The 42689-nt window shown below is 45.9% G+C and carries 41 protein-coding genes, 1 tRNA gene, 1 pseudogene and 1 other annotated feature (1 of these 44 only partly in view); of the genes and pseudogenes, 15 read left to right on the forward strand and 28 right to left on the reverse strand.

The annotated features are described in order from the left end of the window. The 5 genes from BN3349_RS06875 to thrA form a co-directional block, all read right to left on the reverse strand. Window positions 1–342, reverse strand: partial view of an ArsC family reductase gene (locus tag BN3349_RS06875; RefSeq protein WP_040976607.1) — the 5' portion only. The gene continues 12 nt to the left of window position 1, outside the view; the window shows 342 of its 354 coding nt (coding positions 1–342); the start codon lies at window positions 340–342; the stop codon falls past the left edge of the window. Next, complete coding sequence (gene gss, locus BN3349_RS06880) at window positions 343–2253, reverse strand: bifunctional glutathionylspermidine amidase/synthase (RefSeq protein ID WP_040976608.1); 1911 nt, start codon at window positions 2251–2253, stop codon at window positions 343–345. Window positions 2254–2383: 130 nt separating this feature from the next. After that, window positions 2384–3661: a threonine synthase gene (thrC, locus tag BN3349_RS06885; RefSeq protein WP_040976609.1), complete on the reverse strand. Its 1278-nt coding sequence runs from the start codon at window positions 3659–3661 to the stop codon at window positions 2384–2386. A 54-nt stretch (window positions 3662–3715) separates the two neighbouring features. After that, window positions 3716–4660, reverse strand: coding sequence for a homoserine kinase (gene thrB, locus BN3349_RS06890; protein WP_040976610.1), 945 nt, complete (start codon window positions 4658–4660; stop codon window positions 3716–3718). A 13-nt stretch (window positions 4661–4673) separates the two neighbouring features. Then, a complete protein-coding gene (thrA, locus tag BN3349_RS06895) occupies window positions 4674–7121 on the reverse strand; it encodes a bifunctional aspartate kinase/homoserine dehydrogenase I (RefSeq protein ID WP_040976611.1) in 2448 nt (815 codons plus the stop codon). 18 nt (window positions 7122–7139) lie between these two features. Here thrA and BN3349_RS12145 point away from each other — a divergent pair, with 18 nt between their 5' ends. Further along, window positions 7140–7313, forward strand: a complete 174-nt coding sequence (locus tag BN3349_RS12145) for a hypothetical protein (RefSeq protein ID WP_218971809.1) — start codon at window positions 7140–7142, stop codon at window positions 7311–7313. Continuing rightward, window positions 7167–7283, reverse strand: a sequence feature (Thr leader region). It overlaps the preceding gene by 117 nt. A gap of 137 nt (window positions 7314–7450) precedes the next feature. Next, window positions 7451–8143, forward strand: a complete 693-nt coding sequence (locus BN3349_RS06900; protein WP_040976612.1) for a YggS family pyridoxal phosphate-dependent enzyme — start codon at window positions 7451–7453, stop codon at window positions 8141–8143. Between the two features lie 155 nt (window positions 8144–8298). On the opposite strand, the gene BN3349_RS06905 is transcribed toward BN3349_RS06900, so the two are convergent. The 3 genes from BN3349_RS06905 to epmA form a co-directional block, all read right to left on the reverse strand. Beyond that, the gene (locus tag BN3349_RS06905) at window positions 8299–9432 is read right to left on the reverse strand and encodes a porin (RefSeq protein ID WP_040976613.1); all 1134 of its coding nucleotides are present in this window, start codon (window positions 9430–9432) and stop codon (window positions 8299–8301) included. A 319-nt stretch (window positions 9433–9751) separates the two neighbouring features. Then, complete coding sequence (locus BN3349_RS06910) at window positions 9752–10816, reverse strand: porin (protein WP_040976614.1); 1065 nt, start codon at window positions 10814–10816, stop codon at window positions 9752–9754. Window positions 10817–11507: 691 nt separating this feature from the next. After that, window positions 11508–12479: an elongation factor P--(R)-beta-lysine ligase gene (gene epmA, locus BN3349_RS06915; protein WP_040976615.1), complete on the reverse strand. Its 972-nt coding sequence runs from the start codon at window positions 12477–12479 to the stop codon at window positions 11508–11510. 314 nt (window positions 12480–12793) lie between these two features. Between epmA and frdA the strand changes: the two genes are divergently transcribed. Genes frdA through frdD form a run of 4 tightly spaced genes read left to right on the forward strand, consistent with a single transcriptional unit; the run spans window position 12794 to window position 16121 of the window. Continuing rightward, window positions 12794–14593: a fumarate reductase (quinol) flavoprotein subunit gene (frdA, locus tag BN3349_RS06920; protein WP_040976616.1), complete on the forward strand. Its 1800-nt coding sequence runs from the start codon at window positions 12794–12796 to the stop codon at window positions 14591–14593. Beyond that, entirely contained in the window at window positions 14586–15356 is a 771-nt protein-coding gene (locus tag BN3349_RS06925) for a succinate dehydrogenase/fumarate reductase iron-sulfur subunit (protein WP_032092236.1), read from the forward strand. Before frdA ends, BN3349_RS06925 begins: the two co-directional genes overlap by 8 nt. Window positions 15357–15368: 12 nt before the next feature. After that, window positions 15369–15764 carry a fumarate reductase subunit FrdC gene (gene frdC, locus BN3349_RS06930; protein ID WP_040976617.1) on the forward strand — a complete coding sequence of 132 codons (396 nt, stop codon included), beginning with the start codon at window positions 15369–15371 and terminating at the stop codon, window positions 15762–15764. Between the two features lie 12 nt (window positions 15765–15776). Further along, entirely contained in the window at window positions 15777–16121 is a 345-nt protein-coding gene (frdD, locus tag BN3349_RS06935) for a fumarate reductase subunit FrdD (RefSeq protein ID WP_040976618.1), read from the forward strand. Window positions 16122–16222: 101 nt separating this feature from the next. Here frdD and rlmKL read toward each other — a convergent pair whose 3' ends face one another. The 4 genes from rlmKL to mltA form a co-directional block, all read right to left on the reverse strand. After that, the gene (gene rlmKL, locus BN3349_RS06940; RefSeq protein WP_040976619.1) at window positions 16223–18370 is read right to left on the reverse strand and encodes a bifunctional 23S rRNA (guanine(2069)-N(7))-methyltransferase RlmK/23S rRNA (guanine(2445)-N(2))-methyltransferase RlmL; all 2148 of its coding nucleotides are present in this window, start codon (window positions 18368–18370) and stop codon (window positions 16223–16225) included. Window positions 18371–18491: 121 nt separating this feature from the next. Beyond that, window positions 18492–19466, reverse strand: a complete 975-nt coding sequence (gene znuA / locus BN3349_RS06945) for a zinc ABC transporter substrate-binding protein ZnuA (RefSeq protein ID WP_040976620.1) — start codon at window positions 19464–19466, stop codon at window positions 18492–18494. A gap of 94 nt (window positions 19467–19560) precedes the next feature. Beyond that, window positions 19561–20334, reverse strand: coding sequence for a tRNA cyclic N6-threonylcarbamoyladenosine(37) synthase TcdA (gene tcdA / locus BN3349_RS06950; RefSeq protein WP_040976621.1), 774 nt, complete (start codon window positions 20332–20334; stop codon window positions 19561–19563). Continuing rightward, a complete protein-coding gene (gene mltA / locus BN3349_RS06955; protein ID WP_370738138.1) occupies window positions 20334–21422 on the reverse strand; it encodes a murein transglycosylase A in 1089 nt (362 codons plus the stop codon). The genes tcdA and mltA overlap by 1 nt, the downstream gene beginning before the upstream one ends. 219 nt (window positions 21423–21641) lie before the next feature. Here mltA and BN3349_RS06960 point away from each other — a divergent pair. Continuing rightward, window positions 21642–21718, forward strand: a tRNA-Met gene (locus BN3349_RS06960). Between the two features lie 118 nt (window positions 21719–21836). Here BN3349_RS06960 and BN3349_RS06965 read toward each other — a convergent pair. Next, entirely contained in the window at window positions 21837–22046 is a 210-nt protein-coding gene (locus tag BN3349_RS06965) for a cold-shock protein (RefSeq protein WP_032093543.1), read from the reverse strand. Window positions 22047–22191: 145 nt separating this feature from the next. Continuing rightward, window positions 22192–23580 carry a UDP-N-acetylmuramate:L-alanyl-gamma-D-glutamyl-meso-diaminopimelate ligase gene (gene mpl, locus BN3349_RS06970; RefSeq protein WP_040976623.1) on the reverse strand — a complete coding sequence of 463 codons (1389 nt, stop codon included), beginning with the start codon at window positions 23578–23580 and terminating at the stop codon, window positions 22192–22194. A 143-nt stretch (window positions 23581–23723) separates the two neighbouring features. Here mpl and fbp point away from each other — a divergent pair, with 143 nt between their 5' ends. After that, window positions 23724–24725, forward strand: coding sequence for a class 1 fructose-bisphosphatase (gene fbp / locus BN3349_RS06975; protein ID WP_040976624.1), 1002 nt, complete (start codon window positions 23724–23726; stop codon window positions 24723–24725). Between the two features lie 85 nt (window positions 24726–24810). Here fbp and murA read toward each other — a convergent pair whose 3' ends face one another. From murA to mlaF, 7 genes are read right to left on the reverse strand one after another with little or no spacing between them, the layout of a single operon-like run. After that, the gene (gene murA, locus BN3349_RS06980; RefSeq protein ID WP_040976625.1) at window positions 24811–26085 is read right to left on the reverse strand and encodes a UDP-N-acetylglucosamine 1-carboxyvinyltransferase; all 1275 of its coding nucleotides are present in this window, start codon (window positions 26083–26085) and stop codon (window positions 24811–24813) included. Window positions 26086–26101: 16 nt separating this feature from the next. Further along, window positions 26102–26359 (reverse strand): BolA family protein, encoded by a 258-nt coding sequence (locus tag BN3349_RS06985; protein WP_032109663.1) that lies wholly within the window; start codon window positions 26357–26359, stop codon window positions 26102–26104. Beyond that, window positions 26340–26711, reverse strand: a complete 372-nt coding sequence (locus BN3349_RS06990; RefSeq protein ID WP_040976626.1) for an STAS domain-containing protein — start codon at window positions 26709–26711, stop codon at window positions 26340–26342. The genes BN3349_RS06985 and BN3349_RS06990 overlap by 20 nt, the downstream gene beginning before the upstream one ends. Window positions 26712–26715: 4 nt before the next feature. Further along, a complete protein-coding gene (mlaC, locus tag BN3349_RS06995) occupies window positions 26716–27354 on the reverse strand; it encodes a phospholipid-binding protein MlaC (protein ID WP_040976627.1) in 639 nt (212 codons plus the stop codon). 42 nt (window positions 27355–27396) lie between these two features. Further along, window positions 27397–27918 carry an outer membrane lipid asymmetry maintenance protein MlaD gene (gene mlaD, locus BN3349_RS07000; RefSeq protein ID WP_040976628.1) on the reverse strand — a complete coding sequence of 174 codons (522 nt, stop codon included), beginning with the start codon at window positions 27916–27918 and terminating at the stop codon, window positions 27397–27399. A gap of 36 nt (window positions 27919–27954) precedes the next feature. Further along, window positions 27955–28740 carry a lipid asymmetry maintenance ABC transporter permease subunit MlaE gene (gene mlaE / locus BN3349_RS07005; RefSeq protein WP_101430487.1) on the reverse strand — a complete coding sequence of 262 codons (786 nt, stop codon included), beginning with the start codon at window positions 28738–28740 and terminating at the stop codon, window positions 27955–27957. After that, complete coding sequence (mlaF, locus tag BN3349_RS07010; protein ID WP_040976629.1) at window positions 28737–29531, reverse strand: phospholipid ABC transporter ATP-binding protein MlaF; 795 nt, start codon at window positions 29529–29531, stop codon at window positions 28737–28739. The genes mlaE and mlaF overlap by 4 nt, the downstream gene beginning before the upstream one ends. Before the next feature lie 260 nt (window positions 29532–29791). Here mlaF and lptC point away from each other — a divergent pair, with 260 nt between their 5' ends. The 5 genes from lptC to rapZ are packed head-to-tail and all read left to right on the forward strand — an operon-like array spanning window position 29792 to window position 32993. Next, complete coding sequence (gene lptC / locus BN3349_RS07015; RefSeq protein ID WP_040976630.1) at window positions 29792–30367, forward strand: LPS export ABC transporter periplasmic protein LptC; 576 nt, start codon at window positions 29792–29794, stop codon at window positions 30365–30367. Beyond that, window positions 30348–30869 carry a lipopolysaccharide transport periplasmic protein LptA gene (gene lptA, locus BN3349_RS07020; protein ID WP_040976631.1) on the forward strand — a complete coding sequence of 174 codons (522 nt, stop codon included), beginning with the start codon at window positions 30348–30350 and terminating at the stop codon, window positions 30867–30869. The genes lptC and lptA overlap by 20 nt, the downstream gene beginning before the upstream one ends. 12 nt (window positions 30870–30881) lie before the next feature. After that, window positions 30882–31607, forward strand: a complete 726-nt coding sequence (lptB, locus tag BN3349_RS07025) for an LPS export ABC transporter ATP-binding protein (RefSeq protein ID WP_032109655.1) — start codon at window positions 30882–30884, stop codon at window positions 31605–31607. A 15-nt stretch (window positions 31608–31622) separates the two neighbouring features. Next, on the forward strand, window positions 31623–32126 hold the full coding sequence (ptsN, locus tag BN3349_RS07030; protein ID WP_040976632.1) for a PTS IIA-like nitrogen regulatory protein PtsN: 504 nt from the start codon (window positions 31623–31625) through the stop codon (window positions 32124–32126). 12 nt (window positions 32127–32138) lie between these two features. Continuing rightward, a complete protein-coding gene (gene rapZ, locus BN3349_RS07035; RefSeq protein WP_040976633.1) occupies window positions 32139–32993 on the forward strand; it encodes an RNase adapter RapZ in 855 nt (284 codons plus the stop codon). Between the two features lie 49 nt (window positions 32994–33042). Here the strand turns inward: rapZ and cgtA are convergent, their stop codons facing one another. The 5 genes from cgtA to rplU all read right to left on the reverse strand — a co-directional run bounded on the left by cgtA (window position 33043) and on the right by rplU (window position 36835). Continuing rightward, window positions 33043–34221 (reverse strand): Obg family GTPase CgtA, encoded by a 1179-nt coding sequence (gene cgtA / locus BN3349_RS07040; protein ID WP_040976634.1) that lies wholly within the window; start codon window positions 34219–34221, stop codon window positions 33043–33045. A 71-nt stretch (window positions 34222–34292) separates the two neighbouring features. Then, window positions 34293–35237 carry a DMT family transporter gene (locus tag BN3349_RS07045; RefSeq protein ID WP_040976635.1) on the reverse strand — a complete coding sequence of 315 codons (945 nt, stop codon included), beginning with the start codon at window positions 35235–35237 and terminating at the stop codon, window positions 34293–34295. 14 nt (window positions 35238–35251) lie between these two features. Then, entirely contained in the window at window positions 35252–36172 is a 921-nt protein-coding gene (locus BN3349_RS07050) for a DMT family transporter (RefSeq protein ID WP_040976636.1), read from the reverse strand. A 73-nt stretch (window positions 36173–36245) separates the two neighbouring features. Next, window positions 36246–36503, reverse strand: a complete 258-nt coding sequence (rpmA, locus tag BN3349_RS07055) for a 50S ribosomal protein L27 (protein WP_032093525.1) — start codon at window positions 36501–36503, stop codon at window positions 36246–36248. Window positions 36504–36523: 20 nt separating this feature from the next. Beyond that, on the reverse strand, window positions 36524–36835 hold the full coding sequence (gene rplU / locus BN3349_RS07060) for a 50S ribosomal protein L21 (RefSeq protein WP_032093524.1): 312 nt from the start codon (window positions 36833–36835) through the stop codon (window positions 36524–36526). Between the two features lie 235 nt (window positions 36836–37070). Here rplU and ispB point away from each other — a divergent pair, with 235 nt between their 5' ends. Next, window positions 37071–38042, forward strand: coding sequence for an octaprenyl diphosphate synthase (ispB, locus tag BN3349_RS07065; protein ID WP_040976652.1), 972 nt, complete (start codon window positions 37071–37073; stop codon window positions 38040–38042). 86 nt (window positions 38043–38128) lie between these two features. Beyond that, a pseudogene (locus BN3349_RS07070) lies at window positions 38129–38788 on the forward strand (epoxyqueuosine reductase QueH); the annotation flags it as partial. Between the two features lie 80 nt (window positions 38789–38868). On the opposite strand, the gene BN3349_RS07075 reads toward BN3349_RS07070, so the two are convergent. Continuing rightward, complete coding sequence (locus BN3349_RS07075; protein ID WP_040976638.1) at window positions 38869–40332, reverse strand: sucrose-specific PTS transporter subunit IIBC; 1464 nt, start codon at window positions 40330–40332, stop codon at window positions 38869–38871. A gap of 181 nt (window positions 40333–40513) precedes the next feature. Next, window positions 40514–42370: an ATP-binding protein gene (locus tag BN3349_RS07080; RefSeq protein ID WP_040976639.1), complete on the reverse strand. Its 1857-nt coding sequence runs from the start codon at window positions 42368–42370 to the stop codon at window positions 40514–40516. Between the last annotated feature and the right edge of the window lie 319 nt (window positions 42371–42689).

The following is a 42689-nucleotide window of genomic DNA, read 5'->3' on the forward strand; positions in this document are numbered from 1 at the left end:
CGTTAACGCAGCCGCATAGGCTTGTTCGTCAAACCCGATTAGAGCAATATTGCCTTGTAGAATAATCGGGCGTTTTATCAGGGTCGGCTGTGCCAACAGCTGTTCAAGTGCGGTCTGTTTTGACAAAGTTTCTTTCACCTGTTGATCTAAATGGCGCCAAGTAGTGCTGCGTTTGTTGACCAGATTTTGCCAGCCGAAACGGTTTTCTGCCTCCACCAGCCAGGCACGCGTCAACCCGTCGGTACGGTAATCGTGCAGCTGATGTTCAATATGATGTTCTGCCAGCCATTTCAGGGCTTTTTTTACCGTATCGCAATTTTTAATGCCGTAAACCGTAATCATTTAATCTTCCTGTTGTAAAAAATCATTATCCGCCAGTACACGCAGCGGCTGCATATCACTGTTGCCGACAATAACACGACTCGGATCGGAACGCAAACAGCTGCCACCGTAATGCCCGCCGACGGTAAAGGTGCAGAGCTGCACATAGACCTCTTCTACTTTCGGCAAACACCAAAGTTGCTGATAAATATATTCTTGCTGATGAAAACGCCCGTCCGTTTCATCCAGCACGGTTTTAGTGTCGCCGACTAAGGTCACATTATTGCCGCAACGACCAGCAATCGGTTTTTTCGCATAGCCGTTTTTCAGCAGGGCTGGCGTTAATTCAAAGCTGGATTCCAATAAATAGCGATGATTCGGGAACAGCGACCATAGCACTGGCAAAATCGCTTTATTGCTCGGAATCGCAGTCCACAGCGGTTCATAAACCAGCACTTCAGGGCGCAACAAAACATCAATTAAGCGCACGTGATCTTCGGGATAGCCGGTCCGAATCGGCGGTGCCACCGCGCGCCCGCCGGTTTCTTCACGCAACTGCTCCAATACGGTTTCCCACGCCCAAGTTTTCCATACGCTCAGCACCTGATGTTGTTCATCATCCAGCAAACGACCGCGCTGATCCCAATGTAGCCCTTGCGTGCCATGAATAATTTTCGCCTTGTAGCCTGCCTGTGTCAGTGCCGATTGCATAAACAGCGCATGATAATCCTCCTCACTGTCGTTATCCTGCAAAATATGCACCAACGGTGCATGCTCGCGATGCTTCCAGCAATCGGTCAGCGCATCACGCAAATGCGCGCCCGGATCACTGCCTTCATGCAAGCCGCCCTGCTGCGCCCAACGAGCGAGAATCGCGCCGGCTTCCGCGTGGCAGGACGCCGAATCCGCATTATATTCATATACTTTCAGACCGCGTTCGCTCAAACAAAAATCAAGGCGACCGGAAATCGTCTGGTAACGGCGGTTTTGCCAAGACAAACGCAGACGCGGCCACAATAATTGCGGAATATTGAAATAGCGTAATAAATTATCGTTCTGCAACACTTTTTCAGTAGCATGCAGATACATTAAATGTAGTTCATTTGTGGCGCGGATCAGTTCATGCTGCGCACTTTCGGAAATTGTGAAATAACGATATTGATCGGAAAAATTGATGCGATGCCCTTTCATCGCGGCGATATAACGACTTTCCAGCGGATCAGCATCGTTCAGCCATTGTTCGCTGAACTGTCCGTTATCTTCCAGTCTGCACGCATGAATACGCAGGGTTTGCGGCGCCGGTGTCGGGCGTGGCAGGCTATATGTCGTATCCTCAGTCTGAATCATCCAGCCCAGAATTTCCGTATCGGGGAAAGTATCCTGCACATAATAACCGTCATCATTGACTGTCATCGACAACTCACGTGTCCATTGCTGACCGCTTGGCAAGCGATAGTGAATCACATTCTGTTCCGCGATCCGAATACTGTGCGCCAGCACCTCGGTAATAATCGCCACATGACCGGTTTCTTTAAATTCGCCGCCCTCCTGCCAAATCAGCAGTGCGCCCGGTTGCGGCGCTTTCTTGCTGCCGTTGGCAAAAGCCTGTAGCGGCACCAGCGCATCGTTGACCACCTGACGCAGAAAACGCAAGGAAAAAATCTCATAAGCCATGCCCACATCGCTGAACACCATACCGTAATTTAAATATAGATAACGGCGGGCGAACTCCACGCATTGCCATTTATAGCCCATATATTCGCGTCCCAAATAGCTGCGAAATGCCGCATCGTCGGGAAACTCGTTTTTATCGGCGGTGTCATAATCGGAAGAATAAATCGCAATGCCGCCCGGCGCATAACCGAGTAAACTGCCGAAAGGGTCATGGGTAACAATATTGGGTGAAATCTCTGATGCGGATAATTCAGGCATGGCAGGCTCCGAGTAGATTAAAATACGCGCGTAGTATAGATCCAATCGGAAACAAAAACAAAAGTGCGGTGGTTTTTTCCGAGGTTTTTAAAACGCCCGCCAAACCGACCGCACTTTTCCGGCATAAGATTTATTTCTTCAACAAATAAGCGCGCAGTGCCGAAAAATCATTTTCCATTTTATCGGATAATAACGGCAGCCGATTATGCTTATCCAACGCCGCCGGCAAATCCAGCTGAACAGACAAAATCCGCTCCACGCTTTCTTTAAACTTGGCCGGATGCGCCGTGCACAGGAACAACCCGCTTTCGCCCGCTTGCAGATCCTGTTTTAGCGCCCGATAAGCTACTGCTCCGTGCGGTTCGCATAAATAGCCTTTGGCATACATATCGCGCAACGTATCTTCCGTTTCGGCGTCTGTTACTGCGATGGAATGCAGCTCGGATAACGACCAATTATTGCGTTTAAACAATTCTTCCACTCGCGGCCAGTTATTCGGACGGCTGACATCCATGGCATTAGATAAGGTGGCGACCGTGGCATGCGGATCCCAGTGACCGCCCGCCAAATAGCGCGGCACGGTATCATTAGCGTTGGTGGCGGCGATAAAACGTTTAATCGGCAAACCCAAAGTTTTTGCGATTAAACCGGCGGTTAAGTTGCCGAAGTTACCACTCGGCACGCAAACCACCATATTTTCTCGTTCCTGTTTCGGCAATTGCGCCGCCGCTTCAAAATAATAACAAACCTGCGCCAATAAACGGCTGATATTGATTGAGTTAGCCGAATTCAGCCCGATAGCCTGACGCAACGCTTCATCATCAAAAGCCTGTTTAACCAGCGCCTGACAGGCATCGAAATCGGCATTTACCGCAACCGTGCGGATATTGCCGCCCAGCGTACAGAACAATTTTTCCTGTAACGGGCTGATTTTCCCTTGCGGATATAAAATCACTACCTCAATATTTTCCAGCCCATAGAAAGCATGCGCTACCGCCGCGCCAGTATCGCCAGAGGTGGCAGTTAAAATAGTGATTTTGCCGTCACCGCGCACCGCTGCCAGCGCCTGCGCCATAAAACGACCGCCGAAATCCTTAAACGCCAATGTCGGTCCGTGGAACAATTCCAGCGCATAAACGCCCGCTTCCACCTTCGCCACCGGTGCCGGAAAATCAAACGCATTGCGCACCATTTGATTGAGCTGCTCGCGCGGGAGCTCCTCACCGATTAACGTGGCTAAAATTGCCTGACTGCGTTCAACCAGTGGCAACGCCAGTAATTGTTCGATATTGTCCAGTTGCGGGATCTGTGCGGGAAAGAAAAGTCCCTGATCCTTTCCTAAGCCCTGACGTACCGCCTGAGCGAAATTAACCCGTTGCTCCGGGTGTTTGATATTGTATAAGTCCATAATCTGTCCTGCTCGGTTAATCGGTTAAATGTGTAAATCCTGATCCAATTTCAATCAACTTAATTCGCGTGCGCCCTGATTATCCACCTTACAGATATGCACGAAACCCTCGTTATTCTGCAAATAATGGTTTTCCAGATAGGCGGATAAACGCGTGGCGATGGCAAGATCCGGCGCAATGGCGAATATAGTCGGGCCGGAACCGGAAATGCCCGATGCCAGCGCACCCAGATCGCGTACCGTCTGTTTCACTTCGGCAAAGTTCGGCAATAGTGCCTCGCGATACGGTTCGGCAACCACATCCTTCATCATATATGCCGCCAAGGCTTCCTGCTGCGTATGACAAGCATGTACAAAACTGCCAAGATGCCGACCGTGGGTAATCACATCCTGACGGGTATAGCTTTTCGGCAAAATCGCCCGCGCTTCGGAAGTCGGCACTTCAATACCAGGATAAGCCAGCACCCAATACCAATTGTCGAAAAACGGCAGCTGCTGGCAGATATTGCCAAGCGATTGCACCATTAGCTGCACGCCGCCGAGATAGCAAGGCGCAACATTATCGTAATGAATCGAGCCAGAAATGCGTCCTTCCAGTTCACCCATCATTTCCAGCAGCTCCATTTTGGAAAACGGCTCCTGATGAAAACGGTTTAACGCCACCAGTGCGGCGACAATGGAACAAGCGCTGGAACCCAGCCCGGAACCGATAGGCATATTTTTCTCCAACGTCAGACGTAAGGCTTTGACTTTACTGTTGCGCAGTTTCAGGCGTTCGCTGAATAATACATAAGCCTGATAGACAATGTTTTTCTGCGGTTCTTTCGGCAATTTACGCACAAAATAACCCGCACTTTCCAGTTCAAAACCGCTGTCTATGCCCTCAATTTGAACCACATCGCCCAGTAAGGAACCGTCAATCGGAGAAACCGCCGCACCTAGCGTATCAAAGCCCACGCTGATATTCGCACTGGATGCCGGTGCATAAATTCTTAACATTCCCATTCTCCCGTTAGTGATGTAGCGTTCTTAAAATATCGGCGAAAATACCGGCGGCAGTGACCGCATTACCGGCACCGTAGCCGCGTAATAATAGCGGAATCGGCTGATAGTAGCGAGTATAAAATGCCAATGCGTTTTCGCCGTTTTTGACTTTATACAGCGGATCATCACTGTCCACCTCAACAATAGACACTTTGCACTTACCCTGCTCAATCTGCCCGACGTAACGCAACACCTTTTCCTGTGCGCGGGCGTTTTCCACCCTTGTGCGAAATGCCTCATCCAGCTGCGGCAGCTGCGCCATAAATTCTTCCGTTGATTTCCCTGCGGCAAACCCCTTCGGCAGAACGCTTTCTACTTCAATATCCTTTAATTCCAGCGGCAGACCGGTTTCGCGTGCCAGAATCAACAATTTGCGCGCCACATCCTGACCGGACAGATCATCGCGCGGATCCGGCTCGGTAAAGCCTTTTTCACGTGCCAATGCAGTGGCTTCCGACAAGGATAAGCCCTCTTCCAGCTTACCGAAAATAAAGGATAAAGAACCGGATAAAATGCCGTTAAAGCGGATCACTTCATCACCGGCGGCAAGCAAATTCTGTAAATTTTCAATCACCGGCAAACCCGCGCCAACATTGGTATCATACAAGAAATTACGCTGATTTTTACGCGCATTTTCACGCAACAAATTGTAATATTCAATATCGCGGGTATTGGCTTTTTTATTCGGCGTCACCACATGAAAACCCTCGCTTAAGGCGCGTGCATACAAACCGGATACACTTTCCGCCGAGGTGCAGTCCACAAATACCGGATTTACCACATGATGCAATTTGATGAAGGATAATAAAACATCGAAATCCGACGGTTGCGTGGCGTTTTCCAGATCTTCCTGCCAGTTGTCTAAATTCAATCCGTTTTCATTTAATAACATTTTGTTTGAGTTGGCTAAGGCACAAACACGGATTTCAATATCCTTTTTTGCCAAATACTCCTTTTGATTTTTCACCTGCTCAATGAGTTCGCCACCGACACCGCCGACACCGACCAGAAACATATCAACGATTTTTTTATTGTTAAATAACGCCTGATGCGTAGCTTTTACCGCTTCAATAGCTTTATTTTGAGCTACCACAGCGGAAATAGACCGTTCGGAAGAGCCTTGCGCAATTGCTACTATGCTGATATTTGCTTGCGCCAGTGCCGAGAAGAAACGCGCAGCAATGCCTTTTGCCTGACGCATACCATCGCCCACCACCGAAATAATAGATAAATCTTTAATCACTTCAATCGGTTCCAACGCGGCGCTTTTCAGCTCTTGTGCAAATTCATTTTCCAATGCCAGTTTGGCGGTTTCAATAGCTTTCACCGGCACACAAAAACTAATGCTGTATTCCGATGAAGATTGTGTGATTAAAATTACCGATACGCCAGCATTCGACATTGCGGAAAACACCCGTGACGCCATGCCAACCATGCCCTGCATACCGGGTCCGGAAACATTAAACATCGCCAGATTATCCAAATTGGTAATCCCTTTGACATGCAAACCTTCCGCTTTCACTTCGCCATCAATAATGGAACCCGGCGCATCCGGATTGCCAGTATTTTTGATCAAACAAGGAATGTTCGCCTGCACCAACGGTCCGATAGTACGCGGGTGGATTACTTTCGCACCGAAGTAAGACAATTCCATTGCCTCACGATAAGACAGGCTCGGCAGCAGGCGCGCATCCGGCACCAAACGCGGATCACAGGTATAAACCCCGTCTACATCCGTCCAGATCTCGCAGACCTGCGCATTTAAACAGGCAGCCAGACAGGCGGCGGAATAATCGGAACCGTTGCGCCCCAGCAGCACCAGTTCACCTTTATCATTCCCAGCGGTAAAGCCCGCCATTAACACAACATTGTCTTTTGGAATCGCGCCGGCGTTCACTCGTGCAGCAGAAGCTTCAATATCCACGGACGATTCCAAATAACCGCCCTGCGCCAATAATTTTTCCACCGGATTAATTAATGTCACGCTATAACCGCGCGCTTCAAACCAAGCTTTCATCATGGCAATGGATAATTTCTCACCGCGTGAATCAATAGTGGCTTTCACCGCATCTTCAACGCGCCCGTTTTGTCTGATAGTTTCCAGTAATCCCTGAATCTGCGCAAATTCGGCATCAATGAACGCTTTCGTCGCGGCTAAATCAAAATTTGCATTTTCTGCATGCAGTCCATTGATAATATTATAAAAAATTTCGACGGCTTGATTAAAATCGGCTTCGGTAGGTTGGTTTTGCGCGGCTTTTTCGGAAAGGGCAACCAGATAATTGGTGATTTTTGCCGGCGCAGACAGCACCCCCGCCGCCTGATCCTCCAAATGAGCCCGTTCAATCAGCCGGGCGGCCTGTGAAAACCGTTCGGGATTGGCCAAAGACGTGCCGCCGAATTTAAGTACGCGCATAATAATCTCCTAAATGTTGTGTATAAAGTTAATCTGAAAAACGGTTATAAAAAAACCCGCACTTTGTATGCGGGTTTTGTAAATTCTGTTTTTAACGCACTAACCCGCCCCATTAATCATCGTAATGGTCATCATAATAATGGTGGTGGTCATAGCGAAAGTGCGGTTTGTCATCATGTTATTGCATCATAAAAACGAATGCGTTAGAAATACCGAAATTTTCACAACTTGTCAAACGGAAAATGAATAAATAAGATAAATTTCCCCTCTTTGTTATAAATCCTGTAAAATACGGCGTGATTCTATGTTTAACTAATAAAACCCTTATGATGAATATTCAGCAAAATCTTAATCAAATCCGACAGCAAATCGCACAACATTGCCAACAGGCACAACGCAGTACCGAGCAAGTCCGCTTATTGGCGGTAAGTAAAACCAAGCCCGTTGAGGCTATTTTAACCGCCTACCAAGCCGGGCAAACGGCTTTCGGGGAAAACTACGTACAAGAAGGCGTGGAAAAAATTCTGTTTTTTGAACAACAAAACATCGCGCTGGAGTGGCATTTTATCGGTCCGCTGCAATCCAATAAAACCCGTCTGGTCGCCGAACATTTCGATTGGATGCAAACCCTTGATCGGGAAAAAACCGCTGATCGCCTTAACGCCCAACGCCCGCATTTTAAACCGCCATTAAACGTTTTGATTCAAATCAATATCAGCGATGAAAGCAGTAAATCCGGGATTCAACCGACAGAGATGCTGGCGCTGGCAAAACACGTGCAAAATCTACCGCACTTATGTTTACGCGGCTTAATGGCAATTCCAGCACCCACCGACGATCCCGCATGTCAGCAACAGGCGTTCAATGCGATGAAAACGCTATTTCAGCAGTTACAGCACGCATTGCCCGATGCCTGCATCGACACCCTTTCCATGGGCATGAGCGATGATATGTGCACAGCAATACAGTGCGGTTCGACCATGGTGAGAATCGGCACCGCCATTTTTGGTAAACGCAGTTAATACACCATATAAAGTAAAAAATCATATTGAGCACAGATGTTTTTTTGCCGCGCTAAATAAGCAAGCGTCAGCAAAAAACAGCAATATTCAAGTCAAAATGCCAGTCAAAAAGAAAGCCGCTCATTGAGCGGCTTATTATCGGGTTCGGGTTACGATTAGAAGTAAACGCGTAAGCCTACACCGTAGAAGTTTTCGTTGTCTTTAGTTGCATCAGCAACATTAGCTCTTGTTAATTTCACACGGCTATGTGCATATTCAACATAGGTGACCACGTTTTTAGTAAATGCATAATCAGCACCGATTAAATACACATTCTGTACAGCTTTATCACCGTCTTTTAATTTCGCATCTTTAAGTGCTGCTTCAGCTAAGCTGTACTCAGTTTCAAAGTCAGTTGTTGTTCTGCCTTTGAATTCATTACGCTGCCATTGCAGGTAAACTTTGGATTCTGGCAATACTTGATATTGTGCGCCGACTTCTAAGAAACGTGCTTTACCATCAGTAGAGTCGGTATCCACATTATTAACATTTTTAAATGTGGACTGACCATATTCCGCACCTAATGCAGCCGGACCGTAGTGTAATAATGAAGCGACACGCCAGGATTTTTTCTCTTTAGCACCGGCTGTGTTGATAGCATTATCAAATTTATCGAAAGTTGCACCGGCATTTAATTCTAAACTCAGGTCGTCAGTATACTGACCGTTATAGAATAATGCCGCGCCGTAGCCGTGTTTCAGTTCGCCAGCTTTTAAGTCTTTTTTATTAGACTGACCGAACAGGTAATCAAGACCGAAAGTTAAAGTCTGACCCTGTGCAATTTCAAAATCAGCGGAACGGAAAGTAACAACTTTTTTACCGCCGTCAGTTAAGTTATTGTTACCGCCGAACAGATAGGTTGGATCATTCAGCTGAACATCATCACCGCTGGTATTTTGGCGACCGAAAGTTAAACGACCGATATTATCCGCCTGTAAACCTGCCCATAATTTGTTAGTTGTCGGATCGTTAAAGCTATTACTGCTGTCCCAACGGTCACCATTTTCATTAAAACGAATACGTAAATGTGCTAATGCTTTTACGCCGTCTGTGATCTGATGTTCTGCATGGAAATCAATACGAGATTCATTATTACGTAAATCACCACGTTGGTTGTCACCGAATTTACCTAATGCAACATCAACACGACCACCGATATCAAAGGTTGTACCGTCATTACTATAGACTGTTGTTGCGCTTGCTGATACTGCTGCAGCTGCCACTGCTAATGCTACTAATGTCTTTTTCATAATAAATTCCTTTCAGAATTAAGTTGTTATAACAATTAAAGCTGAACTTTTCATTGAATGAAATGTCAAAGCCTACCTCGTTTGAAGCAGCTGTATATTGGCAAAGAAATATACCGGTGTCAATGTAATTCATAAAAAGTTCACTTAATTTAGTGATCAGGATCACAATTCTAAAAGGAACCGAATCGTTTCAGGATAAAAACCAATCAATCACGCCAAACCTTAATAATTATTTATTTTTACCCTCGATTAACAGAAAAAAAGCCCGCAACCAACAACAGTTGCGGGCAGAATCGGACATTGATAGCAAATGCGATAATTAGAACAAGATACGGGTACCTACTGCGATACGTTTTTCTTTTTCAACGGTTACACCGGAATTTTTAGTTTTAAACGAACCGCCTTCCGCATAAACAATCACATGTTTATTGAAGTGGTGATCCGCACCTAAGAACCAACCTCTGAATTTATCGTTCTCGACACCCTGTGTTTTACCGATACCCCACAGATATTCCGCATACACTTTATTTTGCGGCGTTACATGATATTTGAAGCCGACTTCAAACTGATCGACTTTTTCATTTTTCATATCACCGACACGGAATTTATGATCCAAGTGACCTACCGGCGATTTTGCCTGTGACCAGTCAAAGCCTAACGCTGCCGGGCCGTAAGAAAGCTCAACTGCGGCACCAGCCCCTTTCAACTTATAACTATCACTATCTAAACCTGTTCTGGTTTTGCATTCTCTATCAACACATTTGCTCTTAGTCAATTCACTATAACCGCCTTCTACCGCAAAGCCGAATTCACCGACTTTGGTTTTATAGAATGCGCCTAAACCGAAGCCTTGACCGTCATCTGCGAGATGATTGCCGTTATCATCATCTTTCTTAGCATTACCAAAGTAATAATCCGCCCCGAAACGGAAACCATTAAACTCAGCAGACATAAAATGCGCTGCTTTATTGTGGGCATCCACCACTTTAACGATAGAACCCAATTCATAGGTGTAATCGGATAAGCCGATGTGATCCCCAACGGTCAATTGACGACCGAATGTTAATGACCCCACATCCGCGTGAGTTAACCCAGCAAATAAACGTTTGGTATGAATGCCATCACCAATGGTACCATTTTGGGTAAAGCGGATTTCAGCCGCGCCTAATGCGGTGAAACCGTTACCGATTTCTTGGAATGCACGAACCCGAACACGTGAACCTTTATCAAGTAAATCAGTACGTTTACCGGTTTGATTAGCGATTTGTAACGCAACACGACCGTCCAAATCAATTTTAGTACCGTCTTGTGAATAAATAACCGTCGCATTGGCTGCGGTTGAAGCGACGGCTGCGATTGCTAGTGCGATAAGCGTCTTTTTCATAACTTACTTCCTTATTTTCAGAGGAGTTTTTTTATTTTTGATTGAATAATACTAATGTTTTATTCAACCGACTGATAAAACAATTGTCCAGAATGATTTCTGCCTGAAATAATATAAGTAAGTTATTTTCTAATGTCAAAAGGAAATGAACTTTTTGGCATTTTAATAAACATTATTTAAAACAACATGTTATATAAAGTTTTAGTTAAAAAAGACAAATTCCAAAATGTTATCTTGATCACATTTTTTACGATTATTTTTATTAGTACATAGCTAAAAAACAAAATATCTTATTGATATTTAAATAAATATATATTTAACCATTTCATTTAATGAAAAACAATTTCATAACAACTTATTTTTTTAAATATTTAATTCATTTTTGTGAAGCGGATCACATTTTCGCGCATAAGATAACAGGTTGAAAAATAAGCAATATTCTAACGAATTGAAGGCTAAAATTTCATCAGAAATTTATTTTATTGATAAAAAATAAACCGCACTGATATTCCGTGAACGGAGTCACATTTTTACCGCTCATTTGATTGTTTTCTTAAAACGAAAGGTAGTAATGAGAAAAAAACAGAATTCTGTTTAAAAATAAACCGCACTTTTATCACAGCACGCGAGAACCGTTGAGAAACCGTTGAAAAGTGCGGTCGTTTTTTCGTTTAAATCCGGTAATAACGGCTCAGGCATTATCAATACCGAAAGCCAACACCTCGCTGATTTTCTCGGCGCCCAAGGCAAGCATAACCAATCGGTCAACCCCCAACGCCACGCCGGAACAATTCGGTACGCCCGCCTGCAAGGCAGCAAGAAAGCGTTCGTCGGGTTTATGCGGTGCTAAACCTGCCTTTTCTCTTAACCGATTATCCTGTTCAAAACGCCGCTGTTGTTCGCTGGCATCCGTTAATTCATTAAAGCCGTTCGCCAGTTCCAACCCTTTATAATAGAATTCAAAACGTTCCGCCACCCGATGATCTTCCGAGCTGATTTGCGCCAGCGCTGCCTGTGTGGCCGGAAAATGATAAACTGCAACCGGGCGGTTCAGTCCGATTTTCGGTTCCACTACTGTGCTGAACAAAAACTGCAATAACGTATCGCGATCTTCATGTTCCGCGCCGCTCAAATGGTATTCTTTTGCCTTTTCAATCAATTCATGTTGTTCGGCGGACAGCGGATCCAAACCGACATATTCCTGAAAAATAAACTGATAACTGAAATTTTCCGCCGCTTCACAATCTAAAATCTGCTGCAATAAATCATCCACTTCATCAATCAAACGATACATATCAAAATATGGACGATACCATTCCAGCATGGTAAATTCCGGATTATGTTTGCGCCCTGCTTCTTCGTTGCGAAACACTTTGCATAATTGAAAAATTGCACCGCTGCCGGCGGCAAGTAGTCGTTTCATGTGATATTCCGGGCTGGTTGAAAGCCATAGCGTTTTGGATTGCTCATGAAAAGGCGAAATAAATTCCGTACAAAAGGATGCCAGATGCACATCCGTTACGCCAAACTCGCTTAATACCGGCGTTTCCACTTCCAACAATCCACGATCGGTAAAAAACCGACGGATCTCTGCAATGATTTTAGCCCGCGCAAGCAGATTTTTGATCGATGCCGACGGATGCCATTGAGGTTCTAAAAGCATAATTTATGGGTTCCATATCAAAAATAACACCAGTCATTTTACCTTAAATCTCACGGGCTAAAAACCAATGATTTGATATGATGTCCGTATTTTAGGCGTTCAAATGATATCAGTTATCATCTGTCATAAAATTGGCTGTTAACAATTTTCTAACTTTTTGAGTTAGATCACGAAACTGAACTTTTCTTCCGCCATTTTGTAAAAAAACAGTTAGCGCTCGTGCAAAAGCATGGCAGAATATTTTCACCCGTTATTGATTTCGATCCGTTCGAAATCTTTATTTTTTTACTCTCATCATTTATTGGAGGAATATCGTGCAAACTGTTAATGTCGATATTGCAATTGTCGGTGCCGGCGGTGGCGGCTTACGTGCAGCGATTGCCGCGGCACAAGCTAATCCTAATTTAAAAATTGCATTAGTTTCAAAGGTCTATCCTATGCGCAGCCATACCGTAGCGGCGGAAGGCGGCGCGGCAGCGGTCATTAAAGAAGAAGATTCTTACGATAAACATTTTCATGACACCGTTGCCGGCGGCGACTGGCTGTGCGAACAAGATGTGGTTGAATATTTCGTTCAGCACTCTCCGGTTGAAATGACTCAGTTAGAACGTTGGGGTTGTCCTTGGAGCCGTAAAACGGACGGCGATGTCAATGTGCGCCGTTTCGGTGGGATGAAAATCGAACGGACTTGGTTCGCCGCGGATAAAACCGGTTTCCATTTATTACACACGTTATTCCAGACTTCAATCCAATACCCGCAAATTCAACGTTTCGACGAACATTTTGTATTAGATATTCTTGTAGATGACGGTCATGCTCGTGGTATGGTCGCGATGAATATGATGGAAGGCACATTAGTGCAAATTAATGCTAACGCCGTAGTTATCGCCACCGGCGGCGGTTGCCGTGCATTCCGCTTCAACACCAACGGCGGCATCGTCACCGGCGACGGCTTATCAATGGCATATCGCCACGGCGTGCCGCTGCGCGATATGGAATTCGTTCAATATCATCCAACCGGTCTGCCGAATACCGGCATCTTAATGACCGAAGGCTGCCGCGGTGAAGGCGGTATATTGGTTAACAAAGACGGTTATCGCTATTTACAGGATTACGGTCTGGGTCCGGAAACCCCAATCGGCAAACCGGAAAACAAATATATGGAATTAGGTCCACGTGATAAAGTCTCACAGGCATTCTGGCAGGAATGGCGCAAAGGTAACACCTTGAAAACCGCAAAAGGCGTAGATGTGGTACATCTTGACCTGCGCCATTTAGGTGAAAAATACCTGCATGAACGCTTACCGTTTATTTGTGAATTAGCCAGCGCTTATGAAGGCGTCGATCCGGCCAAAGCGCCGATTCCGGTACGCCCGGTGGTGCACTATACCATGGGCGGTATCGAAGTGGATTTCAACAGTGAAACCCGTATTAAAGGCTTATTTGCGGTGGGTGAATGCGCCTCTTCCGGCTTACACGGCGCAAACCGTTTGGGTTCAAACTCACTAGCAGAATTAGTGGTGTTAGGTCGTGTTGCCGGCGAATATGCCGCCCAACGTGCCGCCAAAGCAACACCGGCGAATCAAACAGCGGTTGATGCGCAGGCAAAAGACGTGGTACGCCGGTTGGAAGACTTATACAATCAGGAAGGCAATGAATCTTGGTCGCAAATTCGTGATGAAATGGGCGATTCAATGGAAGAAGGCTGCGGTATTTATCGTACACAGGAAAGTATGCAGAAAACCGTCGATAAAATTGCGGAATTGAAAGAACGTTATAAACACATTCGCATCGCCGACCGCTCAAGCGTATTTAACACCAATGTACTTTATACCGTCGAGTTAGGCTATATTCTGGATGTTGCGCAATCTATCGCCAATTCGGCAATTGAGCGTAAAGAATCCCGCGGCGCGCATCAGCGCTTAGACTATACCGAACGTGACGACGTCAATTACTTAAAACACACGCTGGCGTTTTATAATGAAGGCGGTGCACCGCGTATTGAATACAGCGATGTAAAAATCACCAAATCGCAACCGGCAAAACGTGTTTACGGTGCGGAAGCAGAAGCTCAAGAAGCGGCTGCCAAAGCTAAGGAGCAAGCAAATGGCTAATCAAGCAATTATGAATGTCGAAGTATTGCGTTACAATCCTGAAACGGACAAAGAACCGTACTTAAGAACATATCAAGTCCCTTATGACAGCCAGACCTCTTTATTAGATGCGTTGGGCTATATTAAAGATAAACTGGAGCCGGAATTATCCTATCGCTGGTCCTGCCGTATGGCGATTTGCGGTTCCTGTGGCATGATGGTTAACGATAAACCAAAACTTGCCTGTAAAACGTTTCTGCGTGATTACAGCGGACATATGCGAATTGAGCCGTTAGCGAATTTCCCGATTGAACGCGACTTAGTTGTGGATCTCAGCCACTTTATCGAAAGTCTGGAAAGCATTAAACCTTATATTATCGGTAATCAAGCACCGGAGCTGGACGGCAAACCACATCCGTCCGCTGAACTGGCTAAAAGCCGGACTAAACAAACACCGGCGCAACTGGAAAAATACCGTCAATTCTCAATGTGCATTAATTGCGGTCTATGCTATGCGGCCTGTCCGCAATTCGGTTTAAATCCCGAATTCGTCGGTCCTGCCGCGCTAACCCTTGCGCTGCGCTACAATCTTGATAACCGCGATCACGGTAAAGCGGAACGTATGAAAATCCTTAACGGTAAAAACGGCGTATGGAGCTGTACTTTCGTCGGTTATTGTTCCGAGGTATGCCCGAAACATGTCGGTCCGGCATCTGGGGTTAACCAAGGTAAAATCGAAAGTGCGAAAGACTATGTTTTTGCAATGTTAAAACCGCAAAGCTAAGGAGAAGGTAGCATGACAACAACAGTAGCAAGCAAACGCAAAAAATATGTGCGTGAAGTCAAAGCGACATGGTGGAAGAAATTAGATTTTTACAAATTCTATGTGTTGCGTGAAAGCACCTCCGTGCCGACCGTATGGTTTTGTTTAGAACTCTTCTATGGGTTAATCTGTTTAACCAACGGTACATTTGGTACGACTTTTGTCGCTTTCTTACAAAACCCGGTCGTCGTGATCTTAAATATCATCACCTTGGGTGCGGCGTTACTACACAGTTTCACTTTCTTTAACATGGCGCCTCAAATGATGAATGTTATCGTCAAAAATGAACGCCTTGATGCGAAACTGGTATCCCGTATTTTCTGGGGTGTGACGGCTGTAGTCAGTATCATTGCCTTAATTTTGGTGTAGGGAGAAAACAAAATGGATAAATTAACTCCAAAACGTTCAAATGAACCGGTCGTCTGGTTACTGTTCGGTGCAGGCGGTGCGATCAGCGCAGTATTTTTCCCTGTATTAGTCTTAATTATCGGTTTTCTGCTGCCGTTCGGTTTGGTGACGCCGGATAATATCATTGCCTTCGCCCATACTTGGATTGGCAAACTGGCGATCCTCGCACTATTAATTTTCCCGGCGTGGTGCGGTATTCACCGTATCCATTTGGGTTTACATGATTTTAAAGTGCATGTTCCCGCCGGCGGCGTAATTTTCTACGGGCTGGCAACACTGTATTCGGTATTAACCCTGTTCGCGGTATTTAATATTTAAATAGACATTCCGATATAACCCAAACAAAAACCTTTCGGAAACGAAAGGTTTTTTTATCGAGATAGCTTGCATAAAATACAATAAAACTGCGACATGCTACGCTATTTATGCGTCACTAACCAGCAATTATGGATCTGTTTATTGCGCTCAAAATCCAGCGGTCGGGTTTTAGCTGAAATTTCCACCGCACTTAATCCCAATTCATTGAGACTGGCAAAATCCATTTTAAAACCGCGTTTATTATTGGAAAAAATCAGGGTACCGTGCGGACGCAAAATCCGTTTTAATTCACTCATCAATGTAATATGATCGCGCTGCACATCCCAACTGTCTTCCATCCGTTTGGAATTGGAAAATGTCGGCGGATCAACGAAAATCAGATCAAACTGCCGCTCGCATTTTGCCAACCATTGCAAGCAATCCGCCTGAATCAATGTGTGCTGCTTGCCGTTCAGATCATTTAAGATCAAATTCTGCTCCGCCCAGTTTAAATAGGTATTCGACATATCTACCGTGGTGGTAGAGCGTGCTTGCCCTAGCGCGGCATGCACCGTCGCCGAACCGGTGTACGCAAATAAGTTTAAAAAATCCTTGTCCTGCGCCATTTCCCCAATCATTTTTCGGGTCAGTCGGTGATCTAAAAATAAACCGGTATCCAGATAATCGGTTAAATTGACCCACAATTTAGCGCCATATTCATTCACATAAAAATATTCACCTTTGTTCGCCAACTTTTCATATTGATTCGTGCCCTTTTGCTTTTGGCGTACTTTTAAAATCAATTTGTTGGTTTCCACGCCCGTCACTTTCAAGGTGGCATTTACCGCGTCCAACAAACGCTGACGCGCTTTGTTTTCATCAATATTTTTCGGCGCGGCATATTCCTGCACCACAATATGATCACCGTACCTATCAACCGCAAGATTGTATTCGGGCAGATCCGCATCATACAGCCGATACGCATCCAGCCCTTGCTGCATCGCCCATTTCTCAATTTTTTTGCAATTTTTCTGCAAGCGATTGGCAAAATCCGGCGCAATTTGTGCGCTATCGCTCTTTAATTCTCCGTAATTTTTCACCGCGCTTTCAGTCTGAGCCGCCACCTGCGTTTCGGCAATCCGATAATTTTTCTGCACACATTCCAGCGGACCGTTTTTCGCTTTAAATTGGCGGTGCGAACGTAAACGCAAGCAATCCAGCAACGCCGGCTCAGCACTGAAAACCGACAGATTCCAACCGCCGAACTGCGCTTTTACACGCTGTCCGAATACCGAATACAGCGCGATCAGCGCTGGCGTGGCACCTAAACGTTCGCCATAAGGCGGGTTACAAATCAACGTACCTTTTTCCTGACTCGGATTTTTTAACGCTGCCACATCTCCTTGTTTCCATTGGATCAAATGCGCGACTCCTGCCCTTACCGCATTTTTCTGCGCTTTTTGCAACACCCGATAATCAAGGTCAAAACCATAAAAGTGTGGCTTCGGATTAGTGTTAAATTGCCGCTCGGCTAAAGTAATCGCTTCAGCTTTCACCTTGTCCCACGCTGCTTGATTATGTCCTTTCCAAAAATCAAATCCCCAGTGCAGACGATGCAGCTGCGGTGCAATGCGCGCTTCCATTTGCGCCGCTTCAATCAGCAACGTTCCCGAACCGCACATGGGATCAAGCAGCGGCGTTCCCTGCTGCCAGCCGGAGCGCAACACAATTGCGGCGGCCAGCGTTTCGCGCAGCGGCGCTTTACCCGCCTCCTCACGATACCCGCGCAAGTGCAGCGCTTCGCCGCTTAAATCCAGTGACAAAATGACATCTTCACGGTTCAAATAGACGTGAATGCGAATATCTGGCTGTGTTTTATCGACATTCGGGCGGCGCTTGCCGTGACGTTCAAAATAATCCACAATGCCGTCTTTTACTCGCATCGCACCAAACTGAGTATGACGGATTTCACGGTTCGTGCCGTTAAAGTCAACCAAAAACGTCGTATTGTCATCGAAATACTCCAGCCAGTTTTGTCCGACCACGGTCGAATAAAGATCCAGCTCAGTATAAATTTTACTGCTGACAATCGGCAGCAAAATGCGCGAGCTTAATCTCGACCATAACAAGGTGCGATATAAGGTTTCGTCATCGGCTGAAAAATGCACGCCGCCCTGTACCACCTGACAGTCATTTGCGCCCAGTTCGGTCAGCTCGGTCTTTAATAATTCTTCAAAACCACGGGCGGTGGTCGCAAACAGTTTTTTCATAAATATTCTCATTGGTGATAAAAAATTGCAGAGATTATAGCAGAGAGGAAAAGTGCGGTCGATTTTAATTGAGAATTGGAAAAGGCGCAGACTTGCCCGACTGCGCCCTGTTGGAGACGGGTTATTTCAAACAATCGAAATAACTGTCGGCAGTATATTGCAGGAAGTTGGCATACGAATTTTTGCCCAGTTTCACCGCATCGCCCATCGGATCCAGACGGCCGACTTTCACTCCGGTACCTTTGTGCAGGGTGTCGATCACTTTCGGGGTAAATTGCGGTTCAGCAAACAAGCAACTGACTTTATGTTCTTCAATTTCATGCTTAATTGCCGCAATGGTTTTCGCGCCCGGCGCAACCAGCGGATTAATGGTAAATGCACCGATCTGTTTCAGATCATAGGCGGCATTGAAATAGGTGTAGGCATCGTGGAACACATAAAAGCCTTTATCATGCACCGGCGCCAGCTGCTGTTTAATTTTTTCACTTTGCGCCGTTAAAGTGCGGTCGAATTCCGCTAAGTTTTGTTCAATCACGCTGCGTTTTTCCGGATATCGTTCGCTCAAGCGCTGAGCAATTTTCTTGGCGACGATTGCGCTGATTTCCGGCGAATACCAAACGTGCCAGTTGGTGCTTAAGTTATCATGCTGATGCGCATGTCCCGCCGTATGCGAATCTGTTTTATGTTCATGCTCATGACCATTAGCGTGGTCGTGGTCGTGACCATGATGGTGATGTTCGCCTTTATGCAACATATCATCACTGATTTCCGAAATTTCGGTAATGGTCAGTACGTTTTTCCGATCAATATCACGCAGTACTGAAGTATCAAGGAACAGATCCACATCTTCACCCACCCAAACAATCAGTTCGGCAGATTTGATTTTTTGCAGATCGGAGGGTTTTAAACTGTAATCATGCGGTGAGGCGCCCATCGGTACCAGCACCTCGGTATCGGTTACGCCGTCGGCAATGGATGAGGCAATAAAGCCCAGTGGTTTGATTGAAGTCAACACCGTTGCACTCGCAACGGCGGAAAAAGACATAATTGCCGCAGCGACAGCGGCTTTTTTAAACGTATTATGTAAAGCGTTCATAGGCTATCCTCTAGTTAAGAATAATTATCAGAAACCGCACTAGCTTATACGCTTTTTACCGGAATTACTATCTTTTTTTTTCTAAAAAAATAAGTCATTGCTGCGCCAGCAATAATTTATCAATCACCTGAGCGACGGCAAAAAAGCCGAATGTGGCGGTAATCATGGTTGCCGCGCCAAATCCGTTGGCACAATTCATGCTTGCCGAAGTCTCACAACTGCCATCTGTTTGCGGAAAAATTAACGGTTGAGTAGAAAACACGCAGCTGACACCGAATTTTCGCTTCGGATTTTGACTGAAACCGTATTCCTTGCGTAAAATCGACCGCACTTTTGCCGCCAGCGGATCCTGTATGGTTTTGCTTAAATCGGCAATCTGAATCTGACTCGGATCGGTCTGACCGCCAGCACCGCCAACGGTAATGATCTTAATTTTATGCCGTTTGCAATAGGCAATCAGCGCCGCTTTGGTTTTCACACTGTCAATGGCGTCAATCACATAATCATAGCCCCGATTCAGATAATCAGCCAGATTCTCCACGCTAATAAAATCATCAATAATATTAACCTGACATTCTGGATTGATCAGACGAACACGTTCCGCCATGGCTTCGGTTTTCAGCAGTCCGATATGACCACTCAGTGCGTGGATCTGGCGGTTAATATTTGTCACGCAAATATCATCCATATCGATCATGGTAATGTGCCCGACCCCCGAACGCGCCAACGCTTCCACCGCCCAAGACCCCACGCCGCCGATACCGATAACGCAAATATGCGCTTGTTGCAGACGCGCAAGCGCAGCAGCGCCGTATAAGCGCCCGATGCCACCGAAACGGCGTTCATAATTGTCCATACGCTGCTGCATTATTGTAATAACCACACCCGTCCGTAATGTTTTGATAAGCCGGCAATATGCCCCGCCTGATCGCCGACGCCGCGATACAAGTCGAAATGATGACCTTTCACTGCACCGCCCACATCAAGCGCTACCATTAAATGCAGTTTATGTTCACCAGTCCAGTTGCCGTTATTATCAATTTGCGGCACTTCCACCAACACCACCGAACCAGACGGAATCAGGTTGCGGTCGGAAGCAATTGATGCCATCGGCACTAAAGGTACGCCGGCGGAGCCTTTTACCTGCCCGGTCGGATCGTTTTTAAAGAACACATAAGACGGATTACGTTCCAGTAATTCCTGCAAACGGGAAGGATTTGCCTGCGCCCAGTCTTTAATTGCCTGAATGGACATTTTTTCTTTCGGAATTTCACCGTCTTCCACCAACAAACGCCCAACCGCCACATAATCAAAACCGTTTTGTCCGGCATAAGCAAAATAGTTCAGATCGCCGTTACCGAAGTCCACATAGCCGCTGCCCTGCACACCCAACAGGAAGTTGTCAATCATAGAATCGCTGTATGCCAGTTCCAGCCCTTGTCCCTGCAATGCGCCAGCATAAATCTGTGCGCGACTGAAACGTTTTTGTATCGGTAAGGCGTAAATCGGCTGGTTATATTTGCCCTGCTGAGTCCGGCGGGCATGGATAACCGGGGAATAATAGCCGGTCATCAGCACATTCTGATAACCGTCTTGCCCTTTCATCACCATCGGCTGAATGCCGAAAGTGGCTAATTCATCAACATTCGCGCCGGCTAATACCCAGTTTGTCACTTTGCCGTAAGTTGGTGCAAAGCGATTGGTTAAACGGCTCGAATAGCTACGGACATTGGAGAGTTGGGTTAAAAAATCGCCTTGATTAATAACCGCACTTTTGTTTTCTACCGATAATACCGGCATCAAAACAGCCTGCTGATAAGTGCGTCCGGCATATTTCGCGCCGAATAATTCCGGATTGGCTAAACTGTTATCGGTACTGCCTTTGCCGGGCTGAGGTTTGGAAGAACAGGCCGCTAATACGGCGATGCCGAACAAGGCGGCGAATTTGATTGTCATTCTTGGTTGAATACGCATTGTAATACCTAAAAGACCGAGTAAATGGAAACGCCATAAGGTAACAAAAAATGCACTGAATATATAGTGCTTTTTAATAAATTTTCCTTGCTTGGTTGCGGGAAAATGCGTCGGATCGTTTATTTTTATAACAACCGTTCAACATTCGTCTTATTTTCGCTTGCATTAAAAATTTAATCGCGTATAGTACGCCCTCACAGACGCGGGGTGGAGCAGCTTGGTAGCTCGTCGGGCTCATAACCCGAAGGCCGTCGGTTCAAATCCGGCCCCCGCAACCAGATTGTTAAAGCCGTGAATAAATTTATTTACGGCTTTTATTTTTATCTCTGATCGGCAATCAAAGGCACAAAAAAACCGCTACACTTGCGAGTAACGGTTTGTGAAAAGGTTGTTTGATTACGCCAGAATCGTTACATTCTCGGCTTTTTTTCCGCGTTTATCATCAACAATATCAAAAGCTACCGCTTGACCTTCTTTCAGGGTACGAAATCCGTTTGACTGGATTGCTGAAAAATGTACGAATACATCTTCTCCGCTTTCCGCCTGTAGAAAACCAAAACCTTTTGTTTCATTGAACCATTTAACGGTTCCTTTATTTTGAGACATTACATAATCCTAATTAATAAACAATACTGAGATAACGCAATAATATTGTGATGATATTTTACTCCAGCCACGCACTTATTCGGGTTATCCTTTTTGCTTGATAAAGCGCAGTTATACTATCAGTATATATGACAAATAGCACGCGTTATTTAACATCACCGGTATGATTTGTCAGCGACAATTTATCCAGTATCTTCCGATGAATGCCAGCGAAGCTGCCGTTCGACATCACCAATATGTGATCCGTCGGTTTCGCCTCGCCTACGATCATATCCGCCAATTTATCCGGATTTGCCGACCAGCTCGCTGGCTGCACGCATTGGTTGGCAATATCTACCACATTCCAAGGGATACTTTCCGGCTGCAATAAGAACACATGATCGGCACGCGCCAGCGCCGGTGCCAGATCATCTTTATGCACGCCCATTTTCATGGTGTTGGAACGCGGTTCAAGCACCGCCAGAATGCGCACACCGCCGCCGACTTTGTCGCGAAGTGCGGTCAATGTTGCCAGAATTTCCGCCGGATGATGAGCAAAATCATCGTACACGGTGATCCCGTTAACTTCACCTTTTACTTCCAACCGGCGTTTGGCATTCACAAAATCGGAAAGCGCCGCACAGGCATGTTTGATACTGACGCCGACATGATAAGCCGCCGCAATTGCCATTAGCGCATTATGCATATTATGCTGTCCGACGATATTCCATTTCACCGTAGCGGCAAGTTCGCCATGATGAAAAACGTTAAATTCAGTACTGTCGTTGGTAATACGTTCCGCATACCAATCCTGATCTGCGCCTAAAAACTGGGTTTCCGACCAACATCCCATCTCAAGGGTTTCTTTCACGCTTTGTTCCGCCGCCACCGAAAGAATGCGACCGCTGGCGGGAATGGTGCGGATCATGTGATGAAACTGCCGCTGAATCGCTTTCAGATCGTCGAAAATATCCGCATGATCAAAACCGATATTATTGATAATCAAAGTTTTTGGATTGTAATGAACAAATTTGGAACGTTTATCGAAAAATGCCGTATCGTATTCGTCGGCTTCGATCACAAAAAACCGCCCTTTACCAAGTCGAGCTGAAGTACCGAAATTACCAGCAATACCGCCGATTAAAAAGCCCGGTTCCAGCCCGTTTTGTTGTAAAATCCAACTTAGCATGCCGGTGGTGGTGGTTTTGCCGTGCGTCCCAGAGACCGCCAGCACCCAGCGCTCGCGTAATAAATGGTCATGCAGCCACTGTGGACCGGAGGTATAAGGCAAATTATGCTCCAACACATATTCAACACAGGGATTACCACGTTTCATCGCATTGCCGATCACGACCAAATCCGGCGCCGGCTGTAGTTGGGACACTTCATAATGCGGGATAATCTCAATACCGCTTTGCTGCAAAAATGTGCTCATCGGCGGATACACATTGGTGTCCGAGCCCGTAACTTTGTAGCCCATTTGCTTGGCGATAATTGCGACGCCACCCATGAAAGTTCCGCAAATACCCAGTATATGAAGATGTTTTTGTATCATTTGTTATCTCTTGATAAAAAAGTTAGTATAAAAATGTGGTTAGGATCACAGATTAAAAATCAGCTTTGTAGCCCGAAACTAAAGGTTGCTATAATAAATCAACTCAGAAAGAGAGTAAATTATTAATCAAACAGGATAACAATATGAAGACATTAGGACAGTTCATTATAGAAAAACAAGCGGAATATCCGAACGCCAAGGGCGAATTATCGGGCATTCTTTCTTCCATACGATTAGTGGCGAAAGTGATTCACCGCGACATCAACAAAGCCGGATTGACAAATAATATTATCGGCAACTCCGGAGTTGAAAACGTGCAGGGCGAAGCACAAATGAAACTGGATTTATTTGCCCACAATACGATGAAACAGGCATTGATCGCGCGGGAAGAAGTGGCGGGCTTTGCCTCCGAGGAAGAGGAAAATTTCGTTGCTTTCGATACCGAGCGCGGTCGCAATGCCAAATACGTTATTCTGACCGATCCGCTGGACGGATCTTCTAATATTGATGTCAATGTGGCGGTAGGCACCATCTTCTCAATTTATCGCCGCATTTCGCCTATTGGTACACCGGTTACGCTGGAAGATTTCCTACAACCGGGTAATCGTCAGGTCGCCGCCGGTTATATCGTTTACGGTTCTTCCACCATGCTGGTTTATACCACCGGTAACGGCGTCAACGGTTTTACTTACGATCCGTCGCTCGGCGTGTTCTGTTTATCCCATGAAAATATTCAAATTCCGCCAAGCGGCACAATTTATTCCATTAATGAAGGGCAATATCTGAAATTCCCGCTCGGTGTTAAAAAATACATTAAATACTGTCAGGAAGAGGATAAAGCCAGCCAACGACCTTACACCTCGCGCTATATCGGCTCGCTGGTTTCCGACTTCCACCGTAACATGTTGAAAGGCGGTATTTATATTTATCCAAGCGCCACCACCTACCCGAAAGGTAAACTGCGTTTGCTGTATGAAGGCAATCCGATGGCATTTTTAGCAGAACAAGCGGGGGGCATTGCCAGCGACGGTTATCACCGCATTCTAGATATTCGACCTACGCAGCTGCATCAGCGCATTCCGCTGTTTATCGGTTCGAAGAACATGGTTGAAAAAGCGCAGGACTTTATGCGCGAATTCGGTTAATGAAACGGTTATTCCACATCTCAAGGCAAAACCAAAACGGCAACCTGCGGGTTGCCGTTTGATTTATCAATAGGTAATATCCGGGTTACTCACCGTCATGATCGGAAAAACGCTCAATACGTGCGCCCAGCGCGCGCAGTTTTTCCTCAATATGTTCATAACCGCGATCAATATGATAAATACGATCCACAATGGTTTCGCCAGTGGCAATGCAGCCCGCCAGCACCAAACTGATCGAGGCGCGTAAATCAGTGGCCATCACTTCGGCACCAGAAAGCCGTTCGACCCCATGACAAATCGCGGTATTGCCTTCGATTTCCGCTTTACCGCCCATACGTACCAATTCGGGAATGTGCATAAAACGATTTTCGAAAATGGTTTCCGTAATAATACTGGTTCCGCAGGCAACCATATTCAGTAATGTAAATTGCGCCTGCATATCGGTCGGAAATCCCGGATAAGGTGCAGTGCGAATATTCACCGCTTTCGGGCGATAACCGAACATATCCAAGGTGATCGTATCCTCTTTGACATCAACCTGCGCACCCGCTTCGCGCAGTTTATCAATCACCGCATCAAGGGTATCTGCTTTCGCATTTTTACACACAATGCGTCCGCCGGAAATCGCAGCAGCCACCAAAAAAGTCCCGGTTTCAATCCGATCGGCAACAATACTGTGTTCACAGCCACCCAAACGTTCCACCCCTTCAATGGTAATCGTATCGGAACCGGCGCCGCTGATTTTCGCCCCCATTTTATTCAGGAAAACGGCGGTGTCGGTAATTTCCGGTTCACGAGCGGCATTTTCAATCACGGTGGTACCTTTTGCCAAGGTGGCGGCGATCATAATGGATAACGTAGCACCGACGCTGACTTTTTCCATTACAATACGGGTTCCCGCCAGTCGATTATCTACATAGGCTTTCACATAGCCGTCTTCCAGCGTAATTTTAGCGCCTAAACGCTCCAGACCACTGATGTGCAAATCGACCGGTCTTGCACCGATAGAACAGCCGCCCGGCAAAGAAACTTGCCCTTGATTAAATCGGGCAACCAACGGCGCCAACGCCCAAATCGATGCGCGCATGGTTTTAACCAGCTCGTAAGGTGCCGTGAAATGATCAATATGAGATGCATCCAAATGCACTTTGCCTTGCTCGTCGCGTTCAGCCACCACACCTAAACGGCGCAGAATTTTTAAGGTCGTATCAATATCCTTAAGTTCCGGCACATTGCTTAGCACAACCGGCTCTTGCGCCAGAATCGCGGCGAACAAAATTGGCAGCGCAGCATTTTTTGCCCCGGAAATATTTACCGTACCGCTCAAACGGGACTGACCATAAACACGAAATTTTTGCATAATAATTTACCACAGCTTAGTTTAGAGGATTAAGTAAACGTTCGCGTTTCCATTTTTCAACGCTGAAAGTTTTGATTGTCAGCGCATGAATCTCACCGCTGGAGAAATAGTCCATTAACGGCGCATAAATCGTTTGCTGCTGCTTAACTCGGGATAAACAGGCGATCTCATCATCCACCACAATCACGCCGAAATGGGCGTCTTCTCCCTGCACGTACACTTCATCAAGATTTAAAGCCTGTTTTAGAATTCGTTCAATTTCCTGAGTTTCCATTAAGTTTTCCGTCAAATTGTAAAAAAGGAGTTATCCACTCGGATAAACCGAACAGATCCGCTAACGTCACTAATTGCACGGGGGCGTGCGCTATCACCTGCCGCTGCACATTCAGGCGCTGGCAAAGGTGAATCAAATCACACAATAAGGCAAAACCGGCGCTGTCAATACGCGTAATACCCGCCAGCTCCCAAACCACAAAACGCCCGCTCAGTTTCTCCGCCGATAAAAAAGAAGAACGTTGCCGCCACAATGGCAGCAACGTATTTCTGGATAACTCTCCCGTTAATCGAAGCGCTATCTTATCATCATTGCAGGTAGATTCCCAACTCAAACCGTTATTGCTTTGCATTGGATTATTTGCCTAAGGTTACCGGCACATTAGCCGCTTTGCGCACCTGAGCAGTCAGCGCGTCAATACCGTCTTTACGCAAAATAGGCGCCCATTCCTGTTTTTTGGTATCCACCATGCTGACACCTTCTGCCGCCATGTCATACACCTGCCATTGTCCAGTTTTACTGTTTTTACGCCAGAAAAAGTTAAGATTAATCGGCGCGGCATTGCCGTTTTGCAGCACTTTTACCCGAATACTGACCTGATTATCGGACACGTTTTTCGGTTTTTCAATCTCGATTTTCTGTTGAGTGTACATCGTCAGCGCCTGTGCATAAGCCTGTTCAATAAATTTATCGAACGCGGCGAAAAAGTTTGTCCGCTGCTCCGGCGTGGTCGATTTAAAATATTGTCCCAATACCAGTGAGCCAGCATAATTCACATGCACATAAGGCATTAAATCCTGACGTACGATGGTTTTTAAATAATTCGGATCCTGCTTAACTTTACTCTGATTGGCAGCGATATCACTGAACAGTTTATCCGACGCCTGCTGCATTAGGGCATAAGGACTGTCATCGGCAAACGCCTGTAACGCAAAAAGTGCGGTCATTATCACGAAAGTTTTTGCTAACCAGCGGTTTAATTTAATTTTTAACATTGAGTTCTCCCGTTCAAATAGCGTTAAAAAAGAGGTTCTGCATTACTGATGAGCCGCTTCGGCAGAGTCCTTATCCTGCTCGGCGTGCTCAGATTTATTTTTATCGCCGTACAAGAACTGACCGATAAGGTCTTCCAGTACCATGGCTGATTTGGTGTCAATGATTTTACTGCCGTCTTTTAGCATTGCGGTGGTTTCACCGTCATCAAAGCCGAGGCTCAGCGCCACATATTGTTCGCCTAACAAGCCCGAGGTTTTGATCGACAGCGAACTGTTGTCCGGAATCTCGTTATATGCCTGATTAATAGCGATTTTAACCACCGGCAGATAAGTTTTAGGATCCAATTCGATATCCGTTACCCGACCAATCACCACACCGCCGACTTTTAACGGCGCCCGTACTTTTAGTCCGCCGATATTGTCAAAAGTTGCACTGATATGATAACTTTTCGCTTCGTTAAACCCTTGCACATTCGCCACTTTCAGCCCCAAAAAGACCAATGCCGCAATGCCGAGTAATAAAAATAAGCCGACCCAAAATTCGTATTTAGTTGTTTGTCGCATAAAATGTCCTGATTTTTTACCGCACTTTTAATTCACTTAACCCGCTCCGAACATCACTGCCGTGAGCACAAAATCCAATCCCAGCACAACCAAAGAGGCATTTACTACCGTTTTGGTGGTGGCTTTACTGATGCCTTCCGAAGTCGGAATACAGTTATAACCGTTAAACAACGCAATCCAAACCACCGATATGGCAAAACAGAGACTTTTAATAAATCCGTTAAAAATATCGTAGCTCCAGCTGACCGAATTTTGCATCACCGACCAGAAACTGCCGGCATCCACGCCTTTCCAGTCCACACCGACCAATGAACCGCCCCAAATCCCGACAGCAGTAAAAATAATCGCCAGAACCGGCATCGCGATCACGCCGGCCCAAAAACGCGGCGAAATAACCCGACGCAGCGGATCTACCGCCATCATTTCCAGACTGGACAACTGTTCGGTCGCTTTCATTAAACCGATTTCCGCCGTTAACGCGGAACCGGCACGCCCGGCAAATAAAAGTGCGGTCACAACCGGCCCTAATTCGCGCAGCAGCGAGAGCGCCACCAACTGTCCGAGGCTGGTTTCCGCCGCAAAATCGACTAAAACCACATAACCTTGCAGACCGATCACCATACCGATAAATAACCCCGACAGCATGATAATCAATAAAGATTGCACACCTAACACATGCAATTGCTTAATTAACAACGGAAAATGCTTTCTCACCTGTGGTTTGCCGATTAACGCCCCCCACAGCATAAAACCGGCGCTGCCGAGCGAGCGACAGACATTTATCGCCGAGCGACCCAATGCGGCAATCATATTTACCATCATTCAAATAACTCCTGCACATAATCCCGCGCCGGATAATGAAAATGCACCGGACCGTCGGCTTCACCTTTAATAAACTGAATCACCTGCGGATCATCGCTGGCGAGCAGTTGTGATGCGCTGCCCTCGGCAATAACCCGTTTATCTGCAATAATATACGCATAATCAGCAATACTCAGCACTTCCTGCACATCATGAGACACCACAATGGAAGTCAATTGTAATGCTTCATTTAAGCGTTTTATCAGGCTGATAATCACGCCCATGCTGATCGGATCCTGCCCGGTAAAGGGCTCATCGTACATGATTAGATCCGGATCCAGCGCAATGGTTCTTGCCAGCGCCGCTCGTCTTGCCATCCCGCCGGATAGCTCCGAGGGCATCAGGTCGGCGGCACCGCGCAGACCGACGGACTCCAATTTCATTAATACGATTTTACGAATCAGCGCTTCCGGCAAACGGGTGTGTTCACGAATGGTAAAAGCGACATTATCAAAAGTGGAAATGTCGGTGAAAAGCGCACCGGACTGAAACAACATGCCCATGCGATTGCGCGCGCGGTACAGTTCAGCGCGAGACATTTTACAAATATCCTGTCCGTCAAACAGAATTTCGCCCCGTTCCGGAATTAACTGCCCACCGATAAGTTTCAGCAAGGTGGTTTTACCGATGCCCGACGGTCCCATAATTGCGGTAATTTTGCCTTGTTCGACCCGCAAATTAAGATTGTCGTAAATAATGCGTTCACCGCGTTTAAAAGTGAGATTTTTCACCTCAACCAAGGGTTTAACCATAAAACCGTTCTTTGCCTTGTTTTCGATACAAAAAATGAAGTTAGTGATATTCCACGAATTCAGGCGGAATGTCAAATCTAAATCCGCTTTCCTGTTTGACCGCGATTTAATAAAAACGTTCCTGAATAAATATTTCCACTAAAATAGCACCGCACTTTTATCCACATTTATAGGCTTTTTATCGGTGCTGGTTATTTGCTTTTAAAAATTATGCTATTATTCGTTTCTGATTTTTTAACAACCGACGAGCCGACACAGTTATGAAGAGCCGCTGGAATATCGTTTTATCCGTCATCACCTTGGCATTACTTGCTTGGTTTTACAGCCTGCATCAAGATGATGAAAACCTCAATGATCTCATCAAATCCGATGACGGTCCGGAATATATCGGTCAGAAAATGCAAACTACCGTGTACTCGCCTAGCGGCAAAAAACAATATTTGGCGCTTTCCGAGAAAGTGGAACATTATGCCAACGACAAACATACGGATTTCCACAAACCGATTGTGTATCTGTTTGACGTTCAGACCGAACAATTAGGCGGGCAAAGCTGGAAAATCAGCGCGGATAACGCCAAATTAAGCAACGAAAATATGCTGTATTTAACCGGCAACGTCACCGTACAAAGCCTGTTAGCCGATTCCCGCTTGCAACGGGTGGAAACGCAAAGTGCGGTGGTGAATTTAAAGACGCAGGATATTACATCTGATACAATGGTCACCATTAACGGCTTAAACTTTAATTCCACCGGATTAAAGCTAAGCGGTAATTTACAACAACAAATCGCCACCCTGAAAGAGCAGGTAAGAACACATTATGAAATCAATAAACAATAAAGTTTTATTACTCACAACCCTGATGATAACATCCTTGCCGGTACTGGCATTAAAAGACGATACCAATCAGCCGATTAATATCGAGTCCGATAATCAGTCTCTGGATATGGAAAACAGTGTGGTGACATTCTCTGATAATGTTGTGATTACGCAGGGTTCTATTCTGATCAAAGCCAATAAAGTGGTGATTACCCGACCGCCAGAAAATTCGGGCAAAAAGGAAACTGTCGATGCGTTCGGCACACCGGTCACTTTCCATCAGCTGCTGGACGACGGCAAACCGGTGGACGGTAAAGCCAATAAAGTCCATTATGATCTGGGTACAGAGTTTCTCACCCTGACCGGCAATGCTGAATTAAAACAGCTGGACAGTAAAATTAACGGCGAACTCATCACTTACGATGTGAAAAAACAGCAGTTGAAAGCCAACGGAGACGGAAAATCACGTGTGAAAACCGTATTAATTCCGACCCAGTTAAATGAGCAGAAGAAGAAAAAATAGGATTTTGATGTTATGTCTATTCTTTATGCTGAAAATCTCACCAAAAGTTATAAAAGCCGTCAAGTGGTTGCCGACGTCAGCTTAACCGTGAATTCAAATGAAATTGTCGGGTTGCTCGGACCTAACGGCGCAGGAAAAACCACAACCTTTTATATGGTGGTCGGTCTGATACGTCATGATCAGGGCAAAATCCGTATTGATGACGAAGATATCAGCCTGTTGCCGATGCACAACCGCGCCCAGCGCGGGATCGGCTACCTGCCGCAGGAAGCCTCTATTTTCCGTCGCCTCAGCGTGTATGATAATCTGATGGCGGTACTGGAAATTCGCAAAGATCTTAACGGCAGACAGCGCCGAGAAAGAGCGGACGAACTGATTGACGAATTCAACATCGGACATATTCGCGATAATTTGGGGCAATCATTATCGGGCGGGGAACGCCGCAGAGTCGAGATTGCACGCGCGCTTGCCGCCAATCCCAAATTTATTCTGCTGGATGAACCCTTTGCTGGCGTCGATCCGATCTCCGTAATTGATATTAAAAAAATCATTATGGATCTGCGCGATCGCGGGCTCGGCGTGCTTATCACGGATCATAACGTACGTGAAACGCTGGATGTCTGCCAACGCGCTTACATTGTCAGTGCCGGTAAAATGATCGCCACCGGCACTCCAGAGGCAGTGATGAACAACGAGCATGTCCGCCGCGTATATTTAGGCGAACAATTCAAATTATAGCGACAGTTTATCCTTATGGTGACATTTACCCAATTACTAACGCCCGACAATATTCGTCAAGGCGTAGTGTGTTCCAGCAAAAAACGCGTATTTGAAATGATCGGACGGATTGTCGCGCCGCAGCTTGAACTGCCCGACAGCGAACATTGCGGCTTTGACTATCTGTTTAATCGCGAAAAACTGGGCAATTCAGGCTTAGGCAACGGCGTCGCCATGCCTAAAGGTAGATTGCCGGAGGAAAATAAACCGATCGCCGTATTTCTACAGCTGGATACCCCAATTAACTATGAAGCGGCGGATCACCGTGAAGTGGATTTGATTTTCGCTTTATTCATCCCCGCGCAACGCTGTGCCGAATTTTCACAGTCGGTATTACCGGAATTGGCGGAAAAATTATTGGATAAAACACTGTGCAAACAGCTGAGAAGCGCACAAAGTGCGGAGGAAATCTGGCAGATTTTTGCCCATGCCGATCACCTTCATCAGGAAGTCTCTGAACCGACACCAAACGAACGATAACAGGTGCAAGTTATGGAAATCATCATTATCAGCGGTCGCTCCGGCGCGGGAAAATCCGTAGCGTTGCGTGCACTGGAGGACATCGGATATTATTGCGTTGATAACCTGCCGGTGGATTTACTGCCGCAGCTGGTCGAAATTTTGTCCACTAATCAGTCTTCCGTTGCCATCAGCATTGACATTCGCAATCTACCGAATACCTCCTCACAGCTGGAACAAGTGCTCACTCGGTTACAGGAACATCATCAGCTTAAAATCATCTTTCTGGATACAGATCGCAGCACTTTAATCAGACGCTACAGCGATTCGCGCCGCCTGCATCCGCTGTCAATTCAGGATTTGTCTCTTGAAGCGGCGATTGAGGCGGAACAGGCTTATCTGGAACCGCTGATTCAACAAGCCAATATCATTATTGATACCGCGCATTTGTCCACGCACGAACTGGCGGAACGACTGCGTGAATTTCTGCGCGGCAATACAGAAAAAGAGCTGAAAATAGTGGTGGAATCCTTTGGTTTTAAATATGGTTTACCGCTTGATGCGGATTATGTCTTTGACGTGCGTTTTCTGCCGAACCCGCATTGGAACCCGGAACTGCGCCCGATGACCGGTTTAGATAAACCCGTTGCCGAGTTTCTGAATAAACACAATGAAGTCAATAATTTTATTTATCAGACCCGTAGCTATATCGAAACTTGGCTGCCGATGCTGGAGCAGAATAATCGCAGTTATTTAACCATTGCAATCGGCTGTACCGGTGGCAAACACCGTTCAGTATATATCGCACAACAATTGGGCGAATACTTTCTGGCGAAAGGGAAAAACGTCCGAATTCAGCATAAATCCTTAGAACGACATAAAAAATGACGGATAACATAAAAAAAGTGCGGTAATTTTTACCGCACTTTTTCGTTGCTTAAGGTTTATAAATAATTTCAACGCCTTCTTCATCTTCTTCTGACCAGTCGTCCCAATCATCATCGTTTTCATCATCTGCCATTGCGTGTTGCGCCAGCTGAGTCTGATGATAATCATCCCATTTAAACGCCACTTCGGCAGGCTGTTCAAGCGCTTGTCCGGTTTCACGCGGATTGGCATCGATAAAGTCCATAATATCACGACACAGTGACTGTACCTGTTCGCCGGTTACCGCAGAAATCAGATAATAATCCTCTTCCCAGGCCAGACGCTGCACAATCTCCGCTGCACGCTGCTGCGCCTCTTCGTCGGATAACGTATCAATTTTATTAAACACCAGCCAACGCGGCTTATCCGCCAGCGTTTCGCTATAACGGAATAATTCCGTTTCGATAATGGCGATATTATCTGCCGGATCACTGCCGTCAATCGGCGCGATATCCACCAAATGAATCAGCACGCGACAGCGCTCCAAATGCTTTAAGAAACGAATGCCGAGCCCCGCCCCGTCAGCAGCCCCTTCAATGAGCCCCGGAATATCGGCAATCACGAAACTGCGGCTGGCGTCAACTCGGGCAACACCCAGGCTCGGCACTAAAGTCGTGAAAGGATAATCGGCAACTTTCGGTTTTGCCGCCGACACGGCGCGGATAAACGTGGATTTACCGGCATTTGGTAATCCCAGCATGCCAACATCAGCCAACAGCATTAATTCCAGCTGCAAATCCCGCTTTTCGCCCGGCGTTCCGTTAGTTTTCTGACGCGGCGCGCGGTTTACCGACGATTTGAAACGGGTGTTGCCCAAACCATGATAACCGCCTTTTGCGATCAACATTTTAGCGCCGTGTTCGGTCAAATCACCCAATACTTCTTTGGTATCATTATCGATCGCCCGCGTTCCCACCGGAACGCGTAAAGTAATATCCTTGCCTCGCCGTCCGGTGCAATCGGAACTGCGCCCGTTTTCGCCCCGTTCGGCGGCAAAGCGCTTTTCAAAGCGATAATCAATTAACGTATTCAGATTTTCATCCGCCAGCAAATAAACATCACCGCCATCACCGCCGTCACCGCCGTCCGGTCCGCCTTTTGGAATATATTTCTCGCGACGGAAACTGACACAGCCATTACCGCCGTCACCAGCCTCAACACGAATCAAGGCTTCATCAATAAACTTCATATTGTCTCCTCATGGTTTTCTATCTTATTTATTTTCGCTAAAAACTGACCGCACTTTGACTGAGCACCGGTTTAATCCGGGATTTTTATTTTCTGTACCGCCTTCGGCTTGATAAAACGGTGCCCAATTGCAGAAGTCATCGCTCCGAAGACCACCACCAGCGCACCAATATAGCTGATGGAATTTAATTCCGGTGCAGCGAAATGCTGCGGTAAAAAATAGTGCAGCAAATGGGAAAATAAAATGGTAAATAACGGCACCAGCGTAATCACTACGCTAACTTTCGCCACATCCCAACGATTCAGCGCTTCGGCATACGCGCCATAACCTATCAGGGTATTCAGGCAGCAATAAATAAAACATAGTAAGGTAAAGCCGCTTAAGGCGTTCACCTGCGCAACTTCAGCAAAGGGCGTAAACACAACCGCACAACCGAAGTAAATCATCAGCAGCACCTGCTGCGAGCTGAACCGACGCAGCATCAATTTTTGCGCTAAACCGTAAGTTACCCAGATAATTGATGCACAAACGCTTAAGATAACCCCGATAAAATAATCGTTTAAGCGAGTAAAGTCCTCAAATCGATCATTAAAAAACAGGCATAAACCGATAATCAGCACAAAAATCCCGATTTTCTGATGCAGCCCCAGTGTTTCCTTAAAAATAACAACCCCACAAAACAGCATCATAAATGACGATAAATGAATAAAGATCTGCGCTACTGCCGGCTCAATAAAGCGCAACGATGAGTTAAATAACGAAAAATTCCCCGCCAGCCCGAGAATACCGATAATCGCCAGTCCGACAAAATAGCGGTTGAGCTGGGAGAATTTCGGCAATTTCCCGCTTAAACCAAGCAGCAACAATAATGCCAGCGTCGCGACCAGAAAGCGATACCAAACAATAGTCAGCGTATCCATGGCGGTTAACACTTGTTTTAGGGCGAGCGGCAGCGATCCCCATGCCATTGCGGTGACTAACGCAAACATAAAGCCCAACAACGGTTGCTGTTTCATCTTGATTCCTTCAGTTACAATAATCTGACCAATTTTAATTTATGTCCTAATGCCGATAATAAGGCGCCCAACACAACGCAAAGCGCGCCGCAATAGCTTATCCAGTTTAGCTCGACTGCGGCAAAGTGCTGCGGGCTGATTGCCACCGCCAAATGAGAAAAAATCAACGTGAACACCGGAATCTGGGTCAAAATAGCGCTGACTTTCGCAATGTCCCAACGGTTTAATGCCTCGGCATAGCAGCCGTAAGCGATTATTGTATTAACGCCGGATAAAATTAGGCAAATCTGTTGAAAAGTATTCAATTCCACAATCTGTGGCACATCGGCAAAGGGCAGAAAAACCAACGCGCAACCGATATAAATCATTAACAGAATTTGCTGGGAATTCAAGCGCGCCAGTAATAATTTCTGTGCAATCGCATACACAACCCAGATAAAACTGGACAGCACAATAAATATTACCCCTTTGGAATACAGATTCAATTGCAAAAAATCATCCACCCGCTCATTAAAAAACAGCAGCAACCCCAAAATTAAAAACCCTAGCCCGATCTTCTGATGCATTCCCATTTTTTCTTTAAACAAAAAAACACCGACAATCAGCATAATAAACGAAGATAACGGACTGAGCACCTGACTTGTGGTCGGGGGAATATATTTCAGTGCCAGATTATACAGAAAAAAATTCACCGACAGCCCGACGATACCAAGCAGAATAAGCAGTGTATCTTTACCGCCCAAGCGACTGAACCGAAGTGGCTTACCGCTTAAACATAATAAGATAGACAACCCGACGGCGGCTAAAGCAAATCGATACCAAACCGACGTCTGAATATCCATTACCTGTACCACTTGCTGCACAAAAATAGGCAGCGAACTCCACATAAAAGCCGCTGTCAGCCCGAAAAGAAAGCCGGATAAAGGTTGTTTCATTGCTATCCTTTAATAAAAAAAGCCCCACAAACAATTTGTGAGGCATTTCGCGATTTATTGCGTGTTGCTGAAATTACTCGGTAACGATACTGACGTATTTACGATTTTTCTCGCCTTTCACTTCAAATTTCACTTTACCGTCCGCAGTTGCGAATAAGGTATGGTCACGTCCGATACCGACATTATTACCGGCATGGAATTTAGTACCACGTTGACGAACGATAATGCTGCCTGCTAAGACGGATTCCCCACCGAAACGTTTCACACCAAGGCGTTTAGCTTCAGAATCGCGACCGTTACGAGTCGAACCACCAGCTTTTTTAGTTGCCATCTACTTGATCTCCTCTGAAATTATGCTTGAATCCCAGTGATTTTCACTTCGGTGAACCACTGACGATGACCTTGTTGTTTACGGCTGTGTTTACGACGACGGAATTTAACAATTTTAACTTTATCGCCGCGACCGTGAGAAACCACTTCAGCCACTACTTTGCCGCCGGCAACAACCGGGGCGCCAATTTTTACATCTTCACCGTTAACGACCATTAACACTGAGTCAAACTCAACGGTTTCGCCAGTTGCGATTTCAAGTTTTTCTAAACGAACAACCTGACCTTCGCTGACTCGGTGTTGTTTACCGCCACTTTGGAAAACTGCGTACATAAATACTCCGCTATACATTGTGCTTATAATGTTAACCCATTCAGCACATCAAAATTCATATAAATAGGTCGCAAATTCTACGTAAAAAACGGGCTGATAGCAAGAACTTATTTACAATAAAATAAAAAATTTCCGATTTGTTCTGGTTTGATTTCAGAAAGCTTAGAAAATCAGGTACAATCAACCGCACTTTAGTCTTTTACTGATATTCGCGATGACAGAAAAAATCAATCTAATGGATATTCATGCAATCCAGACGCTAATCAACGAGGATATGCAAAAAGTAAACGCTACCATCTTGGCTCAGCTCAATTCCGATGTGGCGTTGATTAACCAGCTCGGCTATTACATTATTCAGGGCGGCGGCAAGCGTATCCGCCCGATGATTGCCGTTCTGGCGGCAAATGCGCTGGCATATTCTGGTGAAGATCACATAACCTGCGCGGCATTTATCGAATTTACGCACCCCGCCACTTTGCTGCATGACGATGTGGTTGACGAATCGGATATGCGACGCGGCAAACCTACCGCCAATAACGAATTCGGTAATGCGGCAAGTGTTTTGGTGGGCGATTATATTTATACCCGTTCGTTCCAGCTAATGACACAGGTGAATTCGTTAAGAATTTTAAAAATTATGTCAGACGCGACAAATGTCATTGCCGAAGGCGAAGTGCAGCAATTAATGAATGTCAACGACCCGAATATTACGGAAGAAAATTATATGCGGGTCATTTACAGTAAAACCGCCCGCTTATTTGAAGCAGCCACCCAATGTGCGGCAATCGCCGCCGGTGCCAGCGCGCAACAAGAACAAGCACTACAGGATTACGGACGCTATCTCGGCACCGCATTCCAATTGGTTGACGATGTACTGGATTACAGTGCCAATGCACAGGCGTTGGGTAAAAACGTTGGAGACGATTTAGCCGAAGGCAAACCGACACTGCCGTTGCTGCATGCCATGCGGCAAGGAACCCCAGTGCAGGCGGATTTAATCCGTCATGCAATCGAACAAGGCGGGCAACGTGAAATTTTAGCGCAGGTACTGGCAATTATGGCACAACACAACTCGCTGGACTACGCCATGCAACGCGCCCGTGAAGAAGCGCAAAAGGCCGTCGAAGCAATTGCGATATTGCCGCAAAGCGATTATAAAACCGCATTAATTTCACTGGCTTATCTCTCAGTAGAACGTGAATACTAACACGCGGTAAGAAACCTCACTTTCAACAAATACCCTTTAGCATTATGACAGAACAACATACGCCACAAAAACTAACGCGCAAAGGCAAAGATCCCAATGCGCCGTTCATTCGCCCGCAACTCACTCTACCGGACGGATATCATAAACTATTGCTGCATTCCTGCTGCGCGCCCTGTTCGGGTGAAGTGATGGAAGCCATTCATGCCTCCGGTATCGACTTTACCATTTACTTCTATAATCCGAATATTCATCCGCTGAAAGAATACCTGATTCGGAAAGAGGAAAATATTCGTTTTGCGCAAAAATGGGGCATTCCATTTATTGATGCCGATTACGACCGGCAAAACTGGTTCGATCGTGCCAAAGGCATGGAAGATGAACCGGAGCGCGGCATTCGCTGTACCATGTGCTTTGATATGCGCTTTGAAAAGGCGGCGCAATACGCACATGAAAACGGCTTTCCGGTATTTACCAGCTGTCTGGGCATTTCTCGCTGGAAAGACATGAATCAAATTAACGGTTGCGGTCACCGCGCGGCAGCCAAATATGATGATGTGGTTTACTGGGATTACAACTGGCGCAAAGGCGGCGGTTCGCAACGAATGATCGAAATCAGCAAGCGTGAACGGTTCTATCAGCAGGAATATTGCGGCTGCGTTTATTCCCTGCGCGATACAAATAAATGGCGCGAAAAAAACGGTCGGCAGAAAATAGAAATCGGCACGCTGTTTTATAACGCAGATTAATGTTCAAAACAGATAAAAAAATAACCGCACTTTGGGGAATGCTCAAAGTGCGGTCGTTTTTTGACAGGTTTACGACATGATTAAGCGCGTTTTGTCTGTGCTTTTTTCACTAAAATAACCGAAAGCGTAAATGCGACACAGAAAGAAATCAGCATGCCGATGCAATACATTGCCAGACTATCCGGTTTAATCGACGGAATGCCCAGTAACCCGGCCGCCCCCAGCGCCTGCGCTTTGACATTAAAGAATGCGATGAAAGCACTGGATAAACCGGAACCGATCATCGCCGCTAAAAAGGCCTGACGATACCGTAAGTTCACCCCAAACATGGCAGGTTCGGTAATTCCTAATAATGCCGAGACGCCGGATGGAATCGCCAAACCGCGCACTTTAGGATCTTTCAGGGCAAAAGCCACGCCCAAACAAGCGGCGCCCTGTGCAATATTCGACATCGCCGCAATTGGGAAGATGAAAGTGCCGCCGGATAGCGCCATATTGGATAACAATTGTGTTTCAACGGCGATAAAGGTTTGATGCATACCGGTGATAACGATAGGCGCATAGAAAGTTCCGAACACGCCGCCACCAACAAAACCAAGCGTATCATATAACCAAGTGAGTCCTTTGGTAATCAAATCGCCGGCTTCACGCCCCAACGGACCAATGACGGTAAACGCCAATAGCCCAGCAATAAACAGGGAAAACAGCGGTGTAATCAGATTATCCAGATATGACGGTACGAATTTACGGAAAGTTTTTTCTAAGCTCGCCAGTACCCAAGCAGAAACCAGCGTTGGAATTACGGTGCCCTGATAACCGACTTTTTCAATTTCCAGCCCTAATACATTCCAGTAGGTAATCTTTCCTTCGGCAGCGGTTAACGCATAATTCCAGCCGTCAGCCAACGCCGGATGAACCAAAAGCATCCCTAATGCCGCACCAAGAAACGGATTACCGCCAAATTTGCGCGTTGCGGAAAATCCGAGCAGCACCGGCAAAAAGACAAACGGTGCATTTGCGATAGTATTAATAAAATCAACCAAATCGGAGATTGCGGCATATCGGTCAACCACGGAAAAACCGCTGATTGCCTGCCCGGCATCACGCAACTCTTGCGGAATAGTCCAGAAAAACCCTTGTGCGGTGAGCATACTATGAATACCCATCAATAAACCGCCGGCAACAATTGCCGGGATAATTGGCACAAAAATATCCGCTAATCCTTTGACAATCCGCATTAACCAGTTTTGGTTTTCTGTGCTAGCCGCAGCAACTTCATTTTTAGTCATATCGCCCATATTAAGCAGCGCAGACATCTCGGCATGCACCTTGTTGACCGTACCGGAACCGAAAATAATTTGATACTGACCGGATACTGAAAACTGTCCTTTTACGCCTTCAATGTTTTCAATGGCCTCTTTATCAATTTTAGACTCGTCCTTCACGACGATGCGTAAACGGGTCGCACAATGGGCTAACGCGCTGATATTGTCCTTGCCACCAAGTTTGTCAATCACTTGTTTGGCAATATTAGGGAAGTTCATATCGTTCTCCTGGAGGGTTGATGATAAAATTTGTCAGCAAATTCTAACTAAAACGGTTAAGCTATTCTAGCAAAATCAAGAGAAAATCACTGTTTCGTGATCTATTTCTAAAAAACCGGCAAAAATCACCGCACTTAAGCACAAAACAATGCAACCCGAACTGTTCAGTTCAATTTTCAAATCAGGTATTATCAAGCCACTGTTCCAGCCGTTGTACATCCGCCTGCCAATTATCGGCCAAGGCCTCAATCCAATCGACAATTTTCGCATGCCACTGTTCGGCATCCGGCGTTTGTGCCTGTGCGGCAATGTGCTGAATGCGTTTTAAACCAATAGACGCAGCGGCACCCTTGATTTTGTGCGCCACAGAGGCCACTTCGGTTCGGAGGTTTGAGCGCTGATAGTCTCGGTAAGCGGTTGATAATTCATCAAGATAAGCAGGCATAGTCTGTCGGAATAGCAAGACATTCTTTTTTATAAATTCCGTATCCAGAATTTCACGCAGTTCGTTTAACATTGCAATATCAAGAAATTCGTCATCCTGCCACTTATTATTCTGCTCCTGCGGCGTCAGCACTAAAGCGGGCTTTATTTCTTCGCCGAAATACTCTTGTAAACAGTGAGTGAGTTCATCTAATGACAAAGGTTTGCGCAAAACATCATCCATGCCTTTTTGGCGATAGGTCTGTTTGCTTTGCATGACATTAGCCGTTAACGCGATCAACGGCGGCAGGAAATCATAGGTGCCCTCTTCATAATTTCGCCGCAAATGCGCCGCCACATCAAAACCGGACATATCCGGCAGCTGAATATCAAGCAGAACCAGATCATAATAATTATGCTCGAATTTTTCTATCGCCTGCTGTCCGCTCATTGCCACATCAACGGAATAACCGAGTTTTTCCAAAACGGATTTAGCCACGACGATATTCACTTCAATATCCTCGACTAATAAGATGGATAAAGTACTCGGTATATTCTGCGTTTCTTCCCGCGGCTTAGTAACCTCCTGCGCTCGTAACGTAAACAAAAAGGTCGAACCCTTTCCCGGTTCGCTGGTGACAGTCAAATCACCTTGCATTAAACGCGCTATGGTCCTGGAAATAGCTAGCCCGATACCGCTGCCTGCCCGCTGGTGTGAATCGGATTTCACCTGATAATACATAGTAAAAATATTTTCCAATTCTTGCGGCGCGATGCCGATGCCAGTATCGGAAATGGCAAATGAAAATGTTTGCGCATCGAGGCGACGCACATCCAGCTTAACCCGCCCTTGCGGCGTAAATTTAACAGCGTTACTAATCAAATTCCACAGCACCTGACTTAATCTTGCGCTGTCGAGCATCAGCCAATCGGGCAAATCGGGCGCACAATACATCTCAAATTTTAATTTATTTTGCTCCGCCATCAGAGTGGCGAAATTGGCAATATCACTTAAAAAAGAACGGAGATCAGTCTCTCTACAATTTAATTCAATCCGTTTCGCATCAATTTTTTCCAAATCCACAATGTCACTGAAAATATGCCCGAGTGATATGGCGCTCATGCTGATCGTTTTCAGATAATCCCGCTGTTGTTCATTAAGCGGTCCGTCCAACAGAATGCGGCTTAAACCGATAATACCGTTTAACGGCGTGCGCAATTCATGGCTGATCGTCGTCATTAATGCTGTTTTATTCCGATTGTTCCGCTCCAGATCATTGAGGGCGACAGAAAGTTTCCGCTCGGCGAGAATACGTTCGGAAACCTCCGTACGCAAATTATCCACTAACTTGGCGAGATCAAGTCTGGATTTTTCCAGCCGTTCCACTAATAGAGTAAAAAAATAAATCACAAAAGGCGCAGAAAACAGCCCGAATATTACAGAGCGGGCAACATCATCCCAATACACGGTGCCGACAATAGAAAGGCTTAATAATATCTGAATGAATAAAGCAAAAACAGCCAGAACGCAAACGCCCAACAAGGAAAATTTAAAGCGCCCTAAACGAATCACCCAATCTACATATTTTTTTGCAAAATATCTTACATTTTTCATACAAATCAAAAAACGAAACCAACTTGCCAATCATTCTATCACTGTTGTTAAAAACTGCATACTTTATGCCATAACACAATGAAAATTCGCTAAAAACGCCCCGCACTTTTTCTAAGCAGCATAAAAGTGCGGTGTATTTTTCGGTTGTTTGATGGATTTGCCGGAGGGGGCGATTGTCTGGTATGGATTTTTCGGTTTTAAACATTTACCTTGAATATTCCAGTTAATGAAAACTAAATGCTGTTTATCCGTTTAATGTTGCCGCTTCGCCGAATATCGCCCATAAAAAAACCACAAGCGCTTGCTTGTGGCTCTTCTT

Origin of the sequence: Necropsobacter massiliensis (assembly GCF_000827595.2) — a bacterium.
In the GTDB taxonomy this organism is placed as follows: domain Bacteria; phylum Pseudomonadota; class Gammaproteobacteria; order Enterobacterales; family Pasteurellaceae; genus Necropsobacter; species Necropsobacter massiliensis.

Bases quoted from the DNA above. Each gene is read 5' to 3' on its own strand.
- frdD (WP_040976618.1), top strand. From the start codon at position 15,777: ATGGATAAATTAACTCCAAAACGTTCAAATGAACCGGTCGTCTGGTTA.
- znuA (WP_040976620.1), bottom strand. From the start codon at position 19,466: ATGAACGCTTTACATAATACGTTTAAAAAAGCCGCTGTCGCTGCGGCA.
- thrB (WP_040976610.1), bottom strand. From the start codon at position 4,660: ATGTTAAGAATTTATGCACCGGCATCCAGTGCGAATATCAGCGTGGGC.
- mlaF (WP_040976629.1), bottom strand. From the start codon at position 29,531: ATGGTTAAACCCTTGGTTGAGGTGAAAAATCTCACTTTTAAACGCGGT.
- mlaC (WP_040976627.1), bottom strand. From the start codon at position 27,354: ATGTTAAAAATTAAATTAAACCGCTGGTTAGCAAAAACTTTCGTGATA.
- epmA (WP_040976615.1), bottom strand. From the start codon at position 12,479: ATGCTTTTAGAACCTCAATGGCATCCGTCGGCATCGATCAAAAATCTG.
- BN3349_RS06925 (WP_032092236.1), top strand. From the start codon at position 14,586: ATGGCTAATCAAGCAATTATGAATGTCGAAGTATTGCGTTACAATCCT.
- rapZ (WP_040976633.1), top strand. From the start codon at position 32,139: ATGGAAATCATCATTATCAGCGGTCGCTCCGGCGCGGGAAAATCCGTA.
- rlmKL (WP_040976619.1), bottom strand. From the start codon at position 18,370: ATGAAAAAACTGTTTGCGACCACCGCCCGTGGTTTTGAAGAATTATTA.
- mlaE (WP_101430487.1), bottom strand. From the start codon at position 28,740: ATGATGGTAAATATGATTGCCGCATTGGGTCGCTCGGCGATAAATGTC.
- lptA (WP_040976631.1), top strand. From the start codon at position 30,348: ATGAAATCAATAAACAATAAAGTTTTATTACTCACAACCCTGATGATA.
- BN3349_RS06900 (WP_040976612.1), top strand. From the start codon at position 7,451: ATGAATATTCAGCAAAATCTTAATCAAATCCGACAGCAAATCGCACAA.
- lptC (WP_040976630.1), top strand. From the start codon at position 29,792: ATGAAGAGCCGCTGGAATATCGTTTTATCCGTCATCACCTTGGCATTA.
- cgtA (WP_040976634.1), bottom strand. From the start codon at position 34,221: ATGAAGTTTATTGATGAAGCCTTGATTCGTGTTGAGGCTGGTGACGGC.
- BN3349_RS07050 (WP_040976636.1), bottom strand. From the start codon at position 36,172: ATGAAACAACCTTTATCCGGCTTTCTTTTCGGGCTGACAGCGGCTTTT.
- mpl (WP_040976623.1), bottom strand. From the start codon at position 23,580: ATGATACAAAAACATCTTCATATACTGGGTATTTGCGGAACTTTCATG.
- frdC (WP_040976617.1), top strand. From the start codon at position 15,369: ATGACAACAACAGTAGCAAGCAAACGCAAAAAATATGTGCGTGAAGTC.
- rpmA (WP_032093525.1), bottom strand. From the start codon at position 36,503: ATGGCAACTAAAAAAGCTGGTGGTTCGACTCGTAACGGTCGCGATTCT.
- BN3349_RS06905 (WP_040976613.1), bottom strand. From the start codon at position 9,432: ATGAAAAAGACATTAGTAGCATTAGCAGTGGCAGCTGCAGCAGTATCA.
- lptB (WP_032109655.1), top strand. From the start codon at position 30,882: ATGTCTATTCTTTATGCTGAAAATCTCACCAAAAGTTATAAAAGCCGT.
- mltA (WP_370738138.1), bottom strand. From the start codon at position 21,422: ATGACAATCAAATTCGCCGCCTTGTTCGGCATCGCCGTATTAGCGGCC.
- mlaD (WP_040976628.1), bottom strand. From the start codon at position 27,918: ATGCGACAAACAACTAAATACGAATTTTGGGTCGGCTTATTTTTATTA.
- BN3349_RS06985 (WP_032109663.1), bottom strand. From the start codon at position 26,359: ATGGAAACTCAGGAAATTGAACGAATTCTAAAACAGGCTTTAAATCTT.
- BN3349_RS06990 (WP_040976626.1), bottom strand. From the start codon at position 26,711: ATGCAAAGCAATAACGGTTTGAGTTGGGAATCTACCTGCAATGATGAT.
- BN3349_RS07080 (WP_040976639.1), bottom strand. From the start codon at position 42,370: ATGAAAAATGTAAGATATTTTGCAAAAAAATATGTAGATTGGGTGATT.
- thrC (WP_040976609.1), bottom strand. From the start codon at position 3,661: ATGGACTTATACAATATCAAACACCCGGAGCAACGGGTTAATTTCGCT.
- gss (WP_040976608.1), bottom strand. From the start codon at position 2,253: ATGCCTGAATTATCCGCATCAGAGATTTCACCCAATATTGTTACCCAT.
- BN3349_RS07045 (WP_040976635.1), bottom strand. From the start codon at position 35,237: ATGAAACAGCAACCGTTGTTGGGCTTTATGTTTGCGTTAGTCACCGCA.
- rplU (WP_032093524.1), bottom strand. From the start codon at position 36,835: ATGTACGCAGTTTTCCAAAGTGGCGGTAAACAACACCGAGTCAGCGAA.
- ptsN (WP_040976632.1), top strand. From the start codon at position 31,623: ATGGTGACATTTACCCAATTACTAACGCCCGACAATATTCGTCAAGGC.
- thrA (WP_040976611.1), bottom strand. From the start codon at position 7,121: ATGCGCGTACTTAAATTCGGCGGCACGTCTTTGGCCAATCCCGAACGG.
- murA (WP_040976625.1), bottom strand. From the start codon at position 26,085: ATGCAAAAATTTCGTGTTTATGGTCAGTCCCGTTTGAGCGGTACGGTA.
- ispB (WP_040976652.1), top strand. From the start codon at position 37,071: ATGGATATTCATGCAATCCAGACGCTAATCAACGAGGATATGCAAAAA.
- tcdA (WP_040976621.1), bottom strand. From the start codon at position 20,334: ATGCAGCAGCGTATGGACAATTATGAACGCCGTTTCGGTGGCATCGGG.
- BN3349_RS07075 (WP_040976638.1), bottom strand. From the start codon at position 40,332: ATGAACTTCCCTAATATTGCCAAACAAGTGATTGACAAACTTGGTGGC.
- BN3349_RS06910 (WP_040976614.1), bottom strand. From the start codon at position 10,816: ATGAAAAAGACGCTTATCGCACTAGCAATCGCAGCCGTCGCTTCAACC.
- fbp (WP_040976624.1), top strand. From the start codon at position 23,724: ATGAAGACATTAGGACAGTTCATTATAGAAAAACAAGCGGAATATCCG.
- BN3349_RS06965 (WP_032093543.1), bottom strand. From the start codon at position 22,046: ATGTCTCAAAATAAAGGAACCGTTAAATGGTTCAATGAAACAAAAGGT.